The organism is Exiguobacterium sp. RIT452, assembly GCF_003598705.1.
Lineage (GTDB): Bacteria > Bacillota > Bacilli > Exiguobacteriales > Exiguobacteriaceae > Exiguobacterium_A > Exiguobacterium_A undae.
This window is the reverse complement of record NZ_QXJB01000003.1, coordinates 229368-273437: the sequence shown is the minus strand read 5'-3', so window position 1 is coordinate 273437 and position 44070 is coordinate 229368. Positions and strand designations below refer to the sequence as shown.

The window sequence follows — 44070 nt, the reverse complement described above, 5'->3', positions numbered from 1 at the left end:
TAGATGTCACGTTGACGAAGCTTGCGCTTCATTCATTGTTTGTATCCGAAGATACGTTTTTTGCCTCATCGTTCAGTTTTCAAAGTTCGTCATCGTTTGTTTTGAAAAATGGTGGGCCTAAGTGGACTCGAACCACCGACCTCACGCTTATCAGGCGTGCGCTCTAACCAGCTGAGCTATAGGCCCGTCAAAAGCAAACAAAATATGGTGCACCCTGAGAGATTCGAACTCCCGACCCCTTGATTCGTAGTCAAGTACTCTATCCAGCTGAGCTAAGGGTGCGCTATGGTGCGGTCGAGAGGACTTGAACCTCCACAGTGTTGCCACCACTAGGCCCTCAACCTAGCGCGTCTACCATTCCGCCACGACCGCAAATATAAAGTTTAAAATTAAAATGGTGTGTCATGCAGGATTCGAACCTGCGACCCTCTGATTAAAAGTCAGATGCTCTACCAACTGAGCTAATGACACGAAAAACTGGGCTGGAAGGGATCGAACCTTCGCATGCTGGAATCAAAATCCAGTGCCTTACCACTTGGCCACAGCCCAAAAATGGCGGTCCTGACGGGATTCGAACCCGCGATCTCCTGCGTGACAGGCAGGCATGTTAACCGCTACACCACAGGACCACATTTTTGTGAAACTAAGTATGAAATTAAAAATGGTGGAGGATGACGGGATCGAACCGCCGACCCTCTGCTTGTAAGGCAGATGCTCTCCCAGCTGAGCTAATCCTCCAAAATGGTGACCCGTACGGGAATCGAACCCGTGATACCGCCGTGAAAGGGCGGTGTCTTAACCGCTTGACCAACGGGCCATTTAAAAACTGATAATTATTCTCAAGTAACAAATTCACATAAGAGGTCTGGCGGAGATGGAGGGATTCGAACCCTCGCACCAGTTTCCCGGCCTACACCCTTAGCAGGGGCGCCCCTTATAGCCACTTGGGTACATCTCCAAAGATAATGGCTCCGCAAGTAGGATTTGAACCTACGACCTACCGGTTAACAGCCGGTTGCTCTACCACTGAGCTATTGCGGAACGTGACGTTCGCTTCAGAACACTTTTCTATATTAGCAACTTCCTTTCTCTTCGTCAATGCTTTTTTAAAAAAGTTTTTAGTGACGAGAAGTTGTTTAGTTGCTGTCGTTTTGACGACTTCTATAATTTATCATGCTCCGAAATGAACGTCAACTACTTTTGTAAAAAATCTTTCCACGACATTGTCCGCAACGGTATCGTTCCGGATTCATCTTTCTTTTCCTTCTATATAATGTCCCACATTTCTCGCATTCATACAGGTGATTCTTTTTTTCATTTTCTTTTAAACGGGGACTGTATCGTAACCCGCCGTACCGCTGTAGCCACTCTTTAAAGTCATGATCTTGATGGCGATGACCCTTTCCGAGCAGATGCAAATGATAGTGGCACAACTCATGAATGACGATGCCACGAAAGATTTTGTGATCCACAAGATAGCTCCGATTAAAATCCAGATGGTGATCCGTCAGAAAATAACGTCCGCCTGTCGTCCGTAATCGCTCATTAAAAACCGCTTTATGCCGAAACGGTAAAGCAAACACGTCGAGCGAAAGCTGCTCGACGTATTGCTGTAATTGTTCATTCGTCATGACGGACTGACCATCGTCAGACCGATGCGTCCGCGTTCCGGTTCGACACTCGTCACCCATACGGTCACGATGTCTCCCACCGCGATGACGTCCAGCGGGTGTTTGACCCGTTTTTTACTGAGCTTCGAGATGTGAACAAGTCCACTCTCCTTCACGCCGATGTCGACGAAGGCACCAAAGTCGAGTACGTTTCGCACTGTTCCTTGGAACTCCATGCCGACTTGGATCATATCGAGTGACAAGACGTCTTGACGGAGCAACGGTTTATCGAGCGCTTCCCGGGGATCCCGCTCCGGACGTTGCAAGGCTTCGATGATATCACGTAAAGTCGGTTCCCCCACCTCAAGCAATTGCGCCGTCTCGGTTACAGACAACTCATCCAGCTTCGAGCGTAATGCTTCTGTCCCGACCGTTTGTAACGATAAGCCCAGTTGCTTGAACAACGCTTCGACCGTCTTGTACTGCTCCGGGTGAATCGGGGTCCGGTCCAGCGGATGACTGCCTTCCGGAATCCGTAAGAATCCGGCTGCCTGTTCGTACGCTTTCGCTCCCAGGCGTGGAACCTTCAGCAGTTCCTTCCGTGATTCGAAAGCTCCCAGTTCCGAGCGACGTTCGACGATTTTCTTCGCCGTCGCTTTCGTAATGCCGGCAACATAACCGAGTAATGACTCGGAAGCCGTGTTGACGTCGACTCCGACTTGGTTGACGACCGTCTCGACAACAAAGTCGAGTGTCTCTTTCAGCTTCGTCTGCGTGACATCATGTTGGTACTGCCCGACACCAACGGATTGTGGATCGACTTTGACCAATTCCGCCAACGGATCCTGCAAACGTCGTGCAATCGAAATTGCTGAGCGTTGCTCGACTTGCAAATCCGGAAATTCACTGCGCGCGATTTCCGACGCGGAGTAAATGCTTGCACCCGCCTCGTCGACGATCGTAAAGGCAATCTGCTCATGTCCTTTGATCCAGTCGGCAACAAACGATTCCGTCTCACGGGAAGCTGTCCCGTTTCCGATTGCAATCAGTTCGATCCCGTACCGTTTCACGAGATTTGTTAAGACTTGGCGCGCTTCCTGCGCTTTATGTTCCGACATCGTCAGGTAGACGACACCAACTTCTTTCATTTCACCGGTCGGATCAATGACGGCCCACTTGCAACCGGTTCGGTATGCAGGGTCGAGACCAAGCATGACTTTCCCTTTCATCGGTGGCTGCATATACAGTTGACGTAAGTTTTTCCCGAATACTTCAATCGCTTGATTTTCTGCCTTTTCCGTCAACTCATTGCGTAGTTCACGTTCGATTGCCGGGAACACTGATTTCTTGTAGCCCGTTTGGACGGCTTCCTCGACCAAGCGGCGTTTTTGTTCCGCCAACCGGTTAAATGGACGGAGCAGATACGGAAGAATTTGCTGTTCCTCCAACACAATCTTCACCGAAACGATTTTTAGAGCTTCGGCACGATTGATGGCCAGAATCCGGTGCGGCACGATTTGACGGATCCGTTCACTGTATTCGTAATACTGGGCAAACACACGTTTCTCATCAACGGCGTCCTTCTTGATTTTCGTGACGATATCAGCAAACCGATACGCCGCCTTCCGGATATGCTCCCGGACACTTGCTTGTTCGCCCCATTCTTCCGCGATGATGGCCTGTGCCCCCGCAATCGCTTCGCCTTCCCCATGCGCCGCGACATATTGTTTGAATTGGTCCTCATCGTATGCTTTGGGCGAACGCAGAAAGTCAGCGAACGGCGTCAATCCAGCTTCCCGTGCGATTTCTGCTTTTGTTCTCCGTTTTGGACGAAACGGTAAGTACAAGTCTTCAATCTGCTGTAATGTCGTCGCTTCACGCAACGCTTGATTCAATTCTGCTGTCATGACACCTTGTTCTTCGATTTTCCGGAGAACATCGTCTCGTTTGGATTCCAGTTGTGTGATGCTTTTATGGCGGTCGAGGATCGCTTTGATTTCGACCTCATCGAGTTCCCCCGTTTGTTCTTTTCGATACCTGGCGATAAACGGAATCGTTCCCCCGTCTTCTGTCAGCTGTAAAACGGCTTTGACTTGCGCTAGTCGTAAATTCAATTCTGTTGCGATTCTCTTTTCCATCTTCCTCACCTCGTTTTCATTATACCGAAGAATCGACAGGACACAAAAAAAGACTGATGCAGCGCATCAGTCTTTTGAAAATACTTCGTTTGGTTCCACTTTGATTGCTTCGCGTAGCTTTTGAAGCGCGCGGCGTTGAAGACGGGAGACATGCATCTGTGAAATACCGAGTAATTCCCCGGTTTCCTTTTGACTCATGTTCCGGTAATACGCACATTCCAAAATCGAACGTTCCCGATCCGTCAAAACAGCAAAGGCTTTTTCAAGAATCAGCTTTTGGTCAACGGAGTCATAGCCGTTCTCTTGATTGCCGACGAGGTCGAGCAACGTGACTGTACTGCCTTCTTGATCGGCTTCGATCGAACTGTCGACAGAAAGGGCTTGATAACTTTTCCCCATCTCAAGTGTCTCGAGAACTTCCTCTTCCGATACTTCCAGACGAGCTGCAATTTCATCAATGCGTGGTGAACGTTGCAGTTCTGTCGTCAATTCTTCGACGGCTTTTTTGATTTTCGGTCCCAGTTCCTTGATTCGACGCGGCACGTGAACGCTCCACGTCTTATCACGGATGAAACGTTTGATTTCTCCGATGATTGTCGGAACAGCAAACGATTCGAAACTCCGGCCAAACTCTTTATCAAAACGGCGGAGTGCAGCAAGCAATCCGATCATCCCGACTTGAACAAGGTCATCATGGATCGGGCGACCACGCGAGAATTTACGGGCGAGTGCCTCGACGAGGTCTGAATAACGTGCAAGTAATGCCGCATGAACTTCCTCATCTTGGTCATCTTGTTGGTATAGGTCAATTAGTCGAAGGACTTCGTCATCACTGTGATGGCGTTGTTGAGACTTTGCTGGCACTTTGACCCACCTCATCTCTATTCATATATTTTGTCATATGGACAGTGACGCCGTTTGCTTTCTCGATCGTGACTTGATCCATGAGTGCTTCAATCATTAAGATCCCTAGTCCCCCCTCATGCAGAGAGTCTAAATCGTGTGAATCGGTGATCGGTTCACTTTGGCGTTTGACGCTGTCTTTATCGAATGTCACACCGTTATCTTTGACGATGATTTCAAGACGATCGTCCGGGTAGACATTGCATGTCAACGCCATCGATCCATCCTGTTCGCCTTCATACGCATGCTGAACCGCGTTGGCACAGGCTTCCGAAACAGCGATTTTAATGTCTTCGATGTCATCGTATGTGTAACCCATCCGGTTCGCGACGCCTGAAACCGTCAAACGGGCGATGGCAACATATTCCGGTTTTGCCGGAAGTGTCATTTCAAGTTGTTCGTTTTTCATTGCGTTCCACCTCGTACACCACTATCAATTGTAATGATGCTAGAAAGACCAGTAATTTCAAACAAACGACGAATGCGTTCAGACACACCGACGAGTGTAAACGATGTTCCGTTTTTCTTTGAAGCTTTTAAGGCACCGACAAACACGCCAAGACCTGTTGAATCCATATAATGAATCTCATCTAAATGAACGACGACATCATTTGCTTCAACGGCTGGTACGAGTTCTTGACGAAGTTTCGGTGCTGTATACGTATCAATCTCTCCTGCGATATAGAGATGCGTCTGACCATCTAGTTGCTCTGTTTTAATTGTTAAATCCATCTTCAAGTTCCTCCTCAAGGAAAATCTGCTATGTGTTCTCTCTATCTATATAGTTTGAATAATATGGGATAACCCTTCTTAAAGAAAAGGTCACTCTGATGTAATTCCCGCATTCAAACATCTTTAAACCAAAATTTAAAAAAATGTTCAAAAAAAGTCGTATACAGATGTATCGACTCTTCTCGCTGTTATATGTAAGTGCCTAGAAATCAATCAAGCCTAGGCTGATCGCGACGGCACTATTTACTTTCATCATCGTGTCAGGATCTAGGTGCGTGACTTTATCCGTTAGACGGCGTTTGTCGATTGTACGGACCTGCTCAAGTAGGATGACCGAATCACGTTCTAATCCGTGTCGCTCTCGATATACTTCCACATGGGTCGGTAGTTTGGCTTTGTCGATCTGTGCCGTGATCGCAGCCACGATTACAGTTGGGCTGAATCGGTTACCAATATCATTTTGTAGGACAAGGACAGGACGAACGCCTCCTTGTTCCGATCCGACCACAGGTGACAAATTTGCATAAAACACGTCGCCACGTTTGACTATCAAAGCTTACACCCCGCTTACTTGACGTAGGAGCGAGAACTCCGCCTCCGTTTCAATCTGGAACATTTCGCCAACGATTGATAAATTGATCGCTGCCATTTCTTCGTAACCACGTTTCAATTCCTCACGTAGCTGACGTTTGCGTTCTTCGGTCGTATGGTTCGACTTCATCCCAATCGTCTCCTTCGCTACATTTCGCTCAACAAATTGCTTTTCCCGTTGTTGGACCAAGATAATGGCACCTCCAGATTCACTGAAACCTTAACGAACGACTCACTTTCTACTTCAATATATCAGTCAAATTCAGAAAATACAATCAAAATTCAAACAAATAACATTTTTTTGCCATCATATTGATGTCATTTCAAAAACTAAATCCGCGGAACACGCTTCGAAAACTGACAAAGGACTTCATAATTGATCGTCCCCAGCCAGTGAGCAGCCTCGTCAATCGGTGCACCTGCTCCAATCAACGTCACTTCCGTTCCGACCGGGTATTCTTCCGGCAACCGGATCATCAGACGATCCATACAGACACGGCCGACGATTTCACACGGATATCCGTTGACGATCAACGAGTATCCTTGAAATTTACGTGACCATCCGTCGGCGTATCCGATCGGGACTGTTCCGATCCATTCATCCGTCGGTGCCGTATAGGTCGCGCCGTAGCTGATGGTTTGCCCCGGTTCGACTTGCTTCACTTGCAGAAGACGGCTTTTTAATGAAAAGGCCGGTTTTAAGAACTCATAATAAGCACTCATTTCGTCAGACGGCAACGCTCCATATAACGCAATGCCGACACGAACGATATTGTATGGCGCTTGACCCGCCAGTCGAATCGCGCCGGCTGAATTGGCAGCATGAATGTAACGGATACCCGGCACACGCTCGGCGAATTGCAGGAAGCGGGTTTGCTGTTGGTCAAACAAACGGCTCGTCAATTCGTCTGCGGTCGCGAAATGCGTATAAATCCCTTCGAGTTCCAGTAAATCAGAATCCAGTTCAGCAAGCAGTTCGTCCAGTTCCTGAAGCGTCTGTAAGCCGAGCCGCCCCATTCCGCTGTCGACTTTGATATGGATGCGTAAATGATCGATTTCAGTCAGATGTCGTTTGGCTTCCCGCAGCCAGTCGGCTGAAAAGACAGGCACTGCGACATCATAGTTTGAGGCGACGGGCGCATGTTCAGGAAGCAAGGCTTCAAGCATGAGAATCGGCGCTTGAATCCCCGCTTCCCGTAATTCGATGGCTTCTTCCAGTAAAGCGACGGCAATCATGTCCGCCCCGTTCGCCAAAGCGATTTCCGCCACCGTCACGGCACCATGCCCGTATCCGTCCGCCTTGACGACAGCCATCATCGACTGGTCACCGAGGCGCGTCTTGATTTCACGCACGTTATGCGCGATGGCTTCTCGGTCAATTTCTATCCACGTTGGTCGATACATCTGAACTCCTCTTTTCTAGTAAGACTTGTGCAGCCGCATATTGATCGGAATGGGTGATCGAGAGATGAATGATGCCCTCAAACGGTCCCGTCATGACCGGACGGCCGGATGCTTCATTCAACACTTCGAGATCGAGCCATGATACGTCAGATCCGATCCCGGTTCCGAGGGCCTTGACGAATGCTTCTTTCGCGGCGAATCGTCCCGCCAAATATTCGAGGCTCCGGACGCCGGACAACGTTTCAAACCGTTCCTGCTCCCGTTTGGTCAAAACCCGTTGTACGATCCGCGGCTGACGTAACAGTGTCTGTTGCATCCGTTCGAGCTCAACCAGATCCAGTCCTATTCCAAAAATCATTTCTGACGCCTCCACAGTTCTATTCTTCGCTGTCTTCATATAGAATGAAGGGGAAGCGAGGTGTTGTCATGTTTAGTCGAACGGAAAACCTACAAACGTTCACACGTTCTTATCCGGTCGTTTCGTTGTTCATTTTAATCCAAGTCGCTCTGTTTGTCATCGAACAGTTGAATGCCTTTTTCAACTTGGGCTTCTCACCGCTCAATTATGGTTCAGCCATCAATCTGTTCATCGCCAACGGTGAATGGTGGCGGGTCGTCACGGCAACGTTCCTGCACTATGACTTCTGGCATATTGCCTTCAACACGTTTGCCTTGGTCATCTTCGCCCCTGCCTTGGAGCGGATGATCGGTCATGCGAAATTCGCATCGTTTTATCTTCTCGTCGGTACGCTCGCCAACGTCTTGACGTACTTCACGAAAATCAACGAACCCTTTTATGGTCAAGCCGGGGCGTCCGGAGCGATTTTAGGATTGCTCGGATTTTATGTCTATCTCGGTCGTTTTAAACGGACAGTGATCTCAGCGGATGACGCACGCCTTGTCTACATCTTCAGTGCCATCACCGCCATCTTCACGTTGCTCGGATCAAACGTATCCGTATTTGGTCACCTGTATGGATTCGTCCTCGGATTCCTTGCCGGTTTCGTATTTGGAAAAAGTGCCGCTCCGTTCACGCGTCCGTTTAATGTCGGCAAGCGGTCGGCAGCAAGCGGTCGGGTCGTCTATACGAGCGGTTCGGGTCAGACGGGACGCATCATCTTTTATGTCATCGTCGCCTTCGCCGTCTTCGGTCTGCTTGCACGTTTCATTTAATAGACTTAATACGCCTCTACAAAAAAAGCGAGCTGCCCTGATCTCCGTTAGTCGGAATTCAGGGCAGCTCGTTCTTTTTTCATTTCTTATTTCCGTAACGATTCCGCCAAGTCTTTTACATCATCAATCAGATTGTGGATCGTTTCTTGGTTGTCCGTGTACAGCGCACGAAGCTCTTCAAAACGTCCTTTTGGATCTTGTTTGACGGCAGAAAGTTGTGTCCCGGCTCCACCAAACGCCCGTTTGACTGCGGCGAGTTGTGTTTGACGCGTGTCTTTATGAAGCATCGATAACGTTGCTCCGATCAGCGCTCCGCCGACTGTTGCTGCTAAAAAGTAATTCTTCTTCATCTGTTATTCCCCCTAGACTGGTCTTAATGTAACTTAAAGCGGTTGTAAAAGCTGGTACCGTTTCATGACTGGAGAAGGCGCAAACGACTTCCCTGCTTCTTCAGCATACTGGTCGACCGTCAGTCGTTCAACTGATTTCGCATATCGTGTCGCATCCCCGTCATTGCCGAACTGAATCAGCAACACCAAATCGTCTCCACGCTCGACGCGGGCAATCCGGACAGCCTGAAAGCTGTCATATTCAGCGCCAAGGACTTTCGGATTCGACATGACCTGATGGACGAACAAGTCGCCGCTGTTTCGATCGGCCGGAACCGACCAATAGAACAAGCTGCCTTGTTCTTGAAAATTACCGCGCGTCTCAAGCAATGTATAGGTGTTTCCACTTTGGAAAGGTGATTTCCCATCTGTCTCGATAAACAACAGGGCTTCTCCGCTTCCGCTTGCCGCACGAATGTGTGGATCACGCGCACGAATTTGATCAACAAAACTACCGCTACCGAATGTGATGGAAAGTTTAGATGGCATCACAGGCCTCCGCGAGTTCGAAGTCTTTGCCGGTCAGACCGCCTGCATCATGCGTCGTAACCGCCAGCGTAACTTTTTTATAATCGATGATGATGCGGGGGTGATGATTCAGGTGCTCAGCAACCGAACCTACCTCCTGTACAAAATCCAGTGCTGCCGGAAACGAATCCAATGTATAGACACGGACGATTTCGTCATCGACCACGCGCCATTCAGACAATCCTTCCAGACGTTCTTCCACTTCATACTCATTCAACCTTTTCATGCCATATTCCTCCTCCACAATTATTTTCGTCCTATACCTTATACCCTACTTTTACGCTTTCTTATACCTCCCCCCTCCGATTTCTTCCTTTTGTCTTCCGGCGCAGATAGAGTACAATGTGAAAGAGAACACTATCTTCCATACAGAAAGGGGCAGACGCTCATGCGCGCGCTTATTGTCATCGATTATACGTTCGACTTCGTCGCTGACGAAGGGAAATTGACGTGCGGGAAACCCGGCCAAGCCATCGAAGGTCGCATCGCCTCGTTAATGGACGAGTTTTCGTCCGCAGACTACGTCGTCATCGCAAACGACATCCATGAAGAAGGAGATACCTTCCATCCGGAAACGTTACTCTTCCCGCCGCATAACATCCGTGGCACCCACGGCCGGGATCTGTTTGGGCAAGTCGCCGAAATGGCACGGGTCGCGGATCATGTCATCGACAAAACACGTTACAGTGCCTTTGCCGGAACGGATCTGGATTTACGCCTGCGGGAACGTGGAGTTCGTGAAGTTCACCTCGTCGGTGTCTGCACGGACATCTGTGTGTTGCATACAGCCGTCGACGCCTACAATCTAGGATATAAAATCGTGGTCCATGCGGATGCGGTCGCGAGTTTTAATGCGGTCGGACACGACTGGGCTCTTACACATTTCAAACAATCGCTCGGCGCAGACGTCGTCGGCGAATAAGAAGGGATCTGTCTTCATGTTACAACGTAACCTTGCACTTCATACTGACCTCTATCTTCCGCGATGGATGTACATTTATTGGCAGGAAGGGCGTCACAATGAACGTGCTGTTTTTGATGTCTACTACCGGACGAATCCGTTTGAAGGCGGATATGTCGTCTTTGCCGGACTCGAAAACATCATCGAGTACGTCCAGACGCTTCATTTCACGGAAGAAGACATCACGTACCTTCAAAAGATGATCGGTTTCCCGGACGAGTTCAAAGATGAGCTTCGGAACTTCAAGTTCACGGGATCGATCTCAAGCGTCAAGGAAGGCGAAATCGTTTTTCCGAATGAACCGCTCCTTCGCATCGAAGCACGGATTTTCGAAGCCAAGCTGCTGCAGACCGCCATCCTCAACATCGCGAACCATGAATCACTCATCGCGACGAAATATGCCCGGATCCGTCAATCGGCACCGGGTGCGAAGTTCTTAGAAGCTGGAGCACGCCGGGCACAAGGTATTGACGCCGCCTACTTCGGCACACGCGCGTCTTACCTGGCCGGCTTTGACGTGACAAGCCTCGCCTCTGCCGGACGTGACTTCGGAATCCCTTCAGGCGGGACGATGGAGCATGCCGACATCCAGTTCCACGATGACGAATTGACTGCATTCCGGACATTCGCCGCTTATTATCCGGATCAGGCGACACTGCTCGTCGATACGTATGATACGCTCAAAAGCGGTTTACCAAATGCAATCATCGTCGCGAAAGAGCTCGCGGCAAAAGGACATAAATTACGCGGGATCCGGATTGACTCCGGTGACTTGTCTTATCTGTCGAAACGAGCTCGGACAATGCTTGACGAAGCCGGTTTCCCGGAAGTCGACATCGTCTTGTCGGGTGACTTGGACGAGTATGTCATCCAGGATTTACGGATTCAAGGAGCACAGGCGAACACATTCCTCGTCGGTACACGCGGCATCACTGCGTACGAACAACCGGCACTGGGAATGGTCTATAAGTTGGTCGCCCGTGAAGTAAACGGGGAACTTGCTCCTGTCATCAAGGTCTCTTCCTCGAAAGCGAAGACGACGACACCACACATCAAGGAAGTGTACCGGATCGTCGACCGGGTGACGAACAAGTTTAAAGGGGACTACATCACTTTAATGGACGAGGATCCGACCGATCTTGATTCCATCGATTTGATCGATGTCCGGGACCCGTCGTTCCGGAACCGGATCGAAAACTTCAACGTCGAACGTCTCCTGACACCGATCTTCACGGAAGGCGACATGATTTATACCGTCCCGACGATTGAAGAGAGCCGTCATTTTCACGAACAGCAGATCGGCCGTCTGTGGGAAGAGTACAAACGCCTTCGCCTGCCGGAAGTCTATGCCATCACCTTCAGCGACCGCCTCTGGAAACTGAAGCTCGATATGATTCGCGACACACGTACAGCAAGCGGTATTAAATAAAAAAACAGCCCACTTCAACTGAAGTGGGCTGTTTCGTTTGGTGTTGGTGTCATTTGGGCTGTCGCTTGTTCCATTTGTTGACGAAAGTACCACGCGAAACCAAGCGCACCTCCGATGAAGACGATATACGTAATCCGTTGACCAAACTCCGCCAAGGAATCGGCATAAAAAATACTAATCAAGTGGTCGCTTCCACTGATGAGAAGCAGACAGGCAATCAGGAGCGCTATGCGGTAAGCAAGCGTCGGACGATCGGTTGGCTCAGCATGCCAATACATAATGATATGATGGGCAAGTAAAATGATTCCAATGATTCCTAATACTCCTATAAGTGCTTGCGGCATAATGAACGGTCCTCCTGTTTCTGATTTCTAATTTCATTTAAACATAGTTCACCTGAAAATCCTCGTTAAAACTTTCCCATCATCTGTATGGTCACGGTATACTGGAGAAAATCTGCGTACATTCATGCAAGGAGGAGTTTTCGTGAAAACCTTTAAACTGTGCACACTGCGTATCTTGATGGACGAGTCCGGCCGGGATACAACGATTCCGGTCACGATCAAAGACGGATTGACAGTCAGTACCGATCAGACGGCCCAGTGGGTGGCTGAAATCGTCGTCTTAAAACATGATCAACCGATCATCGATGAACTGTTCGCAAAAAATCTGCGGGCCTTGATTGAAATCACAATCTCACGACCGGATAACGATCCGGCTGCCATGATCGTCACACCACTCGAGTGTACACCGTTAAACGAAGGCACCTCTTATTTATTCACCGGAAAAATGGTGATGATGAAAAATGACTTATCCGAATCGATCTTACGCGAAGTCGTCGAAGATCATTTCACAGGGGAAGCATTGATTCAGGAGTATAAAGACCGCCGTTCCAAACGTGGTGCCCATATCACGAGTATCGCCAAGGAAACGTTTAAACAGTACTTACAAGAAAATCCGAAAATCAGTTAAGGACGTTTCGTCCAGTCCAGGATGTGATCGGCAACATTGATCCGGTCGATTTCATACCGGTCGGAAAAACGAATATAGTTGGCACACGCATTTTTAAGCGGTGTCCGATAACTGAATGTGTCATCAATCGAGGATAAAGCGGCTTTGATCGTGTGTGAGTGACAGACGATCAACAGACGTTTTCCTCGATATTTTTGTGTCAACTCTTCGACAGCTGCGAAGACACGGGACTGAATTTCCTGTTCGGTCTCAAGACCCGGGACACGGTCAGTATCATTGGCTTGGACAGCTTCATAAATTCCGGCGATCGGCTTGCCCGATGCAAAACCAAATTCGCGTTCGACCAACCGGTCATCCGTTTCCGTCAGCTCGAGTCCTACGGCACGGCCGATGATTTCCGCCGTTTCGACCGCCCGGGACAACGGACTGGAAATCAAGACATCCCATTTCTCCTGTGCGAGATACGTCGCACTCAAGCCGGCTTGCCACCGCCCTGTTTCGTTCAGCGGGATATCTTCCCGCCCCTGAATCCGTTCGTTTAAATTCCAATCGGTCTGACCGTGGCGCACTAAACAAATTTCTGTCATCTCATTCGTCTCCTTCAAAAAGAAATATGACTGATTGTATCATGTTTCTTTACTTAGTGAAGAGTCTCACGAGGTGGCAGGACAAGGACTTGGCAACTGAAGGCTTCAATCCGGTCGAGCAACCGTTCAATTTTGAGCGGGTTTTCCGTCTGCGCAAAGCTGGCCAGTGAATGGGTTCCGTTTGGAAACGAAAACAACCGGACATCCGCCCCCACATCGGCTCCTTTTTCAATGAAATGCAGCGCCTGCGTAAAGGGAACAATCGGATCTTTTTTTCCGTGCAACAGCATGATCGGCGGTGAATCGGCGGTCAAATGAGTTGCGGGTGAGACACGCGTCATGAGTGCACGCCATTCTTCCCGTCCTCCTCCATAAAATTTGATGTGGGCAATCCAGGTCTGGATGAACTTGAATAATAAGAAGTTCGTTGGTGGATACAAGGCGATGACGCCGCTGATCAGCGGGAGTTGCTCCGCTTTCTGATCACCGATGAACTCCATCGGCGCCAAGGCGGTCGTCAACATCAACGCTGCACCGGCCGAATCCCCCCAAAGGACCATTCGTCCCCGTGCAATCCGCAGATTATCTGCTTCCTGATTTAAAAAACAAAGGGCGTCGCGTACGTCTTCCAAATTATCCGGGAAGTAACTGCCGTCTTCAAACAACCGGTAATCGATACTGCAAACAGCGATGCCAAGCTCTAAAAAACGTTCCACGATCGGTGTAAAACAAAAGAGATCATCACGGCTTCCTCTGACAAACGCTCCACCATGTGCATAAATGGCCACCGGAAACGGTCCTTCACCGACCGGATAGTACAGATCCAGTTTAAGCTCCTTCTCGCCGATCGTTTTATACAAAACGGTCCTTGGAGCCAGTTGGGTTTCCGCAAGCGGAAGCGCCGGTTCCGTCCACCGTAAAAGAGCACCGTAATTGTTCCAGATGCTCGCACCGGCAGCAGCCGTCGTCAAAAGCGCAGCCCCTCCCATCAACCATGCTGTTTCCCGTCTCACCTCATCACCTCCGGGCATACTCACGATTTTTAATCTTATTAGTCTTTTACCCCATTTTTTTAGAAGTCGAACTTCTTCCCGCTCTTGTACTTGACGCTTTGTTTTGGATTCGTTATAGTGAAAAGGTTCAAATCGGAATAATTACGTTTTAATACTTCTTGGAGGTTTTACACATATGAAAAAGTTAATTCCCGCTTTAACGGTCGCGTTCGCGAGCGCCACTTTCCTCGCTGCCTGCGGATCATCTGATTCAGGTTCGAATCAAGATGCCGCCGACCAAAAACTCAACGTATATACATCAACGTTCGCCACAGCGGCGATTGCCAAAGAAATCGGCGGCGCTGATGTCGATGTCAAGATGATCGTCCCTCCCGGTGCCGATCCCCATTCGTATGAACCGACCTCAAAACAACTGACAGAAATCGCACAAGGTGATCTGTTCCTCTTGACCGGAACGACGCTTGAGCCGTACTCAGAAAAAATCAAAGCCAGTCTCAAAGGAAACGATGTCCAGTTCATCGAGACAAGTAAAGGCATCGATTTGCTTGAAGCGAGCGCCACGGTACACGTTCATGGAGAGGCAGACGAACACGACGAAGAACATGCTCATGAAGACGAGCACGCAGAAGATGAGCATGCAGAAGAAGGACACGATCATGGCAAGTACGATCCGCACGTCTGGCTTGATCCGAACAATGCCAAAATGATGGCCCAATCGATTTCGACGGCGTTGGCAAAAGAAGTACCGGACAAAAAAGCGACGTTCGAAAAAAATCTGGCTGAATTTGATACGCAGGCAGATGAGCTCGATCAAAACTTACAGCAAGCAGTTGCTGACGGCTCCAAAAAAGAACTGCTCGTGACACATGCCGCTTATGGGTATTTAGCAGAACGCTACGGATTTTCTCAACTGCCGATCGCTGGCATCTCACCGTCTGACGAGCCTTCGCAAAAAGAACTGGCTTCCCTCGTCAAAGAAGCCAAGCTGCACGACTTAAAATATGTTGCGTTTGAAGAGACGGTTTCCCCAAAAGTCGCCCGGGTCATCCAACAAGAAATCGGAGCTGAAGCCATCACGATTCATAACTTGGAATCCGTCACAAAAGAACAACAAGACGCTTCTTATTTTGACTTGATGAATGAAAATGTCACGACACTCAAAAAAGCACTGCAGTGAAGTAGTGTTGACATGCATTAAAAGATACGTTACGGTAGAAAACGTATTTCAGACAATTAAATGACTTCTTTTTATCGCGAGAGACGGAGGGACTGGCCCAATGATGTTTCGGCAGCGGACGATTGAATCGTACTGTGCCAAATCCAGCAAGCTACGGCTTGAGAGATAAGAAGAGCGTCTTTTTCAGTAAAGACCTCCTTCTTTCTTGCGAAGGAGTCTTTTTTTGTACATGCAGAAATGGAGTGATTTTATGAACGAGACGATTACACCAAACAAATGGGCCCTTCTACCATTACTTGTCTTTTTGGTCCTCTTTATCGGTGCCGGCATCTTTTATGACGACTTTTATAAGTTCCCGATTCTGATTGCCGCATTGATTGCCTTGATTTTTGCTGCCGTGACGACCAAAGGCAGTATCAATCAAACCGTTGAACGGATTGCGACGGGTGCCGGAAATCCGGACATCATGATCATGGTCTTTATTTTCTTACTCGCCGGTGCGTTTTCCGGAACAGCGGATGCGATCGGCGCCATCGAAGCGACCGTCAACGCTTCGCTGACATTTTTACCGCCGTCTCTCTTAATGAGCGGATTGTTCATCATCGCTGCCTTCATCTCGATGGCGATGGGGACTTCAACCGGTACGATTGCGGCACTTGCCCCGATCGCACTTGGTATTCACGAAGCGACCGGTGTCAATGTCGCCATCGCAGCTGCCGCCGTCGTTGGGGGCGCGATGTTCGGGGACAACTTGTCGTTTATCTCCGATACGACGATTGCAGCGGTCCGCACGCAAAAAACCAATATGCGTGATAAATTCCGAACGAACTTCCTGATTGTGCTTCCGGCAGCAATTTTGACCGTCATCATTTTGGCATTCGTTTCAGGTGCCGGAGATGTCGTCGACGCAAAGGCCTTCGAGTTTTATAAACTGATTCCGTATCTGTCCGTCATCGTCTTGGCCTTGTTCGGTGTCAACGTCATCCTCGTCTTGATCGGCGGAACCGCCTTGACAGGAATCATCGGTATGCTCGACGGCAGCTTCGGTTTAAGTGGATTCGTGCTGTCGATGTCCGAAGGATTAATGGGCATGGCTGAAATTTCGATTTTGACATTACTGATGGGTGGTCTTGTCAGTCTGATCACCTTTAACGGCGGTATCGCCTACCTGAAAGAAACATTGACTCGAAAAATCACGCAACGCCGCGGCGCAGAGTTCAGCATGGCTGCGCTTGTCGGAGCGACAAACCTCGCGACGGCAAACAATACGATTTCGATTCTTGTGGCTGGACCACTCGCAGCGGAGATCGCGGATACGTATGACATCGACCGGAAGAAGTCGGCCAGCATTCTCGACATCTTCTCGTGTGGGGTTCAAGGAATCATCCCATACGGCGCCCAGTTGCTGATTGCGGCGGAGTTGACGAAAACGGCTTCTCCGGAGCTGATTCCGTATCTGTTCTATCCATTCTTATTGTTCGTGTGCGGATCCCTTGCGATTCTTTTCGGATTCCCGCGCCGGAAAAATACTGCCGTCCGCAAAGAAAATATTTCGTAAAACAAACAAGTCCGGCCGCCTGCAACGCGACCGGACTTGTTTTTGATTATTTTTTCTTCTGTTCTTGCCGGTTAAGAATGAAATACGCGATGGCTGGAAGCGGGAACTGAACGAGCCCCGCGCCACCCCACACCCACGGATTACGCCCGGTTTTACGGGCGCCAAGGAATAGGAAAGTCGCTTGAGCGCCTAACAGCGTCGCCAGTCCGGCCCACACTCCTTTTGGTACGTTTTTAACGGATCGTGCCATGATTTTACACCTCACTTCATGTATGGATATACCCACTTTGTTCGCTCTCTAACAGCTTACCTCCTGCTTTGAGCGTCTAAACAGACGTGATTCTGAGTTCATGCTAAACTAAACGAGCAATTCCATATTCTAGTTTCATTGAAGGAGGAGTATATACATGCAATACGCAAAACTTTCAAATGGTGTCACGATTCCACAGATCGGATTCGGAGTCTGGCAAGTCGACGAAGAGACGGAAGCACCGGCTGCCGTCGCAGAAGCGATTCGTGTCGGTTACCGTCATATTGATACGGCTGCCGTGTACAAAAACGAACGTGGTGTCGCCAAAGGAATCAAAGAAAGCGGCGTGAACCGTGAAGATCTCTTCTTAACGTCTAAAGTATGGAACGATGATATTCGTGCCGGACGCACTAAAGAAGCTTTCGCTGAGTCACTCGAACGATTAGAGACCGATTATCTGGACCTCTATTTGATTCACTGGCCGGTCGAAGGGTACATTGAAGCATGGAAAGCGATGGTTGAGCTTTACGAAGCTGGAAAAATCAAAGCGATTGGTGTTTCGAACTTCAAGGAACATCACCTCGATACACTGGCTGAAGAAGGATTGATGACACCAATGATCAATCAGGTGGAACTTCATCCGCAACTTCCGCAACACGAACTGCATGAATATCTACAGGACCACAGCATCCAAGTCGAGGCGTGGAGCCCGCTCATGCAAGGGAAATTCCTTGAAATCAATGACTTTAAGGAAATTGCCGAAAAACATGGTAAATCTCCTTCACAAGTCGTCTTGCGTTGGCATTTGGATAACGGCATCGTCGCTCTTCCAAAATCGGTCACACCTGAACGGATTGCGGAAAACTTTGATGTCTTTGATTTCCAACTCGATGCGGACGATCTCGAGAAGATTGATCGTTTGGCAACAGATGTCCGTCTTGGACCAGATCCGGATGAAATCGACTTTTAAGCACTGCCCTTAAAAATAGGCTGACGCTTTAGAACGATTGCTTTATGAAGAGGGGTGGCAGATTTATCTGCCACCCCTCTCTTCTCGTTAATCAGGAATCACTCGCTTCACGCAGCTTCTACACGATGTCTCGTTTGAGGAACGTGCGTGAAAGAACGCGTGATTCCTTTTTTTTCGTGGTCATTACCGCGCTATACATAATAGACAAGAATCGTCTCTTCTGCTTCTTCTGCCTGACGGAAATAAGCGCGCAAGTCACCGAACTGCTCCCATACCGTATCAAATTCTCCTTGCCGCCCCGCTTCCCGGTAAATCACTTCAAGCGCCTGTCGGTCAAAATTCCGCATCACCTCGGAAGAAATGATTAAGAGCGGTAAAGGAAGGATGCCGACGATCGCCGCATGATCTTCATTGACGATTAACTCTTCCCCGACGATTGCCCGCCCCAGATTGTAATGGGTTTCTTGATCAATGAAAATATCGATTTGACTCATCAATTGGTACAACGGTGTTGTTTCTTCGAGCGCAAACAACTGTTCATGGTCGGGCTGTGTTTCATGGATGAACAAAATCCAGTCCATGATGATGTGCGGATCATCACCAAAAGAATCCCAAACGGCATCTGCGACTCGGACATAATGAACATTTTCCATCCTCCCCCTCCTTCCGACCGTTTTTTTTAGTATTCCCATTTTCTCACCTGTTTAATGATGATTCGTGAAATCCAAAGACAAAAAAAGAGGATCAGATTGCTCTGACCCTCAGTTCATTACATTGCTTTTTCTTTTGTATCGTCATCTTGCCATGCTTCAAGCGTTTCTTTCCCAGGAAGATTCGGAATCGAATCCTTATGGAAACGAGGATCTTGACCGTTTCGACGTTGAACGAGGTAATCATCCAGTGCCAATTTGGCAATTTTCGATAACCGGAAAATCGCATACAGATTGACGATTGCCATCAGTCCCATAAAGATATCGGCCAGTGCCCAGACCAGTCCGGCTGTCTGAACCAACGAACCAAATACGACCATTCCTAAAACAATCACCCGGTAGATCGTCATCAACGTTTTGTTGTCATTGATGAAGCTGATGTTCGACTCACCGTAATAATAGTTTCCGACAATCGAGCTGAATGCAAACAAGAAAATCGCAAGTGCCATGAATCCAGTCGCAAGCGATCCCACTTGTGAAGCAAGTGCTCCTTGTGCCAAATCGATTCCGGCAACCGGTTCTCCACTCGCATCTTTTGTCGCAACACCACTGACCAAGACGATCATCGCGGTTGCCGAACAGACCAACAACGTATCAACGAATACCGCAAACGATTGGATCAAACCCTGTTTGACCGGGTGCGATACTTCTGCCGTCGCAGCGGCGTTAGGGGCTGACCCCATCCCTGCTTCGTTTGAGAAGAGACCACGACGGATTCCGTTTAAGACCGCTGCTCCGATCGCTCCACCTGCAAGCGTTTTGAATTCAAGCAATCCTTCTTGGAAAATCAAACCGAAGACGCTTGGTAAGACTTCAAGGTTCGTTACCATGATGTACAGGGCGATTAAAATGTAACCACCCGCCATGATCGGGACGAGAAACGCTGAGACCGTCGCGATACTGCGGACACCACCGAAGATGACGAGTGCCGTCAATACGACAAGTCCGACCGTGATCCATGTCTTATCGATGCCATACTGACTTTGAAGTGACAGTGAGATCGTATTCGACTGCACCGAGTTAAAGACAAATCCAAAAGCGATTGTGATCAAAACGCTGAAGACCACTCCGAGCCAACGTTGTCCGAGTGCTTTTTCCATGTAATAGGCCGGACCACCACGCCATGCTTTATCATCGCGCACTTTATAGATCTGCGCCAACGTACTTTCGACGAAGGCAGAGGCCGATCCGATTAAAGCGATCAACCACATCCAGAAGACGGCACCGGGTCCACCCAGCGCGATCGCTGTCGCGACACCGGCAATGTTTCCGGTTCCGACGCGTGCTGCCGTACTGATGGCGAACGCTTGGAACGGCGAAACACCGTCTTTTCCTTTATCTGTTCCTTGGAACAACAGGCGAAGCATTTCCGGAATCATCCGAAATTGGACGAATCCCATCCGAATCGTAAAATAAATGCCTAACCCGACTAATAGAATGATGAGAACGCTCGACCATAATACATCGTTGATATTACTGACTAACTCCATGAATTGTTTTTCCACGTGTCTTCCTCCTCATTAAACGTTCCATCATGTAACCTTTTTTCACATGTGTTCTATGATACGAAAATAATTTCAGAAAATCAAATTCATTTTCTTCTTTTAAATCGTTCAAGTGCACAAAAAATCACAAAACCTCACATCCAATGTTAGGTTTAACGTAAAAAACAAACCTCCGTAGAGGGGAGGCTTGTTGAGGACATCTCTATTATTTAACAATCGAATATCAGATGAACAGATTGAGGTTGGCGTCATCTGTCGCGCCAAGATAACTTGCGACACCGCCATAATCGATGTCATCCAACAATTCTTCTTTTTTGATTCCCATGATGTCCATCGACATCGTGCAGGCGATCATCCGAACTCCTGCGGCCTGTGCTTTCGCCATCATCGTCTCAAGAGCATCCACTTGTTTGTCCTTCATGACTTTTTTCATCATTTTTTGACCAGCCCCGCCCATATTCATGTTCGAGAGCGGTAGATCACCGGCATGTTTCGGCATCATCATGCCCATCATCCGTTCCATCGGTGCTTTCTCAACGGATGGTGCGTCCGGTTTCCGAATGACATTCAGTCCCCAGAACGTAAAGAACATCGTCACTTGTTTGCCCATCGCTTGAGCACCTTGCGCGATGACGAACGATGCAAGTGCTTTATCGAGGTCTCCGCTGAAGACGACCATCGTCGCATCGTCCGCTTTCGTGACGTCAGACTGGACCGGCGCGGCCGTTGCCGTTCCTTTTTCAAGCAAGACTTCGACGATTCCCTTGTTCATTTCCGCCGTATGGACGGTATGACCGAGCTTATGTGCCCACGCTTGAACATCCGGCAGGAATCCGGGATCCGATGCTTTGATGAACACTTGATCGCCATCCTGAAGTTGATCCATCTTCGTTTTTAATTCCACAATCGGACCCGGGCATTGGAGACCGCATGTATCCAGTAACGTAATCTGCTCTTTTGTTGCTCGTTTCGGCTCACTTTTCGTAATCGTCACTGCTGTTTCCTCCCGTACTTGGCTTCTCGCTTCACGGTCACGGTTGACCGTTGCCCATGTCTTGTAACCGCCACTTAGATTTTTGACATCAAAACCATGTTGTTTGAGTAACTGACTCGCGACATATCCGCGTAATCCGACTTGGCACGTCACGTAAATCGGTTGATCTTTCGGCAGTTCCTCCAGCGACTGACGTAATGTCGGCAAGGAAATGTTAACGGATCCCGGAATCGAACCGAGTTCATTCTCAGACGGTTCCCGGACGTCTAGCAATAAACCACCGTTCGCGACAATCTGATCAATCTCGTGCCAATGGACGTTTTCACTGTCGCCAAGTACGATATTCGAAGCAATGTAACCGGCCATATTGACGGGATCTTTGGCTGAACTGTATGGAGGAGCGTAGGACAGTTCCAAATCCGGAAGATCGAGAACTGTCAGACCGCCTTTGATCGCTGTCGCCAAGACATCGATTCGTTTTTCGACACCGGTCATCCCGATCGCCTGTGCGCCGAAAATCGTTCCGTCGACCGGATCAAACAACAGCTTCATCGAAATCGGACTGGCGCCCGGATAATATCCGGCGTGCGAACCGGGATGCAGATGAACCGCTTCATACCGGCGTCCGGACTGACGAAGACGTTTTTCATTGACACCGGTTGAAGCGACCGTCAAATCAAAGACTTTTGCGACTGCCGTGCCAAGTGTTCCTGTATACCGGACGTCTCGCCCATTGATGATATCGGCGACGAGGCGCCCTTGACGGTTGGCCGGCCAAGCAAGCGGAACGTGGACCGGTTCGCCTGTAATATAGTCTTTGACCTCGATGGCATCCCCGATCGCAAAGATCGAAGGATCGGATGTCCGCAGTGTCTCATCGACTTGGATCGTTTGTTTGATTCCGAGCTCAAGTCCGGCATCTGCCGCTAGATTACTTTCCGGCATAACGCCGATCGACAGAATATTCATATCCGTCTGAATCACTTTTCCACTCGTCAACACGACACGTGTACCGGCCTCTTCGAAGCGGGCCACGCCGTCCGATAAGATCAAGTCGACCCCTTTCGCCCGGAGGTGCTCATGAACGATTGCTGCCATCTCCGGATCCACCGGTGCCATGACTTGGTCCGCCATCTCAATCAGTGTCACTCGTGCCCCACGCTCGACTAAGTTTTCCGCCATCTCAAGACCGATAAATCCTCCGCCGATGACGGTTGCATGAGACGGACGGGCTTCGTCGACATACTGACGCATCTTGTCGGTATCCGGAATGTTCCGTAGCGTAAAGACATTTTCCGCTTCCTCCAGCCCCGGAATGCCCGGTCGGATTGGTTTTGCTCCCGGTGACAAAATCAACTGGTCGTATGTTTCTTCATATTCTTCTCCGGTATCGACTTTCCGAATGATCAAGGTTTTTTGTTCACGATTGATTTGAATCGCTTCAGACAGATTTCGGACATCCAGATTAAACCGTGCGTTCATTCCTTCAGGAGTCTGAACCAACAGTTTATTTCGGTCTTTAATGATGTCACCGATATAATAGGGTAGACCGCAGTTCGCAAAAGAAATTTCCTTCCCCCGTTCCAACAGGATAATTTCCGCCGTTTCATCCAATCGGCGCAACCGTGCTGCCGCCGTCGCCCCACCAGCTACTCCACCTACAATGATCGTTTTCATTCCGTCTTCCTCCTTGAGTAGAATCCATTATGGTCTATGTGTACCAATATACCCATTCAGGTATACCTTTTCAAGTTATCTGTTCGTTCATTCACAAAGATGTCTTACCTTAAAATGAAAATGTTCCTTTGAGGATAACGGACATTAGTTGCAATTCCATCTAAAATGCTTGAAACTGAGATTACAGTATTTATAAGGGGGATTTAATCATGGACCAGGATCGTAACTCAAAAGACACGAACGATAACAAAGTCACACCGATCAACCAAAACAGTCAGCCGGAAACAAATGAAAACGGGGTAACGGCTGTGCAACAACAATATCTGGAAGAGTTCCAAGCGTTCTTAGTCGAAAAAGGTATCCCAATGGAAGCACGTGAGAATGAAACACACGTCTTCTTCATGACACAGGAAAAAACGCCGGCAGGCGCTGAACCGATGATGATGATCGTCTTCAGTAAAACAGCGACCGACGTTGAACTGTTTGCGCGGACGATTACACACGTACCAGACGGTGTTGAGGATCTTCCAATCTTAAATGCCATCAACGACTTTAACCAAGAATTCAAATACTTCCGCGTTGTCCTCGACAGCGATCGTGACGTCACAATCGCTTCGACGATCGATTTGGATCACGGCTTTAATCCGGCAGCAATTTTCGGACACTCGGTCATGATGTTCCAAGCATCGGATGAAGTCTTCAGCTACCTCACGAAACTGTATGACCAAGTTCAGTAAAATATCACCTTAAAATGGCTTCCGAGATACCTCGGAAGCCATTTTTTTCATTTTGAAGTTCAATTGACAATGAGAATTATTCTCGCTATAGTTAGATTTGTGAAAACGACATCATTTATCGATATTTATTTATATTCTGGGGGAATCAATCATGAAAAAACGGTTAAAAGTAGCTTCACTTTTCATTACAGCAGGACTTCTTGCGGCTTGCGGCAACGCGGAAGAAACAACAACGGCTCCGAAAAAAGAAAAAACGGAGCAAACGTCTGAAACAAAAACAGATGCGGGGATCGCAGCGACAACTTTAAAAGATGAACTGACAATCTTCAGTTCCATCAAGGCAGAGCTCGACAAAGCAAAAGAAGGCCAAGCCATCGACTGGAAAATGGTCACGACGAGTTATGAATCGAAATTAAAAGGCGGCGTCACGACGGCTGCTCCTGAAATTGAAGAAGTCATCAGTTCCGCATTAGCGGGTGTCGAATCAAAAGAACTGGATGAGAACGTTGCCCGTCAACTCGTGGACAAAGGCATTCAGTCTTACTTCTATAAACTCCAAAAATCGACACAAGCGACAGCAGAAGAAGCCGTTGCTGCCGGTAAAACCGACGAAGCGACTGCTGCATTAAACGATATCAAGGACATGTCCGAGACAGTCTTCATCCCGACTGCAGAAAAGCGTGATGCGAGTTACGGCTTTAAAAATGAAGAAGCGATTGCTCAAGCAATCTCATCCGGCTTAACGGCACAAGAGGAAGCGATCGCTGCGAAAAACGTCGCGGACTTTAACGTCGCGAAACAGTTGACGGATAAATCAATCTACCGTTCGTTCTACCTTGCCGCTCTCGGATACGCTCAAAAAATCGAGGATGGCGTCAAAGCCGGAACGGATGAAAAAGAATTACAGATGGAGCAAGCGGAAGGATACGGTTTCTTACTTGCCATCGAGGAATCACTGGCCGGTGGAGATGAAGAAGCGGTTGCGAAATTAAAAGACCTCTATGACTTCTCAAAAACAAAACCAGAGGGTGTCAAGTTCAAAGAAGTGGAAAGCTTATTCGCCAAAGCATTAACGGAAAAGATTGACGGCTACCATGAAGAAACACAAGAAGCACTTGAGAAAAAAGATGTCGATACGGCACGGGTCGAGGCGATGGAAGCAAACATGTTCGTCATCGCAATGAAACCGACACTTGAGAGCCGTCTCGGTAAAGAACAAGCCAGCACGGTCTTGTCGGACGCCAACGCTTGGTATGCCCTTGTCGAAAAAGGCGACCTGAAAGCCGAAACGACAGGTGATAAAATCGTTGACGCCTTAGAGCCACTCAACTAATAATCGATTGGAATCGGAGGAACGCGACATGCAGATCGGAATTACAGGAGGCGCGGGTTTCATCGGATCCGCTCTTGCACTTCGGCTTCACGCCAGCGGTCATACTGTAAGTGTCATCGATGCCTTCACGGATTATTATGACGTCGAACTGAAACTGGAGCGGGCTCGTCTTTTGCAACAGAACGGGATCGAGGTGTTTGAAGGAAACGTGCATGAGGATCTGCCGACTTGGTTCGGCAGTCACTCCTTTGCCGCTGTATTTCATCTCGCCGCTTTGCCCGGCGTCCCCGGTTCGTTACAGGAACCGCATCGGTACATCGAGGATGATATCGCGATGACGGTGACCGTCCTCGAAGCAGCGCGCACATATGCCATTCCGCATCTGTTTTTCGCTTCTTCTTCCTCCGTCTACGGGGAACAAACGGGTGCCCTGTTGGAACATCAAGCAACCGGACAGGTGATGAGTCCCTATGCCGCAGCCAAGTACAGTGCGGAAACCTTTTGTCAGGCTTATCAGAATCTGTATGGTTTACAAATCGGGATCTTCCGCTTCTTCACTGTCTACGGCCCTGCCGGACGACCTGACATGGCATTGTATCGATTCATTGAACAGGCGCTACGCGGTCAACCGTTGACCGTTTTCGGTGACCCGATTCGGGATTTCACTTATATCGACGACATCACACGGGGAATGGAGCAAGCCCTGCAAGCACAGGCAACCGGTATTTTCAATCTTGGTGCCAACCGTCCGGAATCGGTGCGCGACGCCGCGGCGATGCTCGGGGAACGGTTTGACGTGCCGGTGGCATTTGCTCCCGCCCGGGCGGGAGATGTCTCAATGACATGGAGTAACACCGATGCGGCAAGGCAGACGTTCGGTTATGTTCCCTCCGTCACGCTCGCTGATGGAATGGAACGGATGATCACATGGCATCGAGATCGTCTGTGATACGTGGAGCTGCGGGCGTCGTTCTGACGTTGGCAGCTCTTTTTTTACTCGTCCGTTTTGGTCTCGAACTGCCTGTTGTGTATGACTATCTCCAAACCCTGTTGACGTCGCCCTGGACAGTGGCCGCTACCGTCACCTACGCTTTCGCTTTTTATTTACGTGCACGCGCTTGGCGGACGGCGGACGAAAAAAATGCGTCTACCGCGGTTTACCTAACGAGTCTGTATCTTGGTCTGGCAATCAATCACCTCTCCCCCGTCAAGGTAGGAGAAGCGGTTCGCCTGCTGACGGCGCGAGCGATCGGCAGTCCGATGAAGCGGACGACGGCGATTTTTGTCGCCCAACGCGGCATCGACCTATCCGTACTCGGTCTTTTTGTCGCTGCCGGGTTATTATTAGGACAGACGATGTGGGTCGCCGGGCTTGCGTTTGCCGGTGGTCTGCTCGCCTTGTTGCTGGTCCGGAGATGGATCAGCAAGATGTCTTCCTTGATTGGATACGGGGCGGCGGCGTGGCTGTGTGAAGCAGTGGCTGTTTTTTGTCTCTTGCAAGGTGCGGATGCCGACATCACCTTTCCGCTTGTCCTCGTCGCGATGAGTGCCGGAGTCTTGTCCGGAATCGCCCAGTTTACCCCTGGTGGACTCGGAACGTATGAACTTGCGATGGGAACGGTCCTGCAACTTGCGGGTGTGGCCAACCCGTACGAGCTCGCCTTGATGACGCATCTCTTTAAATATGCGTTTGCATTTTTAGCGCCGGTTTATGTACTCATCCGCCATTTCCCGATTGTTACATTACTGTTCACCCAGTTTAAGAAGCACGATACGAAAGGATGACCTGCATGAAAAGTGCTTCCCGTTTTGAAAAAGTTGCCGCACGGATGTGGAACTTATTGAATGAAGGCAAACCCTTCACACCGATTTTTACGATCGGTGTGTTTCTCAGCTATCTGATTTTGACGCAAGGCTCACTCAGCGGTGTCGGCTTCGGCTTCCTGATGACCCTGCCGCTGCTCGTCTTATATTGGAAGTTTGATTTTCCGTTGTTCTTACGGAATTATCTTTGGCTTCCGTTGATCGTCTGGTTATTCATCGAAGGAACGGACACGCGTCTCCTGCCGCTGTTTGCGTATGGAGCCGGTCTTTATTTCTTCTTCACCGTCTTTTTCTGGGGGACGATCTATTATCACCTCCGGATCGGGACCAACTGGCTCAACTTCACACGTTTTTGGAAACTGGTCCTTAAAAACAGTGACTCGACGAGCGGAAATGCCCAAGAACAGCTGCCGAAAGTCGGACTTTTACTCGCGTATTGGCAAACCGCTTCAATCGAACAAACACTGGATTGGTCCTATCTTTGGTTTCCGCTTGGGCTGTTCCTGTTCGCCTGGATCCTCCATCACTACCTGTTCGACTGGAAACCGAAGCTGCCGATCGAATCAACCGTCGATGCACCGATTCCGACATCACAGAAAGTCTATGTCCTGATCGTCGACGGCATGCGGAAAGATCGCTACATGGCGGCGAACACGCCGTTTCTCGAACGTCTCCGCCAAGAAGGAACGGAGTATACGAACATGGAGACCGTCTACCCGGCTCGAACGGTCGTCTGTTTCAGTTCCATGTTCACCGGAGCCCGTCCGGAAGAACACGGTATCCATTCGAACATGGTCTGGAATACGACAGGGGTCAAAACCGATACGGTCTTTGACCGGTTGCGCGACTTCGGGAAAATCGGTAAGATTCTTGGAATCGCTCATCTCGTCGATGCTTTTGGTGCCAAAGACGTTCATACCGTGACAGCCGTCATGCATAACGATGTCGCGGACCGCAACATCGTCGATCGCGCCAAACAAATCGTCCAGCAAGAAGATCCGGACTTACTGGCGATTCAATTGATCGGCACCGATCAGACCGGCCACAGCCGCGGCACCCTGTATTCCGAATACGTCCAGAAAATCGAAGAGGCCGATGCCTTACTGGCTGAATTTTGCGAAGAACTGGACCGGCTCGGCAAGCTCGACGATGCAACACTGATTGTCATGGCGGATCACGGACAAGCCGACGGGATCGGCGGTCATGGTCATCTCGATGAAGGAGAACGGTTTGTTCCGTTTTGGATGTACGGCAAACACGTCCATGCCGGTCTGAAAGTTGATACACACCGGCATATCCTGTCACTTGGACCAACGATTACGAAGTTGCTTGGTGCTGATATCCCGCACGACAGCCGCGGTGTCTTACTGACGGAAGCCTTTAAGGAGGAATCCTCATGAAAAAAATCGTCGTCTTTCTTCCGGCCCACAATGAAGAAGTCTCCTTGCCGCTTGTCTTAAAACGCATTCCGGCTGAAATCGATGGACTGCCTGTCGAAACGATCGTCATCGACGACGGATCTACTGATGCAACGTCCGAGATTGCCCGGCAACATGGAGCCCATGTCTATCGTTTTCCTAAAAATCGCGGGCTCGGAGCTGCCGTTCGGGAAGGACTGCTCCGGTCCTATGCCCATGGTGCGACTGTCGCCGTCATGATTGACGCCGATAACGAATATCCGGCGGATCAGATTCCCGACGTCGTCCGACCGATTCTTCTCGACGAGGCCGACTATGTGTTTGGTTCCCGTTTTCTCGGAACCGTCGACGGGATGCGCTTGTACCGGTATATCGGTAATCATGTCTTTACCTGGTTACAGTGCGTCTTATTAAAACGTCGGATTCACGATGGTCAAAGCGGCATGCGGGCCTTTTCCCGTGCGGCGTGTAAACATGCAGAAATCATCCACGACTATAACTATGCCCAAGTGCTGACACTGAATCTTGTTCGAAAAGGGTTCCGGCTGCAGGAAGTCCCGATTCGTTACCGTGTGCGGGAAGCCGGAAAGTCCTTTATTCGCTTTAACTATATCCAGCGCGTCCTCCCTGCGATTTACCGGGAATGGCGTCGCCCGATCGTCCCACTGTCGTCTGAAGAACGTTTTGAACGAAAGGAGCATCTCGGATGAGAAAACCGCTTTTCATCACCGTCATCGCCTTCTTGTTCCTGCTCACTACACCGTTGCCGGCATTCGCCTACAGCTACGGGGATCCAGGAAAAGAAGCTTTTGCGGAAGCTTACAAACAGTTTGAGGAACAGCTTGACCAAAACGATTACACGTTAGCCAAAGAAACCATCGATGCCTACGATAAGGAATTTACGCTCTACTTCCCGGAAGCAAAAGAAAAAATCGATGCGTCGTTAGAAAAGGAAGATGCCGATGCTGCCAAGCAAGCCTACCGGGTCGCTTTGCGTCAAAACATCGAACGTCGTCTGCACTTTGCACAGGAACAATTCGATGATTTCGGACAGGCCAAGTTGTTGCTCGCTAAAGCACGCGGCACGTACGATGTGCTCGCTCCTTACGTCAAAGAAAGTGAGGGTGCAAAGACAAGTGATTCATTGTATACTGCTTTTGATGATTCACTTGCGGCGCTTGGAAACCCCGGTTTGTTTGGAGTCGGGAAAAAAGCAAGCGATCGAAAAACATTTGATCAAAACATTAAACAGATTGAAGATACCGTCACCCCGCTGTTCGTTTTGCCGGGTGAAGAGAAGACCGGTGTCTTTGATGAAGAAGACTCGATTTTCGGTCAATCGTTTGGGACAGACGACATTTGGAAAACGGTCGCCATCAGTCTTGTCATCATCTTAATCGTCATCGTCATCATCGGTCAGCGTAAGAAACGACGCGCTCAATAAGGAGGAAGACACATGGATTTTCAGGCGTTTTTAATCACCCTTCGCGAATGTCTCGAAGCCGTCTTGATCGTCGGCTTGATTCTCGGTTATCTCGATCGGCTCAATGCACCACAATATAAAAAATGGGTCTACGCCGGTGTTGGACTTGCCTTGCTCGCGAGTTTAGGTGTCGCCTTCTTGTTCCAAGTCGTCTTTACGAGTTTCGCAAGCTTCGGCAGCGACACGTATTTACGTCTCGGGATCATGATCATCTCTGTTTTCCTCTTAACCCACATGGTGCTTTGGATGGGCAAAGAGGCAAAGGAAAATCAGCAGGCCTCGCAAGCGAAAGTCGCTGCCGCGGTCTCGACCGGCAGTGCGATTACGATGATCGTTCATTCGTTCCTCGTCATCGTCCGGGAAGGGATCGAAACGGTCTTCTTCTTCGCCGCGATTTCGGGTGGTGAAATCGAGAAGGTTCTGACCAGCTACGGTGCTGTCTCCGGTCTTCTGCTTGCCTTGATCTTCGGCTACTTATTCGTTTCCGGAACGATGAAGATTCCCGTCAAACGCTTTTTCCAAGTGACCGGCGTCTTGATCTTGTTCATTGCTGCCGGCATGCTCGTCCAAACGATTGGTCGATTCCAGGATCTTGGGTTGCTCGGCAGTCTGTTGACGAATGCAGACGGTACACCGGCCGCCCTTTATAACATCGTGGCTTTCATGCCGGAACACTATATCGATCAGATTCAATATTTACGTGATACGGGCAATACGACATTGATCAGCGGTCAAATCGGAACGTTCATGGGGGCGATGTTCGGCTACAGCCATAATCCGTCCATCGAACAAGTTTTCGCTTGGTGGGGATACTTCGCTTTCGCCGGCTTCATGTTGATGCGTCAAAATCGCGTGCCAAAAACCGTCAAGAAACTGAAGGAGGTCTCGTGACGGTTCGAAGCGGTCATCCACAACAACGTGGACGATCGCTTTTTTTCATGGTTGTCGTTCTAATCTTCGTGTGCACCGCTGGACGCCTTTATCTGGTCAGCCCGTTTGTCGCAAGCTACGATATCGCCAACTTCACGTTAGCGGTCGGACAGTATGACTTGGCAAATTTACAGCCACATTTCCCCGGGTATCCGTTTTTCATCTTACTCGCGACCGGTCTCGCACGACTCGGGCTTGAACCTGTCCGTGCCCTTGGAATCGTCTCGATGCTTGGCTTCACGAGCGGACTGGTTCCGCTGTACCTGCTGTTCAAACGCAAACGATTCGATGCGGTTCGTCTGCTGGCTGCTTTTACGGTCGTGTCGACGGCTTCCCTTGTCGTCTTGTCCGCAACCGGGATGTCGGATGGTCTAGCCCTTGGTGTTCTTTGTTGGTTCGTCTGGAGTGTCGAACGCGCACGGCAAGATCAGTTTCGTCTTTTACCGTACCTCTTGTTTGGTCTGTTGATGGCGACCCGGTTATCCTATGCACCGTTTGGAATCGTCCTCTTATTTTTACTGTGGCAAGCACGGCGTGATGCGTGGCAAGTCGTGTCAGAGATGGCGGTTCTGCTCCTCGCTCAACTCGCCTGGCTGTTACCGGTCGCCTTCTCTGTCGGTGGACCGGCTTCCTTTGCCCAGTTGTCACTCAGCTTCGTGACGGGTCATTTCTCGGACTGGGGAGGCACGGCGCAAACGGATGACGCCACCCTGCTGGAACGACTGGGGTTGACAATCAAACAAATGATTTGGCATGGTCTTGGATTTGCTACTTGGATTGGTCTCGGATCGGGACTGTTCTTGTTTTGCCAACGTTTCCGTTCCCTCCCTCTCTGGTGGAGTGTTACCGGAACCGGTTATTTTCTCTGGGTCTGGTTTGCCCAAAACATCGATAAACCGCGGCATGTCTTACCACTCGTCTTACTGCTTGTGATTTTACTCGTCCGCCGTCTGTCGGTCCGTTGGCTCGTTCCGTTTTTATGTATTCAATTGCTGATTGGAAGTATCGCCTTGTATCAACAAGCGACTAGTAAACCGGCTACGATTCAGCTGGCGGAAGCCATTACCGGTTTACCGGCGTCCGCGACCATCTTTACGGATGAAGAAGAACGTCAGTTTTTGATGGCACGTCCTGACGCTACGATTGTCCCGATTGGATCCGTCAGCAAATGGCGGGCAGAGCCGAAATTAAAAGAGGTTTACCTGACCGGCCGACTGCTCGAACGGTTACGGGCGGCAGATGTACCAATCGAAGTGACGGAAGTTTTCCGCTTTACGAGTGATCCCCGGTTCGAACCGGAAGATGCGGAAGCGCGGTTGTACCGGATGATCTTACGATAAGGAGCGGATTTGGATGAATATCATCGGAACCGGCAACACGGCAACGATTCAACAAGAAACTGCGACGATTGTTCGAAAGCAGTTTCACGCACATGTTCCGCATGCAGCGGTCCAACAGGAATTTCAAAATCATCTGTCCATCCAGAACCACTTTCCGATGACACCTCGTGTCTATAATCAAGTTGATCATTCCATTCGTATGGAGTACTTGAAAGGGGAATCGCTCGGAGATTTGATGAAATGTCATCCCGTTCGGATTCTCCGCTACATGACGACCATGGTCGCCTTACAAAGGTATCTTCATACGTTATCCGTCGGCGGATTACCCCTTCTTCAAAAACGATATCCTGCTCACACTGCACTTGTAGCGGGACATACTTTATGTCATGGTGATTTTCACCCGTATAATCTGTTGCTTGTCAAAGAAGACGTCTATGTCATCGATTGGATGGATGCCTCCATCGGCAATCCACTGATGGACGTCGCCCGTACTTTTTTATTGTTCCGTTATGGGGGAAGAAGCTCTTTACGAAATCCGGCAGAACGCGTTTCCCGCTTCATCCTCAGTCATTTGTACCGTGTCTGTTACTTTAAGCGCATCAGAAAAGTCACCGGATTCGAGGCTTGTTTGAGGTTGTGTGCAGTTTCCCGCTTGAAAGAACAGATTACACCTGTCGAATCCGTTCTGTTACAACGTTTTTTAAAGTGATTAATCCGGTCGAATCATAAATCATCGCCACCTAATTAAGCTGAACAAAACGTCGTGGAGAAGCAGACAAGACGAAGACTCCTGCGGGAAAAGCGGAACAGGTGAGACCCCGTAAGTCGCGCAGGCGACGCGGAGGCTCACGTTTCGCCCGCGGAAAGCGAAGTCTTGTCTGCGTATCAACGAATCTTGAAACGAATTCGAAGTACTTCCCTTATCATTCAAGTTGCATACGGTCGTTCCATATAATCAAATTGTCCGCCACTGATTTCAATCGTCTTGACCGGGACGAATCCAAGACGCCGATACAGGCGTTGCGCACCAGCATTCGTCTGATCCGCATTTAACGTAAACGCCCGTAATCCACGCCGCTCCCCTTCGTCCGCCGCTGCCTGCAACAGCTCAGACCCAATTCCTTTTCCACCATATGCCGCATCCACCGACAACGTATCCAGATAAAAGACGTTTCCTTCCGTCTCTTGATCAATCTGCACCTCTTGTCCTGTCCATTCGAGCAGTTGACGTTTAATTGGTTCATCCAATTGTGCCGCATCCACTCCTGCGTATGCGATGACGATGCCGACGACATGCCCGTCCAGTTCCTTGACGAGAATGTTCTCGTGACTTAACCGGTTTCCCGTTTGCGTAACAAACAGCGCGAGCCGCTCCAAAACCAATTCCTTCTCCTGTGTTCCGGTCAGGGTCTCGGCAATTTCATGAATCGCCTGTTCAATCAACGGTGCGATTTGATCCGCGTCATTGGCAGTTGCTTGTCTAATCATTTATGTGTCCCCTTTCTTCTACTCTCTTTTATCGTAAAACAAAATCCCTCCTGATGTCAGGAGGGATTTGTTCATTTCAGTTCAGCTACCGGAATCGGTGCAACGACCGGTTCGCGTGTCATGACCGAGACGACACGTCCCGCAATCGCGACTGCGAGCAACGTATACAACGTTAGACTCAACGGCAGATAGACGAGTGAGATGACGAGGACGATGGCATCAAGACCAAATAAAATCGTCCCGATTGATAAGCCGGTCAGTTTGCTGAGGCCCATCGACAACAAATCGTCTCCTCCTGTTGCCCCGCCACTTTTCAGAACGAGACCGAGACCATAGCCGGTCACGATTCCACTGGCGACAGCAGCAATCAGTGTTGCCGGCCATGCCTGTTCCGGAAAATGAAACAGATCCAGTCGGTACCACATTTCGTAAAACAGCGACAATGCGCCTGCCGATACGAGTGCTTCACTGACAAAACGTTTTCCTTTAAAATATAACGCTCCGATAAAAAACGGAATGTCGAGTACGATCATCGAAATCGATGGATTAATATCAAAAAAGTAACGTCCGAGTAAAGACAGACCGATAAATCCGCCTTCTGCCAATCCAAATTGTTCATTCAAGGTGTAATAGCCAAACGCCATAATGAGCGTTCCGGCCAAGATGGTTATAATTCGTTTCATGTGTTGTTGTCCTCTCCCGTATCTTCCATGGGAGAGGGTGTAGTTGTCCCGTTTGGGTATTCATCTATTTTCGCTCTCCCTGATTTTTTTCAAGCCATTACCTTCCTGTTCAATGAAGATTGGCACTGCTAAAAATCAGGTAAGCTGAATAGATGATCGATCCTCTCGGTATCCATCGGTTTCCACCCTTTCGTTTTGTTGTCTTCTTCATTATAACCTGAACTTCAGAAACTAAAACAGTTTTACACGTTTTTAACAGAAACGATACAGATGAACGGATACCTCGATCCCGATACCCACTTTTGCTCACTTATTCACAACTTAGACATTATTATGCTCAATGGTGAACAAAGTACTTGAAAACAACATTGTGAAGTAATACACTAAGGATATCAAATGAATGTGATTTTTATCACAAACAAAAACGAAAAGGGGACTTTACTCATGAAAGTAGCAGTCATCGGTTGTACACACGCAGGAACAGCAGCAGTTAAAGAGTTGGCTTCACAACACGAACAACTGGATATCACCGTTTACGAACGAAACGATAACGTCTCATTCCTTTCTTGCGGCATCGCGCTTCATGTCGGTGGCGTCGTCGAGCATGCGGAGTCGCTGTTTTATTCTTCACCGGATGAACTGACTGAACTCGGTGCCGAGATGCGCTTAAAACATGATGTCCTGGAAATCGACAGCACGAACCAAACGATTCTTGCAAAAAATCTCGTAACGGGTGAAACCGTTCAAGATACGTACGATAAATTGATTATGACTACTGGTTCATGGCCGATCATCCCGATGCTTCCCGGGATTGAACTGAATCAAATTGAACTCTGCAAAAACTATCACCACGCGCAAACCATCATCAAAAAAGCAACGGATGCCCAGCGGATTACTGTTGTCGGTGCCGGTTATATCGGTGCTGAATTGGTTGAAGCATTCGAAGCATACGGCAAAGATGTCACGTTCATCGACAGTGCCGACCGGATTTTAAATAAATACTTGGATCGTTCATTCACGGATATCATTGAAAGTGAATTGACAGACCGCGGGATTCACCTCGAGTTGAACCAGACCGTTCAAAGCTTTACCGGCGTGGACGGTAATGTCACACAAGTCGTCACAGACAAAGGAACGTTTGAGACGGATCTCGTCATTCTCTGTGTCGGTTTCCGACCAAGTACGGAATTGTTAAAAGGACAAATCGACATGTTACCGAACGGAGCGATCATCGTCGACGACTATATGCGGACCAGTAATCCGAACATCTTTGCTGCCGGTGACAGCTGTGCCGTCTACTACAATCCGGCCCGGACACACGCGTATATTCCGCTCGCGACAAATGCTGTCCGAATGGGAACACTCGTCGGGAAAAACTTACTCGCTCCGACGATCCGCTACCAAGGCACACAAGGAACGTCCGGTCTCCGGTTATATGACTTGAACATTGCTTCGACCGGTCTGACAGAAGATGCTGCCCCATTCTTCGGTTTAGAAGTGACAAGTACGACGGTTCAAGATGCTTACCGTCCCGAGTTCATGCCGACAGCTGAAAACGTCCAGTTGAAACTTGTCTACGAAACTGCGACACACCGACTCGTCGGTGCGCAAATCATCTCAAAAGTTGACCTCACTCAGGCGATGAACACCTTGTCAGTGGCGATTCAAAATGAGATGACGCTTGAAGAACTGGCTTTCGTCGACTTCTTCTTCCAACCGCACTACAACAAACCGTGGAACTTACTGAATCAAGCCGCTTTACAAGGAATGAAAGAACTGACATCGGAACGTGTCTGATCGGTCACCCACCCTATCTTTAATCAAAATCGGAGTTCACATCTGTGGACTTCGATTTTTTTATTTGTCCTTTGTCCGCCTCCGGTTATTTGTTGCTACAGCCTTACTGAGCGTCCTTTTCCACTTGACAAAAACTTCACTTGATTAATCAATTGACGTTTAGACGTGAAGTGACAGGGAACATACTTCTTATGCAAATCAAACTACTACCTAGGAGGAATCAATTCATGTCCCAGTCTAACAATCCACTTACACAATATTTTAATGATGACTTCCCAAAACAATATCAGGATGCACCGGCTGTCCAGGCAAAAATGGAGCCAATCCCTGATTGTGGCGAAGAAAGTTATAAAGGTTCCGGTAAATTGATCGGGAAAAAAGCCTTGATCACAGGGGGCGATTCTGGAATCGGTCGTGCTGCTGCCATTGCTTATGCACGTGAAGGTGCAGATGTTTTCCTCAACTATCTACCGGAAGAACAACAAGACGCTGAAGAAGTTAAAGCACTTGTTGAAGCTGCCGGTCAAAAAGCGTACTTACTGGCGGGCGACCTCAGTGATGAAACGTTCTGTCAACAACTCGTCAAAGAAGCACACGAATCACTTGGCGGAATCGATATTTTGGCACTTGTCGCCGGCAAACAGCAAGCTGTCGAGGACATCATGGACCTGTCAACGGAACAACTTCGCAAAACATATGAAATCAATGTTTTTTCTCTGTTCTGGGTCGTTAAAGCTGCCCTCCCGTTGTTAAAAGAAGGGGCTTCGATTATCACGACGACTTCGGTTCAAGGCTACAACCCAAGTGCGAACCTGCTCGATTACGCGTCAACAAAATTTGCCATCAACGGTTTTACACGGGGACTTGCGAAACAAGTCGCGCCAAAAGGCATCCGCGTCAATTCTGTTGCACCGGGTCCAATCTGGACGCCGTTGCAAATCTCAGGTGGTCAACCAAGCGAAAACATTCCGGAATTCGGACAAGAAACACCGCTTAAACGGAGTGGTCAACCGGTCGAACTTTCGAGCGTCTATGTCTTCCTCGCTTCAGATGATGCCAGTTATGTCACGGCACAAATTTATGGTGTCACAGGCGGAATTGAACTCGCTTAATTGAATACTAGAGTAAAAAGCGGTTTTGATGGCGACATCAAAATCGCTTTTTTTGGTATCAGTTGCTTCTCCCCGCCCGATTTAGTCTAATGAAGATATACATACCACTAGGAGATGATTCATGTGACAGAAAAAGAAAAGATGATTCAAGGTCAGTTGTATTTAGCCGGGGATGCGGAGCTCGTGGCGGACCGGAAACGGGCGCAGATGCTTTGTCATCAATTTAACCAACTCAGCATCGAAGAGCTGCCTGCCCGAAAATCTCTCCTGCAACAACTTTTACGGACCGAACAAACGGATTTTTACATCGAACCGTCTTTTAAATGTGATTATGGCTACAACATTACGCTTGGTGCCCGGTTTTATGCCAATTACGATTGTGTGCTGCTCGATATTTGTCCGATTACGATCGGCGACAATTGTATGCTCGCTCCGGGCGTCCACATTTATACAGCGACGCATCCGTTAGATCCTGTCGAACGCAACAGCGGTTATGAATTCGGGAAACCGGTTGTCATCGGCGACAACGTCTGGATCGGCGGACGTGCCGTCATCACTCCGGGGGTGACGATCGGGGACAATGCCGTCATCGCGGCCGGAAGTGTCGTCGTCAAAGATGTCGCCCCAAACACTGTCGTCGGCGGGAATCCTGCCCGTTTCATCAAATCGATTTGATTTCTCATCAAATTTTAATCTAATCCTCAGTCTCCTCTCACTTGCGGGCGCTATTCTAAGAATAAGAAAAGCAGCTACCACTACTGAGGAGGAAATCATCATGACAAACGAAAAACGTACGGATAAGCCAAAAAAGAATTTTGTAAAACGCGGTCTCGCTTCAATCGCCATCACAGGAACCGTTTTGACGGGGGCGGGCGCCTTCTTACTTTTCACCGGTCCGGGACATTCTCTCGTCAATTCAACGGTCACGACTTCAGAACAAGTTGAACAAAAAGTTGAAGCAGCTTCCACAAAAGTTTCAAGCAACGTCAAGCAGTCGCTTCCGAGCGCATTCCGGGATGATGATCAAGACATAGAAGGAACGTTAAAAGAAGTATCCGACACATCGGTGACACTGACGCAAAATGGTTCGGATCAATCGTATTCGGTTGCCTCATCTGCTGAAATCGAACAAGCTGCGGCCGGCGATTGGATTAAACTTGAACTCAATCAGGACGGTCTTGTCCGGGAACTCGAACGGGAAGATGATCGGAACGATGACCGGGATGGTCGAGAGGACGATTCATCCGACGATGACCGCAATGAAGTCACCGGTGTCGTCAAAGAGCTGTCCAATGAACAAATCGTCTTGACTCAAAATGGTTCGGATCAAGCATACCGCTTCAGCGATCGGGCAGAGATCGACCAAGCGCAAGCCGGTGATACCGTCAAACTTGAACTGACAGCAGCCGGTCTCGTCCGGGAGCTCGACCGTGAAGATGCAAGTGATCGGGACGACCGGAACGATGACCGCCAAGAAGACGATGCAACGGAAGACCAAGACATCCGTGGTGCATTGGTTCGTGTGACGGACACACAAGTCGTCATTGAACAAAACGGTAAAAACGTGACGTTTGAACGGGCACAAAACATGGAACAGGATAATGATGTACAGGTTGGTTCACAAGTCGAACTTGAGTTGAACGGATCGAAGCAAGTGACAGAAATCGACGAACAGTCGTAAGGAGGAAGTCTATGGCACCGACCATCTTAATCGTCGAGGACGATTCGAAAATCGCCCGCCTACTTGAATTGGAATTAAACCACGCTGGATACGCGACGCAGGTCGCCTTCAACGGTAAAGATGGCTTAGTAGCTGCTGAGAACGACATCGATCTCGTCTTACTTGACGTGATGATGCCGGAGCTCAGCGGCTTCGAGGTGCTTCGACGGCTTCGCGGAAAAGGTAATCCGGTTCCCGTCATCTTATTGACGGCACGAGGCGAAGTGTATGACAAGGTTGCCGGTCTTGATCTCGGTGCCAATGATTATGTGACGAAACCGTTTGAAATCGAAGAATTGTTGGCCCGGATCCGGGCCTTACTCCGCTTGACGACACGTGCCGCCGTCGAAACCAATCAGCTTCATTATGCCGATGTCTTGCTGGATTTGGACCGGCATGAAGCGTTTCGCAACGACGTCCCGCTTGATCTGACGCCACGCGAATTCGATTTGTTGTCCTATCTGATGGAAAACAAGGAACACGTCTTGACCCGTGAGCAAATCCTCAATCGGGTTTGGGGGTATGACTACTTCGGCGAAACGAATATCGTCGATGTCTACATTCGGTATTTACGCAAAAAAATGGACCGCAGCCAGTCTCCCCTCATTCAGACGGTTCGCGGCATCGGCTATGTCTTAAGGGAGGAGAAAGGATGAAGTTACGAACCAAACTGGCGTTATCGGTGACGTTGTTCACGACACTCTTGTTGCTCTTATCTTTTTTAGTCGTCACCTATGTCGTACGCGATCATTTGATTGAATCCCGTTTCACCCAACTCGAGCAAGCCGAGGAGCTGATGGAAGATGATTCCTCGACCCGAGCCTTGTTGACGTTGCATGAAGATTCCGTCGTCCTGTCCCGTGACGACGGACGCTGGGTCATCGCGAACGATGAAGAGGATGATGATTCCGCCACCGTCAACGGCGATGTGCGGGCACGCGATCTCCCCGGCATTCCGACGACCAGGGACGAACCGTTTAAATCCGGCAATTGGTTTGGCATCGTTCATGAGGATCAAGCTTATCTGTTTGAAGACGACACCGTCGATGATACGATTTCGACCTTGATCTTCGCCTTCTCGATCGTCTTGATCATCGCAGTCATCATCGCTTTCCTCAGCAGTTTCTTCATCGCCTATCAAACGTTACGTCCGCTTCGTCAACTCAGTCAGACGATGGAACGGATTTCCGACTCCGGCACACTCGAGACCGTTCCGGAACAGCAAAATGATGAAATCGGACAGCTAGGAAAAGTCTTTAACCGGATGATCGGACGTGTCGACCAAACAATGGAACAGCAACGGCAGTTCGTCGCCGATGTCTCGCATGAGATGAAGACGCCGCTGACCGTCATCGAAGGGTATGCAAAACTGCTGAAGCGTTGGGGTAAGACGAACCCTGATGTCCTCGAAGAATCCATCAGTAATATCCTGAATGAAACGCATACGATGCGGAGTGGACTGATTGAACCGATGCTTGAATTATCCCGTCTCGGATATGGCGAGACGACGACAGAGACGATCGATTTGAAGCAACTCGGCACAGAAGTCGCGGACCGGATGCACCATGCTTACGACGTCCTTATTCCGGTGGACGCCACCGGTACCGTCACAGCCAATCATGAAGCACTTGTCCGGATTTTGACGATTTTCATCGATAATGCGATCAAATACGCCAAAGATCCGGAAATCCGACTTCGACCGGACCGGCTCGAAGTTCTCGATCACGGAACAAGCTTATCGGCGGAGCAGCGCGCCCGTCTGTTCGATCGGTTTTACCGGCTCGACGAGGCCCGCGATCGGTCCGGCAGCGGGCTGGGTCTTTCCATCGCTGCCGCGTTGGCGGAACATCATCATCTGTCCGTCGGCAGTGAAGCCCGTCCCGGTGGCGGAAGTTGCTTTTTCATCACGTTCGGCTGACACCTGAAACGAAACCTTCCATCGTCTTTTAGCGTACACTAGAGACAGTAGTCAGATGATGAAGGAAGGTTATGAACGATGGATAAAAAACGTTGGGGAGGCTTAGCCGTCGCCGGAGCATTTTTACTCTCAAAAGGTAAAGTCCTGCTTGCTCTCTTAAAGTTCTCTAAATTCGGCGGGACGTTAATCTCATTCGGCATTTCGTTATTGTTTTACGCACAAATTTTCGGTGTCTGGTTTGGCGTCGGTTTGCTTTACCTCTTATTCATTCATGAGATGGGTCATTTAGCGGCTGCCAAACGACTTGGCTTTAAAACGGGACCGGCGATTTTTGTGCCGTTCATGGGGGCTGTCATCGGGATTAAGGATACATTCCGGACGCCGAAACAAGAAGCGATTTTAGCTTACGGGGGTCCGCTCGCCGGACTGTTCTCCCTCATCCCGCTTTTGATCGGATACGCCGTGACCGGAAATGATTTTTGGCTCGTCATTTTCCACTTGGGTGCTTTGTTGAACCTGTTCAACTTGCTGCCGGTCAGTCCGCTGGACGGCGGACGGATTTTAGCCGGTCTGCCGATTGTCGTCTGGGTCGCCGGCCTTGCTGCCTTGATTGCATACGGCATCACGCATTTCAGCATCATTTTGTTATTGATCGCGTTCCTCGGCGGCAGTGCCGTTTGGAAACGATACCGGTTCGCGAAACAATATGAGGACAATAAATCCGTCCTGATGTTTTACCGGGCAGCCCGAAGCCGTGTGCTTCAGGCGAAACTCGAGCAGGAGCAGCTGGCGGCGACAGAAACCGTTCCATCGACAAGCGACGAAGCCGTCGATGCCGATGACACACCGGTTGCGACGTATGATCCGATTGCTTGGTCACTCCGTCAAGATCTCCAAGATTTACGCAGTGCCAGCCCGGAAGATGCCAAAAAAGATGCGGACGACATGTTGCGTTATCAATATGACTCCGCCAATGACTATGATGCGTTATTACGCCGGTTGGACCAGCGGATCGAACCGTTGATCGAAGCAGAAAAGTCGGTCGAGTACCATCAGATGCCGAAAAAACAGCAGACGATTACGCTGTTTGCCTACTTGGCACTTGGTGCGATTCTCTTTATCGCCTTTGAATATTCCAAAGGATATCTTCCGACCCCGTCTTAACCCATAAACAGAAAAAAGGCATTCCGCTGTTCACCTGCGGGATGCCTTTTGTGATGAGAATATCTCGTTTTGCACATTGCCTGGATGGATTGCTTGCATCCGTCCGGAGAAGCGACTAATCTGAATGAAAATCAATCCACCTGTTTTTAAAAAAAGGAGGCTCTCCTGATGATGAATAAAAATACGGCTCGATTGGGAGAAGCACCCATCAATAAACTCCTGATCGGTCTGTCGCTTCCGGCAATGATCGGTATGCTCGTGACTGCGCTTTACAATATCGTCGACACGATTTTTGTTGCGCAAGGCATCGGGACGGCGGCTGTTGCTGCCGTCGGAATTGCGTTTCCCGTCCAGCTCGTCTTGATGGCACTCTCCAACTCCGTTGGGATCGGCGGGGCAGCGATTGCTTCCCAACGGCTCGGTCAGAAAAACCTTGACGGGGCCAGCCGGGCGTATGCAAATGTTTTAATGGTCGTCTTCGTCGTCAGTATGCTTGCCATCGTGGCAGCGTTCATCTTTGTTGAACCGTTGTTGCGGGTGTTCGGGGCGACACCGGAAATCATGCCGTACAGTATTGATTTCTTACGTGTCCTGCTGCTCGGTTCCCCGTTCTTCATGCTGACGATGGCCTCGAGCGCCATGTTGCGGGCGGAAGGCCGTGCAAGCTACCAGATGCGTGTCATGCTGACGACGGTCGCAATCAACATTGTCTTAACCCCGTTGTTCATTTTCGGACTCGACTGGGGAATTCAAGGAGCGGCACTCGGAACGGTCGTCGCTCAAATCGTCGGTTCAATCCTGATTTTCCGGTTCTTTTTCACGAAAGCCAAAAAAACGAGTTTAGTACTTAATCGGGAAGCGTTCCGTTTTGATCCGAAACTCGTTGTCCGGATGGGACAAATCGGATCTTCCTCCTTCATTATGCAAGTCTCGCAATCCGTTTTGTTCATTACCGTCAACCACATGCTCGTTCGGTACGGCGGGACGACGGAACTGGCGACATTTGCTGTCATCAACAAATTCATGGCGCTCGTCGGGATGCCAATCATGGGAATCGTCCAAGGGATGCAACCGATTGTCGGCTATAATTTCGGTTCAAAACAGTTTGACCGGATGTCGCAAGCCATCAAACTGGCGATTCGTTATGGTTTGACGTTATCCATCACGCTCTGGCTGTTGATTCAACTGTTCCCTCGTTTCTGGGTCGGGATGTTTACCGAAGACGCCACCTTACTGGATGATGGTTCCACGGCGATGCGGATTCTGTTTGCGATCTCATTTGTCTACGGCATTCAGATGATCATCAACGGGATGTATCAATCACTGGCAAAGGCACGGATCGCCTTGTTCCTGTCTTTGTCCCGACAAACGTTGTATACGATTCCGCTCGTCCTGATTTTGCCGGTCTTCTTCGGAGTCCAGGGGGTCTGGTTCGCCTTTCCGATCGCCGATTTGATGGCCGTCTTGACAGCCATCGTCTTTGCCTACCGGGACCGGATCATGCTCTTTAAACCAAATGAGTACGCCGAACCGGAAACAAAAGCTGCACAGGCCAAATAATCGATAGTCCGTCCTGCCGCTCGGCAGACGGGCTTTTTTCATGAAAAGAAAAGACGAACATGCATTCTAAATCAAAATACGGTATGCTGTTAAAAAAAGGAGTGCTGATATGTCACCTTACACACTGGCGATTGATTTTGAAACGGCCAACCGGAACAGTCGCAGCATTTGTGCCTTCGGATGGTCGATTTTATCCGAGGGGAAAGTCATCACAAGCCAACAAGTTTTGATCAATCCGGAGGAAGACTTTGATGCCGGCAACATTCGTGTTCACGGCATTCGTCCGAGCGAC

General features: G+C 49.3%; 47 protein-coding genes, 10 tRNA genes and 1 riboswitch (1 of these 58 cut by a window edge). Of the genes, 26 read left to right on the top strand and 31 right to left on the bottom strand.

The window, feature by feature from the left end; genetic code table 11:
* Positions 1 to 109: 109 nt before the first annotated feature.
* From D3D03_RS10390 to acpS, 19 genes are all read right to left on the bottom strand, one after another.
* Positions 110 to 186: transfer RNA gene (locus D3D03_RS10390), tRNA-Ile, on the bottom strand.
* 19 nt (positions 187 to 205) lie between these two features.
* Positions 206 to 282 (bottom strand) — tRNA-Arg (locus tag D3D03_RS10385).
* A gap of 4 nt (positions 283 to 286) precedes the next feature.
* Positions 287 to 372, bottom strand: a tRNA-Leu gene (locus D3D03_RS10380).
* Positions 373 to 395: 23 nt separating this feature from the next.
* Positions 396 to 471: transfer RNA gene (locus tag D3D03_RS10375), tRNA-Lys, on the bottom strand.
* A gap of 6 nt (positions 472 to 477) precedes the next feature.
* A tRNA-Gln gene (locus D3D03_RS10370) sits at positions 478 to 549 on the bottom strand.
* Between the two features lie 4 nt (positions 550 to 553).
* Positions 554 to 629: transfer RNA gene (locus D3D03_RS10365), tRNA-Asp, on the bottom strand.
* Positions 630 to 662: 33 nt separating this feature from the next.
* Positions 663 to 738 (bottom strand) — tRNA-Val (locus D3D03_RS10360).
* Between the two features lie 4 nt (positions 739 to 742).
* A tRNA-Glu gene (locus tag D3D03_RS10355) sits at positions 743 to 817 on the bottom strand.
* 49 nt (positions 818 to 866) lie between these two features.
* A tRNA-Ser gene (locus D3D03_RS10350) sits at positions 867 to 958 on the bottom strand.
* A gap of 8 nt (positions 959 to 966) precedes the next feature.
* Positions 967 to 1041: transfer RNA gene (locus D3D03_RS10345), tRNA-Asn, on the bottom strand.
* A 149-nt stretch (positions 1042 to 1190) separates the two neighbouring features.
* Complete coding sequence (locus D3D03_RS10340; RefSeq protein WP_119923509.1) at positions 1191 to 1631, bottom strand: SprT family protein; 441 nt, start codon at positions 1629 to 1631, stop codon at positions 1191 to 1193.
* Entirely contained in the window at positions 1628 to 3748 is a 2121-nt protein-coding gene (locus D3D03_RS10335; RefSeq protein ID WP_119923508.1) for a Tex family protein, read from the bottom strand. The genes D3D03_RS10340 and D3D03_RS10335 overlap by 4 nt, the downstream gene beginning before the upstream one ends.
* 66 nt (positions 3749 to 3814) lie before the next feature.
* Positions 3815 to 4612 carry an RNA polymerase sigma factor SigB gene (sigB, locus tag D3D03_RS10330; protein ID WP_012371666.1) on the bottom strand — a complete coding sequence of 266 codons (798 nt, stop codon included), beginning with the start codon at positions 4610 to 4612 and terminating at the stop codon, positions 3815 to 3817.
* A complete protein-coding gene (rsbW, locus tag D3D03_RS10325) occupies positions 4578 to 5060 on the bottom strand; it encodes an anti-sigma B factor RsbW (RefSeq protein WP_026831807.1) in 483 nt (160 codons plus the stop codon). The genes sigB and rsbW overlap by 35 nt, the downstream gene beginning before the upstream one ends.
* Positions 5057 to 5383: an STAS domain-containing protein gene (locus D3D03_RS10320; protein ID WP_026827246.1), complete on the bottom strand. Its 327-nt coding sequence runs from the start codon at positions 5381 to 5383 to the stop codon at positions 5057 to 5059. Before D3D03_RS10320 ends, rsbW begins: the two co-directional genes overlap by 4 nt.
* Positions 5384 to 5585: 202 nt before the next feature.
* Entirely contained in the window at positions 5586 to 5936 is a 351-nt protein-coding gene (locus D3D03_RS10315; RefSeq protein ID WP_014971520.1) for a type II toxin-antitoxin system PemK/MazF family toxin, read from the bottom strand.
* A 3-nt stretch (positions 5937 to 5939) separates the two neighbouring features.
* Positions 5940 to 6164, bottom strand: coding sequence for a hypothetical protein (locus D3D03_RS10310; protein WP_012371670.1), 225 nt, complete (start codon positions 6162 to 6164; stop codon positions 5940 to 5942).
* Positions 6165 to 6304: 140 nt separating this feature from the next.
* Positions 6305 to 7378 (bottom strand): alanine racemase, encoded by a 1074-nt coding sequence (alr, locus tag D3D03_RS10305; RefSeq protein ID WP_119923507.1) that lies wholly within the window; start codon positions 7376 to 7378, stop codon positions 6305 to 6307.
* On the bottom strand, positions 7350 to 7736 hold the full coding sequence (gene acpS / locus D3D03_RS10300) for a holo-ACP synthase (protein WP_119923506.1): 387 nt from the start codon (positions 7734 to 7736) through the stop codon (positions 7350 to 7352). The genes alr and acpS overlap by 29 nt, the downstream gene beginning before the upstream one ends.
* Positions 7737 to 7804: 68 nt before the next feature.
* Between acpS and D3D03_RS10295 the strand changes: the two genes are divergently transcribed.
* Positions 7805 to 8551 carry a rhomboid family intramembrane serine protease gene (locus tag D3D03_RS10295; protein WP_026831804.1) on the top strand — a complete coding sequence of 249 codons (747 nt, stop codon included), beginning with the start codon at positions 7805 to 7807 and terminating at the stop codon, positions 8549 to 8551.
* 86 nt (positions 8552 to 8637) lie between these two features.
* Here the strand turns inward: D3D03_RS10295 and D3D03_RS10290 are convergent, their stop codons facing one another.
* Genes D3D03_RS10290 through D3D03_RS10280 form a run of 3 tightly spaced genes read right to left on the bottom strand, consistent with a single transcriptional unit; the run spans position 8638 to position 9694 of the window.
* On the bottom strand, positions 8638 to 8901 hold the full coding sequence (locus D3D03_RS10290) for a hypothetical protein (RefSeq protein WP_026831803.1): 264 nt from the start codon (positions 8899 to 8901) through the stop codon (positions 8638 to 8640).
* 33 nt (positions 8902 to 8934) lie between these two features.
* Positions 8935 to 9429, bottom strand: coding sequence for a hypothetical protein (locus D3D03_RS10285; protein WP_026831802.1), 495 nt, complete (start codon positions 9427 to 9429; stop codon positions 8935 to 8937).
* On the bottom strand, positions 9419 to 9694 hold the full coding sequence (locus D3D03_RS10280) for a 4a-hydroxytetrahydrobiopterin dehydratase (protein WP_026831801.1): 276 nt from the start codon (positions 9692 to 9694) through the stop codon (positions 9419 to 9421). The genes D3D03_RS10285 and D3D03_RS10280 overlap by 11 nt, the downstream gene beginning before the upstream one ends.
* Positions 9695 to 9856: 162 nt before the next feature.
* On the opposite strand from D3D03_RS10280, the gene D3D03_RS10275 reads away from it, so the two are divergent.
* The gene (locus tag D3D03_RS10275; RefSeq protein WP_028105499.1) at positions 9857 to 10390 is read left to right on the top strand and encodes a cysteine hydrolase family protein; all 534 of its coding nucleotides are present in this window, start codon (positions 9857 to 9859) and stop codon (positions 10388 to 10390) included.
* A 16-nt stretch (positions 10391 to 10406) separates the two neighbouring features.
* A complete protein-coding gene (locus D3D03_RS10270) occupies positions 10407 to 11858 on the top strand; it encodes a nicotinate phosphoribosyltransferase (protein WP_119923505.1) in 1452 nt (483 codons plus the stop codon).
* A gap of 14 nt (positions 11859 to 11872) precedes the next feature.
* On the opposite strand, the gene D3D03_RS10265 is transcribed toward D3D03_RS10270, so the two are convergent.
* Positions 11873 to 12202: a hypothetical protein gene (locus D3D03_RS10265; RefSeq protein WP_026831798.1), complete on the bottom strand. Its 330-nt coding sequence runs from the start codon at positions 12200 to 12202 to the stop codon at positions 11873 to 11875.
* Between the two features lie 142 nt (positions 12203 to 12344).
* Between D3D03_RS10265 and D3D03_RS10260 the strand changes: the two genes are divergently transcribed.
* A complete protein-coding gene (locus D3D03_RS10260) occupies positions 12345 to 12830 on the top strand; it encodes a YwpF family protein (RefSeq protein WP_026831797.1) in 486 nt (161 codons plus the stop codon).
* Here the strand turns inward: D3D03_RS10260 and D3D03_RS10255 are convergent.
* Entirely contained in the window at positions 12827 to 13417 is a 591-nt protein-coding gene (locus D3D03_RS10255) for a histidine phosphatase family protein (RefSeq protein ID WP_119923504.1), read from the bottom strand. The genes D3D03_RS10260 and D3D03_RS10255 overlap by 4 nt on opposite strands.
* A 53-nt stretch (positions 13418 to 13470) precedes the next feature.
* The gene (locus D3D03_RS10250) at positions 13471 to 14430 is read right to left on the bottom strand and encodes an alpha/beta hydrolase (RefSeq protein WP_026831795.1); all 960 of its coding nucleotides are present in this window, start codon (positions 14428 to 14430) and stop codon (positions 13471 to 13473) included.
* Between the two features lie 175 nt (positions 14431 to 14605).
* Here D3D03_RS10250 and D3D03_RS10245 point away from each other — a divergent pair, with 175 nt between their 5' ends.
* Both D3D03_RS10245 and D3D03_RS10240 read left to right on the top strand, forming a co-directional pair.
* Positions 14606 to 15607, top strand: a complete 1002-nt coding sequence (locus tag D3D03_RS10245) for a metal ABC transporter solute-binding protein, Zn/Mn family (RefSeq protein WP_119923503.1) — start codon at positions 14606 to 14608, stop codon at positions 15605 to 15607.
* A 68-nt stretch (positions 15608 to 15675) separates the two neighbouring features.
* A riboswitch (SAM riboswitch) is annotated at positions 15676 to 15779 on the top strand.
* Between the two features lie 78 nt (positions 15780 to 15857).
* On the top strand, positions 15858 to 17165 hold the full coding sequence (locus D3D03_RS10240; RefSeq protein ID WP_026831793.1) for a Na+/H+ antiporter NhaC family protein: 1308 nt from the start codon (positions 15858 to 15860) through the stop codon (positions 17163 to 17165).
* Positions 17166 to 17211: 46 nt separating this feature from the next.
* Here the strand turns inward: D3D03_RS10240 and D3D03_RS10235 are convergent, their stop codons facing one another.
* Positions 17212 to 17415, bottom strand: coding sequence for a hypothetical protein (locus D3D03_RS10235; protein ID WP_035387561.1), 204 nt, complete (start codon positions 17413 to 17415; stop codon positions 17212 to 17214).
* 157 nt (positions 17416 to 17572) lie between these two features.
* On the opposite strand from D3D03_RS10235, the gene D3D03_RS10230 reads away from it, so the two are divergent.
* On the top strand, positions 17573 to 18385 hold the full coding sequence (locus tag D3D03_RS10230) for an aldo/keto reductase (RefSeq protein ID WP_026831792.1): 813 nt from the start codon (positions 17573 to 17575) through the stop codon (positions 18383 to 18385).
* A gap of 191 nt (positions 18386 to 18576) precedes the next feature.
* On the opposite strand, the gene D3D03_RS10225 is transcribed toward D3D03_RS10230, so the two are convergent.
* The 3 genes from D3D03_RS10225 to D3D03_RS10215 form a co-directional block, all read right to left on the bottom strand.
* Positions 18577 to 19038 carry a hypothetical protein gene (locus tag D3D03_RS10225; RefSeq protein ID WP_028105493.1) on the bottom strand — a complete coding sequence of 154 codons (462 nt, stop codon included), beginning with the start codon at positions 19036 to 19038 and terminating at the stop codon, positions 18577 to 18579.
* 116 nt (positions 19039 to 19154) lie between these two features.
* Positions 19155 to 20600: an alanine/glycine:cation symporter family protein gene (locus D3D03_RS10220; RefSeq protein WP_119923502.1), complete on the bottom strand. Its 1446-nt coding sequence runs from the start codon at positions 20598 to 20600 to the stop codon at positions 19155 to 19157.
* A gap of 223 nt (positions 20601 to 20823) precedes the next feature.
* Positions 20824 to 23271 carry a CoA-disulfide reductase gene (locus D3D03_RS10215; RefSeq protein ID WP_119923501.1) on the bottom strand — a complete coding sequence of 816 codons (2448 nt, stop codon included), beginning with the start codon at positions 23269 to 23271 and terminating at the stop codon, positions 20824 to 20826.
* A gap of 209 nt (positions 23272 to 23480) precedes the next feature.
* On the opposite strand from D3D03_RS10215, the gene D3D03_RS10210 reads away from it, so the two are divergent.
* The 10 genes from D3D03_RS10210 (at position 23481) to D3D03_RS10165 (ending at position 33045) form a co-directional block, all read left to right on the top strand.
* Positions 23481 to 24008 (top strand): type III secretion system chaperone family protein, encoded by a 528-nt coding sequence (locus D3D03_RS10210; RefSeq protein ID WP_026831788.1) that lies wholly within the window; start codon positions 23481 to 23483, stop codon positions 24006 to 24008.
* A 151-nt stretch (positions 24009 to 24159) separates the two neighbouring features.
* The gene (locus D3D03_RS10205) at positions 24160 to 25341 is read left to right on the top strand and encodes a hypothetical protein (RefSeq protein WP_119923500.1); all 1182 of its coding nucleotides are present in this window, start codon (positions 24160 to 24162) and stop codon (positions 25339 to 25341) included.
* Between the two features lie 28 nt (positions 25342 to 25369).
* Complete coding sequence (locus D3D03_RS10200) at positions 25370 to 26290, top strand: NAD-dependent epimerase/dehydratase family protein (protein ID WP_119923499.1); 921 nt, start codon at positions 25370 to 25372, stop codon at positions 26288 to 26290.
* Positions 26287 to 27126 carry a lysylphosphatidylglycerol synthase domain-containing protein gene (locus D3D03_RS10195; protein WP_233550684.1) on the top strand — a complete coding sequence of 280 codons (840 nt, stop codon included), beginning with the start codon at positions 26287 to 26289 and terminating at the stop codon, positions 27124 to 27126. The genes D3D03_RS10200 and D3D03_RS10195 overlap by 4 nt, the downstream gene beginning before the upstream one ends.
* Before the next feature lie 5 nt (positions 27127 to 27131).
* The gene (locus tag D3D03_RS10190) at positions 27132 to 28565 is read left to right on the top strand and encodes an alkaline phosphatase family protein (protein ID WP_119923497.1); all 1434 of its coding nucleotides are present in this window, start codon (positions 27132 to 27134) and stop codon (positions 28563 to 28565) included.
* Entirely contained in the window at positions 28562 to 29293 is a 732-nt protein-coding gene (locus D3D03_RS10185) for a glycosyltransferase family 2 protein (RefSeq protein WP_026831783.1), read from the top strand. Before D3D03_RS10190 ends, D3D03_RS10185 begins: the two co-directional genes overlap by 4 nt.
* On the top strand, positions 29290 to 30027 hold the full coding sequence (locus D3D03_RS10180; protein ID WP_119923496.1) for a hypothetical protein: 738 nt from the start codon (positions 29290 to 29292) through the stop codon (positions 30025 to 30027). The genes D3D03_RS10185 and D3D03_RS10180 overlap by 4 nt, the downstream gene beginning before the upstream one ends.
* Before the next feature lie 12 nt (positions 30028 to 30039).
* Positions 30040 to 30957: an FTR1 family iron permease gene (locus tag D3D03_RS10175; RefSeq protein WP_119923495.1), complete on the top strand. Its 918-nt coding sequence runs from the start codon at positions 30040 to 30042 to the stop codon at positions 30955 to 30957.
* Positions 30954 to 32336, top strand: a complete 1383-nt coding sequence (locus D3D03_RS10170) for a hypothetical protein (RefSeq protein WP_119923494.1) — start codon at positions 30954 to 30956, stop codon at positions 32334 to 32336. The genes D3D03_RS10175 and D3D03_RS10170 overlap by 4 nt, the downstream gene beginning before the upstream one ends.
* 13 nt (positions 32337 to 32349) lie before the next feature.
* Complete coding sequence (locus tag D3D03_RS10165) at positions 32350 to 33045, top strand: phosphotransferase family protein (RefSeq protein ID WP_119923493.1); 696 nt, start codon at positions 32350 to 32352, stop codon at positions 33043 to 33045.
* Between the two features lie 218 nt (positions 33046 to 33263).
* Here D3D03_RS10165 and D3D03_RS10160 read toward each other — a convergent pair whose 3' ends face one another.
* The gene (locus tag D3D03_RS10160; protein ID WP_119923492.1) at positions 33264 to 33824 is read right to left on the bottom strand and encodes a GNAT family N-acetyltransferase; all 561 of its coding nucleotides are present in this window, start codon (positions 33822 to 33824) and stop codon (positions 33264 to 33266) included.
* 71 nt (positions 33825 to 33895) lie between these two features.
* Positions 33896 to 34507, bottom strand: a complete 612-nt coding sequence (locus tag D3D03_RS10155) for a YitT family protein (protein ID WP_035387560.1) — start codon at positions 34505 to 34507, stop codon at positions 33896 to 33898.
* A gap of 444 nt (positions 34508 to 34951) precedes the next feature.
* On the opposite strand from D3D03_RS10155, the gene D3D03_RS10150 reads away from it, so the two are divergent.
* From D3D03_RS10150 to D3D03_RS10110, 9 genes are all read left to right on the top strand, one after another.
* Positions 34952 to 36304 carry an FAD-dependent oxidoreductase gene (locus tag D3D03_RS10150; RefSeq protein ID WP_119923491.1) on the top strand — a complete coding sequence of 451 codons (1353 nt, stop codon included), beginning with the start codon at positions 34952 to 34954 and terminating at the stop codon, positions 36302 to 36304.
* Positions 36305 to 36531: 227 nt separating this feature from the next.
* Positions 36532 to 37416 (top strand): SDR family oxidoreductase, encoded by an 885-nt coding sequence (locus D3D03_RS10145; RefSeq protein ID WP_026831776.1) that lies wholly within the window; start codon positions 36532 to 36534, stop codon positions 37414 to 37416.
* A gap of 123 nt (positions 37417 to 37539) precedes the next feature.
* Positions 37540 to 38091, top strand: a complete 552-nt coding sequence (locus tag D3D03_RS10140) for a maltose acetyltransferase domain-containing protein (protein WP_026831775.1) — start codon at positions 37540 to 37542, stop codon at positions 38089 to 38091.
* 100 nt (positions 38092 to 38191) lie between these two features.
* Positions 38192 to 39097: a hypothetical protein gene (locus D3D03_RS10135; RefSeq protein WP_119923490.1), complete on the top strand. Its 906-nt coding sequence runs from the start codon at positions 38192 to 38194 to the stop codon at positions 39095 to 39097.
* An 11-nt stretch (positions 39098 to 39108) separates the two neighbouring features.
* Positions 39109 to 39792, top strand: a complete 684-nt coding sequence (locus D3D03_RS10130) for a response regulator transcription factor (protein ID WP_026831773.1) — start codon at positions 39109 to 39111, stop codon at positions 39790 to 39792.
* The gene (locus D3D03_RS10125; protein ID WP_119923489.1) at positions 39789 to 41054 is read left to right on the top strand and encodes a sensor histidine kinase; all 1266 of its coding nucleotides are present in this window, start codon (positions 39789 to 39791) and stop codon (positions 41052 to 41054) included. The genes D3D03_RS10130 and D3D03_RS10125 overlap by 4 nt, the downstream gene beginning before the upstream one ends.
* 78 nt (positions 41055 to 41132) lie before the next feature.
* Positions 41133 to 42218, top strand: coding sequence for a site-2 protease family protein (locus D3D03_RS10120; RefSeq protein ID WP_119923488.1), 1086 nt, complete (start codon positions 41133 to 41135; stop codon positions 42216 to 42218).
* A 168-nt stretch (positions 42219 to 42386) separates the two neighbouring features.
* Positions 42387 to 43778: an MATE family efflux transporter gene (locus D3D03_RS10115; protein ID WP_119923487.1), complete on the top strand. Its 1392-nt coding sequence runs from the start codon at positions 42387 to 42389 to the stop codon at positions 43776 to 43778.
* Positions 43779 to 43887: 109 nt separating this feature from the next.
* On the top strand, positions 43888 to 44070 hold the beginning of the coding sequence (locus tag D3D03_RS10110; RefSeq protein ID WP_119923486.1) for a 3'-5' exonuclease. The gene runs 390 nt beyond the window's last position; the window shows 183 of its 573 coding nt (coding positions 1-183); it begins with the start codon at positions 43888 to 43890; the stop codon falls past the right edge of the window.

Coding starts and splice junctions, on each gene's coding strand:
- D3D03_RS10135 (WP_119923490.1), top strand. CDS start 38,192: ATGACAAACGAAAAACGTACGGATAAGCCAAAAAAGAATTTTGTAAAA.
- D3D03_RS10155 (WP_035387560.1), bottom strand. CDS start 34,507: ATGAAACGAATTATAACCATCTTGGCCGGAACGCTCATTATGGCGTTT.
- D3D03_RS10190 (WP_119923497.1), top strand. CDS start 27,132: ATGAAAAGTGCTTCCCGTTTTGAAAAAGTTGCCGCACGGATGTGGAAC.
- alr (WP_119923507.1), bottom strand. CDS start 7,378: ATGTATCGACCAACGTGGATAGAAATTGACCGAGAAGCCATCGCGCAT.
- D3D03_RS10160 (WP_119923492.1), bottom strand. CDS start 33,824: ATGATTAGACAAGCAACTGCCAATGACGCGGATCAAATCGCACCGTTG.
- D3D03_RS10285 (WP_026831802.1), bottom strand. CDS start 9,429: ATGCCATCTAAACTTTCCATCACATTCGGTAGCGGTAGTTTTGTTGAT.
- D3D03_RS10145 (WP_026831776.1), top strand. CDS start 36,532: ATGTCCCAGTCTAACAATCCACTTACACAATATTTTAATGATGACTTC.
- D3D03_RS10165 (WP_119923493.1), top strand. CDS start 32,350: ATGAATATCATCGGAACCGGCAACACGGCAACGATTCAACAAGAAACT.
- D3D03_RS10185 (WP_026831783.1), top strand. CDS start 28,562: ATGAAAAAAATCGTCGTCTTTCTTCCGGCCCACAATGAAGAAGTCTCC.
- D3D03_RS10275 (WP_028105499.1), top strand. CDS start 9,857: ATGCGCGCGCTTATTGTCATCGATTATACGTTCGACTTCGTCGCTGAC.
- D3D03_RS10120 (WP_119923488.1), top strand. CDS start 41,133: ATGGATAAAAAACGTTGGGGAGGCTTAGCCGTCGCCGGAGCATTTTTA.
- D3D03_RS10240 (WP_026831793.1), top strand. CDS start 15,858: ATGAACGAGACGATTACACCAAACAAATGGGCCCTTCTACCATTACTT.
- acpS (WP_119923506.1), bottom strand. CDS start 7,736: ATGATTTTTGGAATAGGACTGGATCTGGTTGAGCTCGAACGGATGCAA.
- D3D03_RS10265 (WP_026831798.1), bottom strand. CDS start 12,202: ATGCCGCAAGCACTTATAGGAGTATTAGGAATCATTGGAATCATTTTA.
- D3D03_RS10125 (WP_119923489.1), top strand. CDS start 39,789: ATGAAGTTACGAACCAAACTGGCGTTATCGGTGACGTTGTTCACGACA.
- D3D03_RS10175 (WP_119923495.1), top strand. CDS start 30,040: ATGGATTTTCAGGCGTTTTTAATCACCCTTCGCGAATGTCTCGAAGCC.
- D3D03_RS10335 (WP_119923508.1), bottom strand. CDS start 3,748: ATGGAAAAGAGAATCGCAACAGAATTGAATTTACGACTAGCGCAAGTC.
- D3D03_RS10215 (WP_119923501.1), bottom strand. CDS start 23,271: ATGAAAACGATCATTGTAGGTGGAGTAGCTGGTGGGGCGACGGCGGCA.
- D3D03_RS10180 (WP_119923496.1), top strand. CDS start 29,290: ATGAGAAAACCGCTTTTCATCACCGTCATCGCCTTCTTGTTCCTGCTC.
- D3D03_RS10230 (WP_026831792.1), top strand. CDS start 17,573: ATGCAATACGCAAAACTTTCAAATGGTGTCACGATTCCACAGATCGGA.
- D3D03_RS10245 (WP_119923503.1), top strand. CDS start 14,606: ATGAAAAAGTTAATTCCCGCTTTAACGGTCGCGTTCGCGAGCGCCACT.
- D3D03_RS10295 (WP_026831804.1), top strand. CDS start 7,805: ATGTTTAGTCGAACGGAAAACCTACAAACGTTCACACGTTCTTATCCG.
- D3D03_RS10200 (WP_119923499.1), top strand. CDS start 25,370: ATGCAGATCGGAATTACAGGAGGCGCGGGTTTCATCGGATCCGCTCTT.
- D3D03_RS10280 (WP_026831801.1), bottom strand. CDS start 9,694: ATGAAAAGGTTGAATGAGTATGAAGTGGAAGAACGTCTGGAAGGATTG.
- D3D03_RS10270 (WP_119923505.1), top strand. CDS start 10,407: ATGTTACAACGTAACCTTGCACTTCATACTGACCTCTATCTTCCGCGA.
- D3D03_RS10130 (WP_026831773.1), top strand. CDS start 39,109: ATGGCACCGACCATCTTAATCGTCGAGGACGATTCGAAAATCGCCCGC.
- D3D03_RS10115 (WP_119923487.1), top strand. CDS start 42,387: ATGATGAATAAAAATACGGCTCGATTGGGAGAAGCACCCATCAATAAA.
- D3D03_RS10225 (WP_028105493.1), bottom strand. CDS start 19,038: ATGGAAAATGTTCATTATGTCCGAGTCGCAGATGCCGTTTGGGATTCT.
- D3D03_RS10340 (WP_119923509.1), bottom strand. CDS start 1,631: ATGACGAATGAACAATTACAGCAATACGTCGAGCAGCTTTCGCTCGAC.
- D3D03_RS10320 (WP_026827246.1), bottom strand. CDS start 5,383: ATGGATTTAACAATTAAAACAGAGCAACTAGATGGTCAGACGCATCTC.
- D3D03_RS10235 (WP_035387561.1), bottom strand. CDS start 17,415: ATGGCACGATCCGTTAAAAACGTACCAAAAGGAGTGTGGGCCGGACTG.
- D3D03_RS10290 (WP_026831803.1), bottom strand. CDS start 8,901: ATGAAGAAGAATTACTTTTTAGCAGCAACAGTCGGCGGAGCGCTGATC.
- D3D03_RS10205 (WP_119923500.1), top strand. CDS start 24,160: ATGAAAAAACGGTTAAAAGTAGCTTCACTTTTCATTACAGCAGGACTT.
- D3D03_RS10150 (WP_119923491.1), top strand. CDS start 34,952: ATGAAAGTAGCAGTCATCGGTTGTACACACGCAGGAACAGCAGCAGTT.
- D3D03_RS10255 (WP_119923504.1), bottom strand. CDS start 13,417: ATGACAGAAATTTGTTTAGTGCGCCACGGTCAGACCGATTGGAATTTA.
- D3D03_RS10210 (WP_026831788.1), top strand. CDS start 23,481: ATGGACCAGGATCGTAACTCAAAAGACACGAACGATAACAAAGTCACA.
- rsbW (WP_026831807.1), bottom strand. CDS start 5,060: ATGAAAAACGAACAACTTGAAATGACACTTCCGGCAAAACCGGAATAT.